A 57671-nucleotide genomic window follows, 5' to 3' on the forward strand; every position below is an offset into this window, starting at 1 on the left:
CGGGGGGGGCCCCCCACCCCCGTGGCCCCCCCCCCCGCGGGGGCCCCCGCCGGCGGGGTGACCCGGCGGGGGGGGGGGGGGCGGGGGGGGGGGCGGGGGCCCCCCCCCCCCCCCCCGGCCGGGTGCTGCGGGTCGATCAGGACGCGGGCACACCAGGGGTGGCGCCGCGCTCGGTGAGCATGTCGGTGATCAACTGGATCTCCGAGGTCTGCCCGACCACCATCGACTGGGCGAGCCGCTTCTCGGTCTCGTTCTTCGCCAGGTCGACGTAGCCCTGGGCCATCTCCACCCCGCCCTTGTGGTGCTCCAGCATCAGCTGCAGGTAGAGCACCTCGGCGTCCCGCCCGCTGAGCGAGCCCAGCTTGGCGAGCTGGGTGTTGGTGGCCATGCCCGGCATCAGCGAACCGTCGTGCGCCGCGTAGTCGTGGCCCATCTTCATCCAGGCCATCGGCTTGGCCGCCGAGTGCTGCGGGAGTCCCCACTGGTCGAGCCAGCCCATCATCATCCCGCGCTGGTTCGCCTGGGTGTTGATGATGTCGAAGGCGAGGGTGCGCACCGACGCGTCGCCGGTCCGGTCCCGGACGATGAACGACAGGTCCACGGCCTGCTGGTGGTGGGTCGCCATGTCACGGGCGAACCCGGCCTCGGGCGAGTCGTCCGCCGGGGCCGCGATCGAGGACGAGCCGGACGCCGACGTCCCGCTCGCCACCAGCGCGGGGACCCCGAGCGCGAGGGCGAGCGCGGCGGCCAGCGCCGCCGGCCACCAGAGCCGCTTGCGGCCGGGCCGGGGCGCCGCGTCCGGAGTGTCGTCCAGGGCGTCGCCGTGGCCGGTGTCCCGGCCGTCGTCGTGCGCCCCGGACACCGCCGCGTCGGCGGTCACATCGCCCCCATGGTGCAGGACGCGCCCGGCTCCTGGGTCTGCTTGCCCTGCACGTACTTGGTGAAGAACTCGCCCACCCGGGGGTCACTGGCGCTGTCCACGACCAGCTGGGTGCTCCAGGCGCTGAGGGTGATGGTGCCCTTCTCGTCCGGGTACGGGCTCATCAGCGAGTACGGGGTGGCCTTGACCTTGTCGGAGAGGGTCTTGATGTCGTCCGGCGTGGCCTTGCCGTTGTAGGTCACCCAGACCGCGCCGTGCTCCAGCGAGTGGACGGCGCGCTCGTTCTCGACCGGCTGGTCGTAGACGTGGCCCATGCAGTCCAGCCAGATCGCGTTGTGGTCGCCGCCGACCGGCGGGGTCTGCGGGTAGGTGACCTTCTCCTTGACGTGGTTGCGGCTCAGGTCGCCGAAGGTCTGGACGCCGTCGATCGGCGCGGCGGCCGCGGTCTCCTTGGCCTTCTTGTCGTTGTTGGCGTCGACCACGATCCAGGTGCCGGTGGCGATCGCGGCGATCACCAGGGTCCCGGCGATCACCGAGGCGATGATCTTGTTCCGGCGGTCGCGGCGCTGCTCGGCGGCGCGCAGCTCGGCTATCCGGGCACGACGGTCGAGACCGGCCTGCTTGCCGCTCGGCTTGTTGGACTGCTTCGAGGCGGAACCCATGAGGTGTCCTTGTCCCCGCCGCGCGCTTCGGGCGCGGCGGTCAGATGAGAGGGCGGAGGGGCGGATCCGTCGGTGCCACCCCGGCCGCCGTCCGTTCGGACGGGCGGGGGGAGGACCGGCGGTGGGTTCCGCTCAGGACCGGTGAACTTGGAGCTCGTGCAGGTCGGGTGCCGGGCGCGGACCGTCCGGGAGCCCGCGCGGAAGCATCCGGGGCCGGGCCCCGGGGGTCTCCGGGCGGGGCGTCAGGGCGGGCTGCTGCTGGGGCGGCGGATTGGGCAGCTGGGCGTCCTGGGCGCAGTACGGGTGACCGGAGCAGCCGTTGTCGCGGTGCGGCGGCTCGCCGTCGGCGGAGCACCACGTCCGGTGCCGCTTCTGCTCGGCGAGCCGGTCGGCGAGCGTGCCGGCCGGACCGGTGCGCGGGGCTCCGGCCTGCCGGGACGCGTGCTCCGCCGCCGAGGTCCGCGGTGCTCCGGCGGTCGGAGGTGTCCCGGCGGTCCGCGGTGTCCCCGTCGTCGGGGCGGCCGCGAGGGCCGGGCCGGCGACGCCGTCCGGAACGGACGCGGGGGCGGACCGGTCCACCGAGACCGCCTGGGCCTGGCCCGCGCACGGGAGCGCCGCCAGCAGCCCGACCAGCAGGAGGAACCACAGGGCGCCCACCGGGCGGCCCGCGAACGCGGTCCTCCCCGGTCGGAGCGATCTGGGGGCCGACGCGGTCATGCGCACATTTAATCAGCCGAACGGGTGAAGCGATGCCCCTCCTCGGCCCCCATTTTCGGCCCCCGAACCTCCTGAATACCCCGGAAACGCCCTGCTCGGGGCAGTTCCGGCAAGCGCGGACGGAACGGAAACGAAACATGGGGCGAACCCGGTCATTGGGATCATCCGATCAGTGTGCGGTTGTCGCCGAAACCCGGACACCGTCGTTGCACTCGGAGACAATGACGTCGAGTCCGGCCCCGCCGGGGGCGGCGCGACCACGGACCGACCAGGAGCCGCCAGATGAGCAAAAAGGGTGCACCCGCACAGCAGCCCCGACCGGACGACGGTTGGTGGGAAACGGTCTACGAAGGGCCGGCGGGCACCCTCCCCGACACTCCGGACGCGGTACCGGGGGAGGGTAGCGTCGACGACTGGTTCGACACGGCGGCCGGGCTGATCGGCCAGCAGCGGACGGGTGGGCCGGAGGGCGAGGTGAAGCCCGCGGCGGCGCCCGAGGTGGCGGAACCCGCGGCGTCGGCGGCGCCGGGGCCCGAGGGGTCGGCCCCCGAGGCGTCGGAGCGGGCCGCGCCGGAGCCCGACCTACTGGAGCGGGACAGCATCGACGACTGGTTCGACACCGCGGTCGGGGTGATCGGGCAGCAGCGCGGGCCGGAGGAGACGCACCGGTTCCCGGCCCCGGCCTGGGCGGCCGCGCCCGAGGCGGAGGCGGAGGCGGGGCCCGAGCCGGAGCCGGGTCCGGAGGCGGTGGAGGAGCCCGCTCTCCGGAAGGATCCGGAGCCGGCACCGGAGCCGGACCCCGTGGTGGAGCCCGAGCCCGCTCCTGCGCCCGAGCCGACGACTGCCGGCCCCGAGCCCGCCGTCGAGCCCGAGCCCGAGCCCGAGCCCGAGCCCGAGCCCGCCCCTGCGCCCGATCCCGAACCCGTCCCCCCGGCTGCGGCGGTGGCCGTCGCCCGCCCCGCCGCCCGGTCGGTGCTCGCCGACGCCGGGCCCGCCGTCCCGCACGTCGGCGAGCGCCCGCCCACGTACGGGCCCGAGCCGACCGCCGTACCGGAGGCCGACCCGGGCTCGCTCGGCGCCGTGGTGCCGGACACCGTGCTGGAGGGGGCCCAGTACGCCACCGCCACCGTGCGCGCCGTCTCGGTCCGCGGCGACTCCGCCCGCTACCGCGGCGAGCCCCGCCGGGACGCGCTGCTGGTGACCAGGTTCGGCGAGGGCACGGACGGCCTGCTGCTCGCCGTGCTCGGCGGCTTCGACCGCACGGGCGCGGGCTCCGCCGAGGCGCTCGCCGACATCGCCGACGTCGCCCCGGAGGCGGTCGCGACGGCCTCCGCCGAGGCGTGCCGCCAGCTCGCCGCCGCGATCGGCCGCAGCCGGGCCGGCCTCGCCGCCGACCTGCGCGACGGCGCGCGGGACCGCCTCCGCTACGGCCTCCAACGGCTCGCGACGGCCGCCGCCGCCCCGCTGCGCGGCCTGGCCCCCCGGGCGGCCGGCGAGGATCCGGTCTTCCCGGCCTCGCTGCACTGCCTGCTGCTCTCGCTCGACCCGGCGGCCTCCTACCGGGCGGCCTTCGGGGTCGGCCCTGGCGGGCTCTACCTGCTGCGCTCCGGTCACTGGATCGACGCCTACGCGGCCCGGCTGCTGCACCACCCGGACGGTCAGCCCCCGCTGCCGGACGGTCCGGCGCCGGACCCGCGCCCGTTCCGGTTCCGGATGGTCCCGGCCACTCCGGGCGACATCCTGCTGCTCTGCACCCCGGGTCTGGCCCGGCCGATCGCCGACGAGCCGGCCGTCGCGCACTTCCTCGCCGCCCACTGGGCACACCCGCACCCGCCGGGCACCGTGGACTTCCTGCGCCAGGTCCAGGTCCGTGCCAAGGGGTACGCCGACGACCGCACGGCGGCCGCGATCTGGACGGAGTGACGCTGCCGGAGTCCCTCCGTCAGGCGGGCGCCAGCAGGGTCCGACAGGCCGACTCCGCGAGGTGCAGGGCCCTCGCGCGGAGCGCGCCGGGCAGGCCGAGCGCGAGCGGTACGGCGAGACCGTCCAGCAGCGCGCGGATCTGGGCGGCCCGCTCGGTGGTCGCTCCGGCCGCCGCGGCGAAGGAACCGGAGGCGGCGCCCTCGTCGAGCAGGGCGACCAGGTCGGCGTCCCAGGGGGCCTCGATCTCCAACTGCCCCTGTCGAAGCTCCTCGCTGGCGGGGGAGCGCCCCCACACCTCCACCCAGAGGATCCAGCGCGGATCGCCCGCGCCCTCGGGCAGGTAGAGCCGGGTGTAGTCGCCCAGCCGCTCCCAGACGTCCCGGTCGCCGTCGGCCAGCGCGGTGCGGCGGCGGGCCCCGAGCTGGTCCTCGCTCCAGCGCAGCGTCTCCAGCAGCAGCTGGTCCTTGCTGCCGAAGTAGTAGAGCAGGTGACCGGCGCTCATCTGCAACTGCTTGCCGAGGCCGGCCATGGTCAGCTTGGCGAGCCCGTGTTCGGCGATGGCGGCCCGCGCGGTGGCGAAGACCTCCTCGCGGGGCCGCGCCGGCCGGCGCGGGCGGGCGTCCGCCATGTGTTGCTCTCCTCTGTGCCGCTGCGACCGCGCCGCAGCGGCACCCACGATACCGGCGGCGCCCGAAGCCCCCCTGACCAGGAGCCCACCGGGCCGACGCCCCGCCCCGGCCCTCTCGGCGCGGGCGGGGCCCGCCGAGACGGCGGCTCAGCTGTCGGTCCGCGCGAGCCGGTAGGGCCCGAGAAAGTACGAGAGTGCGGCGTGGGAAGGGCCGTCGGAGATCTCGCCGCTGGTCAGCAGCTTCACGACCCCGGCTTCCGACACCCACTCCACCCGGGCCGCTTCGGAGATGTCCTCCGGCTCGCCGATGCGGGTGCATCCGGTGACGTGGTAGCTGCGGAAGTGTGCGTCCGAGATGCCGGCCATGGCGTCGTACTCGGTCATCAGCTCGACCCGGCCCGGACGCCAGCCGGTCTCCTCCTCGACCTCGCGGGCGATCGCCACCGCCGGATCCTCGCCGGGATCGGCCCAGCCGGCCGGTACCTCCCAGCCCCACCGGCCGGTGATGAAACGGTGCCGGTGGATGAGCAGGAACTCGCCCGCCTCGTTGGTGACGACGGAGGTGGTGGAAGCCCGGGGCATGCGGACGACGTGATGCTCGATCCGGCCGACGCCGGGAATGTCCACGTCGTCGAGCCAGACCTCCACCCAGGGTGAGCCGTACACCTGCCGCCGACCATGCACCGGCCACTCCGCTACCGCCACCGGGCCCTCCTCATGCGCGTGCGAGCTGGTGGCCCGACACTCTCACGCGTGCGGCCGGCGCCGCTGAGCGGTACGGGTACAACTGCACCAGCTCGCGGTCCGCACCTGTCTTCACCCGCTACCGCACTGACGGCCACAGCACGGTCTCCTCCTCGCCGAGAGCCCGGCAGGCCGCCAGGCGGTGCCGGGCGTGGGGCCCGCGCAAGGGATTGGAGATCCACCGACTGACGGTGTGCGACGCCGCCCTCGCAGACGATGCACGCTCGGAACTCGTTCCCGGACCGCCGTTCCTGAGGAGGAGTAGTGACCATCCCAGCGCCCGAGCCCGAGCCCGAGCTTCGCGACATGGCCGACCTGATGGGCTCGACTCCACCGGCGCTCCCGCCGATCCCTCCGCAGGGTCCTCGGTAGGCGTTGTCGGCGGCTGTGCCGTCGACAACGACGACATCATGGGATTCCAGCCCGGCGCGACGAGTGCCGCAGGGGGAGATGATCTACGAAGGAGCTGCTGTCCAGTGCCGGCACTGGACAGCAGCTCTCGGTAATCCGGCAGGTCAGGGGGCTGAGCTGCCGGGGTGTCACACCTTCGGCTGCTGCTGGGTGATGCAGTGGATGCCGCCGCCGTTGGCGAAGATCTCGCGGGCGTCGACCAGTTCGACGGTGCGGCCGGGGTAGGCCTGGCCGAGGATGGCGGCGGCCTCCTGGTCGCGGGGGTCGTCGAAGGCGCAGAGCACCACGGCGCCGTTGGCCACGTAGTGGTTGATGTAGGAGTAGTCGACCGGTTCGCCGTCCTCGTCCGACAGGACGGTGGGGGCGGGGAGTTCGATGACCTCCAGGGCGCGGCCCCGGGCGTCGGTGGACGCGCGCAGGATCGCCACCAGCTCCTGGCACACCTCGTGGTCGGGGTGGGCCGGGTCGGGCTGGACGTGGGCGACCACGACGCCGGGGCGGACGAAGGAGGCGACGATGTCGATGTGGCCGCGGGTGCCGAACTCGTCGTAGTCGCGGGTGAGTCCGCGCGGCAGCCAGATCGCCTTGGTGGTGCCGAGGTGGGCGTGCAGCTCGGCCTCGACCTCCTCGCGGGTCCAGTCGGAGTTGCGGCCCTCGCCGAGCTGCACGGTGTCGGTGACGAGCACGGTGCCCTCGCCGTCGACGTGGATGCCGCCGCCCTCGTTGATCAGGCGGGAGGCGAAGCGCTGGACACCCGTCAGTTCGCTGATGTGCTCGGCGATGTGCTGGTCGTTGTCCCAGCGGGCCCAGGACTGCGCCCCCCAGCCGTTGAAGATCCAGTCGGCGGCGGCCAGCGAGCCCTTGCCGTCGATCAGGAAGGACGGGCCGATGTCGCGCATCCAGGCGTCGTCCAGCGGGCGCTCGACGATTTCGACCTCGGGGGCGACGTACTTGCGCGCCTCCTCGGTCTCGCCGGTGTTGACCACCAGCGTCACCGGCTCGTACCGGACGATGGTGTTGGCCACCGCGGCCCAGGCCTCGCGCCCGGCGTGCAGGTGCTCCGGGCTGTCGAAGGTCGGGTTGGTGGTGGGGAACGCCATCCAGGTCCGCTCGTGCGGGTGCCACTCGGCGGGCATCCGGTAGCCGAGCGAGGCGGGGGTGGGGGTCATCTTCGCGTCCTTGGAGAGGAGGTGAGGGTGGGTCAGAGGAAGTACAGGCGGCTGAGCGAGACGCTGTCGGCGGGCTCGGAGCGCAGCGGGTCGCCGTCCAGCGAGACCAGGCCGGTCTCGGTGACCTGCACGTCGCCGATCCGGGCGTTGCGGACCATGTCGCGCGGGCCGATGCCGCGGGTGTTGCGGACGCCGACCCGGCGGCGCCGGGTGGGCATGCCGTCGGCGGCCCGGTCCAGGTAGGCGCCGTCGGCGGCGGCCTGGGCGACGAAGGCGACCGAGAGGTCGGCGGCGGTGGCGCCGTGGGCGCCGAACTGGGGGCCCAGTACGAGGGGTTCGCAGCGGTCGGTGGAGGCGTTGGGGTCGCCCACGACGCCGTAGGCGGGGAAGCCGGCCTTCAGGACGAGCTGCGGCTTGGCGCCGAAGTGGTCGGGGCGCCACAGCACGATGTCGGCGAGCTTGCCGACCTCGATCGAGCCGACCTCGTGGGCCAGGCCGTGGGCGATCGCCGGGTTGATGGTGAGCTTGGCGATGTAGCGCAGGACGCGCTCGTTGTCGTCGCCGCCCTCGGTCGTCCCGTAGGAGCCGGTGCCGTCGAGGGCGCCGAGCTCGGCCTTCATCTTGCCGGCCATGGCGAAGGTGCGGCGCACGGTCTCGCCGGCGCGGCCCATGCCCTGGGCGTCGGAGGAGGTGATGCCGATGACGCCGAGGTCGTGCAGGACGTCCTCGGCGCCCATGGTGCCGGCCCGGATGCGGTCGCGGGCCATCGCGGCGTCGCCGGGGAGGTCGACCTTGAGGTCGTGGGCGGAGACGATCATGCCGAAGTGCTCGCCGAGGGCGTCGCGGCCGAACGGCAGGGTGGGGTTGGTGGAGGAGCCGATGACGTTCTCGACGCCCGCCATCTTGAGGACGTTGGGGACGTGCCCGCCGCCGCAGCCCTCGATGTGGAAGGCGTGGATGGTGCGGCCTTCCAGGACCTTGAGGGTGTCCTCCACGGAGAGGCACTCGTTGAGGCCGTCGGTGTGCAGGGCGACCTGGACGTCGTACTCCTCGGCGACCCGCAGGGCGGTGTCCAGGGCGCGGGTGTGGGCGCCCATGTCCTCGTGCACCTTGAAGCCGGAGGCGCCGCCCTCGGCGAGGGCCTCGACCAGCGGGGCCGGGTCGGAGGAGGAGCCGCGGCCGAGGAAGCCGATGTTGACCGGCCAGGCGTCGAAGGCGTTGAAGGCGTGCCGCAGCGCCCAGGGCGAGTTCACGCCCACGCCCCAGACCGGGCCGAACTCCTGGCCGATGATCGTGGTGACGCCGGAGGCCAGCGAGGCCTCCATGATCCGCGGCGAGAGCAGGTGGACGTGGGTGTCGATGGCGCCGGCGGTGGCGATCATGCCCTCGCCGGAGACGATGGTCGTCCCGGTGCCGACGACGACCTCCACGCCGGCCAGGGTGTCCGGGTTGCCGGCGCGGCCGATGGCGGCGATCCGGCCGTCGATCAGACCGATCGAGGTCTTCCGGATGCCCTGGATCGCGTCGATCACCAGCACGTTGCTGATCACCACGTCGCAGGTGTCGCGGACGGCGGCGGCTTTGAGGTGCAGGCCGTCCCGGGCGGTCTTGCCGAAGCCGGCCAGGAACTCCTCACCGGGCGCCTGCGAGTCGGACTCGACCCGGACGATCAGACCGGAGTCGCCGAGCCGGATCCGGTCCCCGGCGCGCGGGCCGTGCACCGCGATGTAGTCGTGCGGGGTGATGGCGGTCACGATTCCACCTCGGCGTCGTCGAAGTTGGTCAGGTAGCCGGTCGCGCGGGCCTTGGCCAGGGCGGCCTCCTTGGCGCCGGGCGCGTCCAGCGGGCCGTCCACCAGCCCGGCGAAGCCGATCGCGACCCGCTCGCCGCCGATCGGCACCAGGCCGACCTCGACGGTGGCGCCCGGGTCGAAGCGGACCGAGGAGCCGGCCGGTACCGCGAGGTGGGTCCCGTAGGCGGCGGCGCGGTCGAAGGCCAGGCGCGGGTTGGCCTCGAAGAAGTGGAAGTGCGAGGTGACCGAGATCGGCACCCCGGAGGTGTTGTGGACGGGCAGCACCACCGTCTCCTCGACGGGGTCGTAGCCCGGGCCCGCGCCGAGCAGCGCGCCGCCGGGCGCGTCGTCGCCGAGCGAGCCGGCGCCCTTGAACGGGTCGTTCACCACGGCCAGCCGGGTGCCGTCGTCGAACACCGCCTCGACCTGGACCACGGTGACCACGTCCGGGACGCCGGGGAGCACGTCGTCGGCGGTGAGCACGCTGCGCCCGGCCTCGATGGCCTCGGCGAGCCGCCGGCCGTCGCGCGCGGCCTCGCAGACGGTGTCGGCGATCAGGGCGTGCGCTTCGGGGACGTTGAGGCGTACGCCTCGGGCGCGCCGGGCGCGGGCCAGCTCGGCTGCTGTGAAGATCAGCAGCCGGTCCCGCTCGGTGGGGGTCAGTCGCACGGTTCCTCGCTCGCGGTCGCCGGGGGGTGCCGATGGGTGCTGGGGGTGTCGGGGGTGCCGGGGGTGCCGGGGGTGAAGTTAGAACGGCGTTCAAACATCTCGGGTCATTGAACCCGGACCCGGCCGCTCTGTCCAGCGTTGCCCGAAAACGACTCGTACGCATCGCAAACCTGTCCGGCGCGGGCAGTTGGATCACGAGTGCCGCGCCGTGCCCCTTTCACCCCAGGTGATCGGACGCACACTGTTCCAAAGCGCGAAAGCTGGGCATGAGGATGGTGGTCAGAACGAGGCGGCGACCCGACCGGCGGGGGATCCGGCAGCGGGTGCCCGGATTGAGGGCGGGGGCAAGTGGTGATGGACGGTCAGTCGCGATTCCCGCGGCAGCGGACGGGCTCGGGGGACGCCTTCCGAGCCAGGCCCCAGGGGGGTGCGCCGGGTGCGTCGGCGGCCACGGGCACGGCGGGCCAGGCACTGCCGAGCATTCCGGCCCCGGGGTGTGCGCTGAACCGCCGGCTGCACGTGACGCTCGACGCGGCCGACCTGGTCGCGGTCGGCGCGGTCCGCCGGCGGCTGCGCTCCGCGCTCGGCCACTGGGGGGTGCCCGAGCTGGCCGACACGGCGGAGCTGCTCTCCTCCGAGCTGGTCACCAACGCGTTGCTGCACACCGGCCAGGGCGCGGTCTTCGACGCGGTGCTCACCGCCGACCTGCGGTTGCGGATCGAGGTCCAGGACAGCGTCACCCGGCTGCCCGGCCGGCGCCGGGACGCGGACGCCGAGTACGCCACCTCGGGGCGCGGGCTGCTGCTGGTCGAGGCGCTGGCCGACTCCTGGGGGGTCCAGCTGCGCGGGGACGGCAAGGTCACCTGGTTCGAGCTGGTCACCGCCTGAGCTGTTCGAGCTGGTCGCCGCCCGGGCTGTTCGGGCTGGTCGCCGCCCGCGTTCCCGCCGCGTGACGCCCGCCCGCCTCCGCGCGCGTCGCCGCCGCGCCGCTCCGGTGGCCCCGGCGCCACCCGTTCGGCGCAGTTCCCGGACCCCGGCCGACCCGGCGTCCGAGCCGGGAGGACCAGGTCGTTCGCCGCCGAACGGCACCTCCGGGCGAAGGGCGAGCCGAAGATTCCCGGTCCGGTGCCATTGCCGCTCGGCCGAACATTGGCGAGGATGGTGGGAATGTGTGTCCACGTGCGGCAAACAGCGGGGAGACCTCACCTCGACTGGTCGCCGCCCGGCCGCACGGTCCGATCGAGCACCACCCACTCACACTGCCCCGCGGCCAGGCCGGACACCCGGCGTGGCTCGCCACGGCAGCGGCAGGAGCAGCATGCCCACTGAGCCCGAGTCGCCGGGGCCGGCGCTTCCTCCCGGTCAGTCCACGGCCGGGTCGGGGCGGGCGAGACCACCCGCCCAGGCGGTGCGCAGGCACGCACTGCGGACGACGCCCGGACTCGCCGGGGGCCGGCTGGCGCCGATGCTCTCGGGTGGCCTGCCCGTCGCCTCCGGGGACTCCACGCCGGACTGGCTGGAGCCCGCGATGGCCGCCAACGGCATCGGCTCCTTCGACTGGGACATCCGCCGCGACGTCCTGGAGGGCGACCAGCGGGCCTGCGCGATCATGGGCCTGGACGCGGCCGAGCGGGACCGCTTCGACCGCACCTCGTCCTCCTTCCTGGCGCTGCTGCACCCCGAGGACGCGCCGGTGGTGCGCCGCCGGGTCGAGCGCGCGGTCGCCGAGCTGGGCCAGTGCGGCGCCTACTACCGCACGGTCGGGCCGAGCGGGACGATGCGCGCCGTGCGGTTCCGCGGCCGGGTCCTCGCGGACGCCTTCGGCCGGGCCTCGCGGATGGTGGGCTTCATCTGGGACGCCACCGTCGAGCTGCGCAAGCGCGACCGCGCCGACCGGATGGCCCTGCTGCGGGAGGAGCGCTCGCGGTTCATCAAGGAGGCCGCCCGCGCGCTCTCCGAAGCCGTCACCGTCCGTGACGTCGCCCGGGTCTTCACGGAGCTCCCGCTGCCCGGGCTGCCGCCGGACGGCCTGGTGCTGGCCTCCTTCGAGTCCGGCCGGGTACAGATCCTGGGCTCCTCCGGCTACCGGCCCGAGGAGCTCACCTTCTGGGACCGCTCCGTGCTGCCCGCCGACCACCCGGCGGCCGAGGCGCTGCGCAACCGGGCGCCGGTCTTCATCGCCAGCCGCGAGGAGTTCCTGGAGCGCTACGCGAAGGTGTGGACGCCGACCAGCCGGACCGGCCGCAGCTCCTGGGCCTTCCTGCCGCTGGTCGCCAGCGGCCGGCCGATCGGCGTCTGCCTGGTCAGCTTCGACGACGACCGCCAGCTGGACACCGATGAGCGCACCCTGCTCTCCACCCTCGGCGGCCTGGTCGCCCAGTCGCTGGCCCGGGCCCGGCTGCACGACGCCGAGCACGAGCTGGCGGCCGGCCTGCAGCGGGTGATGCTGCCGCGCACCGTCCCGTCGGTGCCCGGCGTGACCACCGCCGTCCGCTACCTGGCGGCCGGCTCCGGCCTGCAGATCGGCGGCGACTGGTACGACGTCGTCCCGCTGCCCGGCGGGCACGTCGGGCTGGTGATCGGCGACGTCCAGGGCCACGACGTGCACGCCGCCGGGATCATGGGCCAGCTGCGGATCGCGCTGCGCGCGTACGCGGCCGAGGGCCACCCGCCGGCGGCGGTGATGGCCCGCGCCTCCCGCTTCCTCGCCGACCTGGACACCGACCACTTCGCCACCTGTACCTACGCCGAGGTCAACGTCGACTACGGCGTGGTCTACGCCGTCCGGGCCGGCCACCTCGACCCGCTGGTCCGCCGGGCCGACGGCACCGCCACCGTGGTCCAGGTGGCCGGCGGGCTGCCGCTGGGCATCGCCCCGGACGAGGAGTACCGGGTCACCCGGTTCAGCCTGGACCCGGGTGAGACGGTGCTGCTCTGCACCGACGGCCTGGTCGAGGCGCGCGGCATGGACCTCGACGACGGGATCGCCCGGCTGGCCGAGGTGGTCGCCGGCCCGCTGGCCGAGCGCCGGGAGGGCCACGCCGACCCGCTGGAGGAACTGGCCGACCGGATCTCCTCCCAGGTCGCCGACTCCAGCGAGCGCGAGGACGACATAGCGCTCCTGCTGCTGCGCTGGGACGGCCCGGAGGGCGGCCTCGCCGCCCAGCAACTGCGCCGCCGGATCGGGCAGGCCGACCTCGAACGGATCTCCGAGGTGCGGGCCGAGCTGCGGGACGCGCTGCGCCGCTGGGGCGTGGCCGAGCTGGTGGACACCGCCGAGCTGCTCGCCTCGGAGCTGGTCACCAACGCGATCCGGCACACCGACCGGGACGCCATGTTCACCGCCCGGCTCTACCGCGAGGCGGCGGCGGACGGCGGCCGGGCCCGGCTGCGGGTCGAGGTGGAGGACGAGTCCGACCTCTGGCCGACCCGCCGGACACCGGGGGAGCAGGCCTCCTCCGGGCGCGGGCTGATGCTGGTCGAGGCGCTGGCGGACGGCTGGGGCGTGGAGCCGCGCGGCTCGGGCAAGCGGATGTGGTTCGAGCTCACCGCGACGACGCCGGCGGCCTGACCGGCCCGGCTCACCGGCGCCGGCCGGACCGGGGCCGCCCGGCGCCCGCCCGTCGGCCCTGCGGCGTCCGAGCGGCCCGGGGCCGGCCGGTGGTGCGCCGGCCGGCGGGCGGCCTCAGCCGAACTGCTGCTCCAGGTCCTTCAGCTTGCGCTCCAGCGAGTCGAGCCGGGGCAGCGCGACGGTGTCCTCCTCCATCGTGAGGTCGATGGTGCGCCGCTCCGGGCGGGCCGGCAGCCCGGTCTGCACCACCGGGCCCTCGGCGGCCGGCGCGGGCGGCTCCACGGCGGGGCGCTCCGCCATGGGCCCGCCGGCTATGGCGGACTCCTGGCCGGCCTCCAGCTGCCGGGCGGCGCCGCGGCCGCGCCAGGCACTGTTGGAGCGGTTGATGGCCCGGATCTCGGCCCGTTCGCGGCGCCCGGCCAGCCTGCGGCGCTCCTTCTCCATGATCTTCTCCCGCTTGTCCTCGCGGACCTCGTCCACCGCCTCGTCCAGGCTGCGCACGCCCTCCAGCAGCATCAGCGACCAGGCCGCGTAGGTCTCGCGCGGGGCGCGCATCCAGCGGACGATCCGGATCTGCGGCAGCGGGCGCGGGACGAGGCCCTGCTCGCGCAGCGCGGCCCGGCGGGTCTGCTTGAGCGCCCGGTCGAACAGCACGGCGGCCGAGAGCGACATCCCCGCGAAGAACTGCGGGGCACCGGCGTGGCCGAAGCCGCGCGGGGCGTGCACCCAGTTGAACCAGGCGGAGGCACCGGCGAACAGCCAGACCAGCAGGCGCGAGCCGAGTGCGGCGTCACCGTGGCTGGCCTCGCGGACGGCGAGCACCGAGCAGAACATCGCCGCCCCGTCCAGGCCGAACGGGACCAGGTATTCCCAGCCGCCGGAGAGGTTGAGGTTCTGCATCCCGAAGCCGACCAGGCCGTGGAACGACAGCGCGGCCGCGACGCCGGCGCAGCAGAACAGCAGCGTGTACGAGGCCGCGCCGTACAGGGATTCCTTGCGGCGGCGGCGTTCCTCGGAACGCTCCCAGGAATCCGAGCCGCCCGGGCCGGCGGATCCCCGATTTCGGACCAGGGCCAGCAGCAGGGCGGTGACCAGCAGCACCGCAACGCCGGTGACGGCCCAACCGAGCGGTATGTCGGACAATTTCATCGCCTGGACCAGCCTCGCTTTCCTGCGTCGTGATGGCGGGGACCATCATGGCGGATGCTCGGCCCGAGAACGGCCGATTCTCCGTCAATGCGCTGAGGAGAGGGATTTCTGACGTGGGAGAAGTCCCATTGTCGTATTAATTAAGGGGTGCTATTCCCTGGAATTCCGGGGATTCCGGGGGCCTTCCGAAGGCCGATGCCGTCAACTTCGCGTGACGCGGGGGCAGCCGCCGCACATCTCCTCCGGCCGCACGGTGTAGACGAGGCAGCAACTGGCCCGGGCACGGTCGGTGCCCGAAGCACCTTCGGTCGCGAAGCCCGCGCCGGGGGTGAAGGACGGCGCGCACACGCCGGGCGTGCACGCCCTGGCCACCGGCAGCGCCGGGGCTGCCGCCGGCCCGTCGTCCGCCCGGTCCGGTGCCAGCAGGTCCGAGAGCTCCGCCCGGGCCCGTTCCTCCTCGCCGAGCAGCCCGCCGACGTACCAGAGGCCCTCCACCACCGCGTCGGTCGCCATCGCCCAGAGCATCCGCGGGCTGCGCCGCACCGCCGGGCGGAAGGCGGTCAGCACCGGGGCCAGGAAACCGGCCAGCGCGGTGCGCAGTTCGGCGGCCAGTGCCGCCTCGTCGGCCACCGTCCGGGCGCCGGGCAGCCCGGCCGCCGGGTCGTCCGCCAGGCAGACGAACGCCCCCGGGCGGGCGGTGAGTTCGCCGGTGGCGCGGCGGATCGAGACGTCCTCGGGGGTGAGCAGCGGCACCCGGCGCTCCAGGAACCAGGGCAGGGTGAACAGCAGCGCCGCCGGCCAGCTGAAGCGGTGCAGGCCGAAGCCGGCCGCGACGTCGGGGCGCAGCGGGCGGCCGTACCGGGCGAGCCCCTCCCGGGCGTCGTGGGCGATCAGTTCGGCCAGTGCGTCCGGGTCGGTGAGGAGGTCGGTGCCGCTGGTCCAGCCGTCGCCGGTGCGGGGTGGGACGCTGTGCACCCGCAGTGCGGGGAAGAGCCGGCCGAGTCTGCGGTAGCTGGTGGTGCATGGCGCCGGCGTGCGGGTGACAGCGTGCGCGGGGGTGGTGCGGGGGGCGTACGGCGCGGGGCCGGGTCGGGTGCTGCTCGCGGTCATGGTGCGGGCCCTATCGGGTCGACCGGACCCGTGCCGGACCGTCCGACCCGTGCCCGGCCGGGTTCGGCGGCGGCCGGGCACGGCCGGCCGGGGCCTGGCGGAGCCCGGGAACGGCAAGGCGAACCTGGCCGGAGTACTGCTCACCCCGGCCAGGTTAGGCTCACCTTAGCTGATTGTTCCCCGGGGTTCCCGTTCGACGCGTCCGTCCGGGGGAGCGCCCGGCGTACGCACCGCGCTCAGCTGGCGTGCGAGCCAGACCGGTACGCCCCCGAGCGCCTGGACCAGCCTGGTCGCCTCGGCCCGCAGCCGGACCGCCTCGTCCGGTTCGGAGACCTCGGCAAGCGCCGCCAGCGCGGGTGCCACCCCGACCGTGAAGCCGAGCTGCTCGCGCAGCCGCAGCGAGGCGTCGAACCCCTCCCGGGCCCGGTCGTGGTCCCCGGCGGCCTGGGCCAGTGCGGCCAGGTGCCGCCAGGTGTAGGAGCGCAGCAGCTCGTCCCCGCGCTCGTCGGCCCCCTCGTGCGCGCGGCGGTAGGCGATCCAGGCCGCCGTCGGGTCGCGCAGCAGGTTCTCCGCGACCAGCCCCCGGCGGAAGTCCAGCAGCGGACGCCCGGGGGCGTCCGGCGGCAGCAGCGCCGAGGTGCGTCCGAGCGCCGCCTGCGCTTCGTCCAGCCGGTCGCGTGCGCCGAGCACGCTGGAGACGTAGGCGAGGAACCCGCGGGCGCAGGAGGCGCCCGCGCGCTGCTCGGTGCTGGTCACCAACGCCTCGGCGAGGCGCAGCGCCTGTTCCGCCTGGGTCCAGTTGGCCGCGGTGAACAGGCATTGCTCGATGAGGAGTTCGGCCCGGCCGAGGGCGGCCTCGGGGTCGCGTTCGGCGGCCGGGCGTAACAGCTCCGCGGCCTCCTGCCAGCACGCCCGGGACCGCAGCCGCCATACGGTGTCCCCCGGTTCGCGGGGCGCCGGCCGCCCCCGACCGTCGCGCCCGCCCTGGCCACTCGGGCCCCATCCGTGCTCCGACAACGCCACCTCCTTGTGTGCGCCATCCAGCAGGACGCCGGCCTCTGCCCCCAAGGCCCGCGTTGTGGCGGCAATTCAACACGGGGGTGAGCTTGTGCACCAGATCACGAGCGCAGGTTGTTGCGGGCGAACCGGTTCCGCGCCGATCGCTCCCGGGGGCGGGCGGGGCCACCGGGACGGCCGGGGCCGGTGGGCCGGGCAGGCCGACGGCCCGGGCCGCGGGCGGACGGTGTCAGGCGGGCCGGGCCGGTCGGAGCGGGGTCAGGACGTCCAGCCGGTCTCCATCAGCGCCTCGGCGGCGCCGTTGGCGGGCTGGGGCACTCCGGCGAGGTCGAGGCTGAACAGGGCGACCAGCAACTGCTCGCCGCGCACGGTGGCCTGGTGCGAGTAGCCGGCCAGGGTGAACATCGCGGCGGCCATCTCCTCGGCGTGCAGGGTCTGCAGCCAGAGGCACTCCACCGACTTCACGTCGGCCGGCTCGGTCCAGGTGTCCACCTGGGCGACCATCCGGCTGCCGAGCAGGGTGACGCCGTCGCGCTCCTGGGCCTCCGTCAGCTCCAGGTCGTCGAAGCCCAGCCACTCCAGGTAGCGGGCGGCGGTGAACACGGCGTCCTGCGAAGTGCGCACCGGGTGCGGGCGGAACGGCGCGCGCCGCCGCCAGGGGGTGGCCGAGGCACCGGAGCCGCCGGGCGGGGCCGGGACGGGCGCGTTGAGCGGGTGGGCGGGGTGCGGGCGGGAGTTCAGCGGGCCGGCGGTGCCGAGCTGGCCGGTGGTCGCGCTGCCGCCGAGGCGGGTGGTGCGGTCCACCGGCAGCCGCACGGTCGCGCCGCAGTTGCAGGTGAACTCGGGCTGCGGCCACTGGTCGGAGCGGCCGCAGTGCGGGCAGCGCATGTTCAGCCAGGAGTCCTCCCAGGACCGGAACCGCACCTGGACCGGCACGCCGCCGCGCAGCAGCGGCACCTTGAGCGAGGCGCCGCACGGGCAGGGCAGCGACGGCGGCTCGTACAGGTGCTCGCGCCGACAGGCGGGGCAGCGGATCGCCCGGGCGCCACCACCCGCCACCGGCCCGTGCTGTGCGGGGTCGCGTCCGGTGAAGTCGTCGGGCAGTCCGGACATCGCGGGCACCGTCCGTTCGAATCGAGGGGAAGGACGTGTCCCATGCTCCCCGAAACGCGGGGGCCGCGGCGCGGAATGGGGCAATCCTCAGGGACAGATCAGGGGTGTGCGGTCGATCCCTCGTCGGGGAGGAGGAGCCCGCCCCACCCCGTGGGGGGACCGGCCGCCGGTCCGGACCGGGAGAGGATCACCCCGTCGTCCAACGGGCGAGGTCGGCGGGGGTGTCCAGGTCGTCGGGGACGGCGATGTCGGCGCACTCGACGAGCGTGATCCCGTCGGCGTGCGCCGCCAGCAGAGCCCGCGCGCCGGAGTCGCCGGTGGCGCCCGCCGCAGCCTCGGCGAAGTGCCGGGCGCCGATCAGGACGGGGTGCCCGCGCCGCCCCGCGTAGGCCGCCGCCGCCAGCTCGGCGCCGGCCCGGTGGGCGGCGAGCAGCCGGGCCACCGCCGCCGGGGTGACGCCGGGGGTGTCCACCAGCATCACCAGGACGGCCGAGGCCTCCGGCGCCAGGGCGGCCAGCCCGGCCCGCAGCGAGGAGCCCATCCCGCCGGCCCAGTCCGGATTGGCCACCAGCCGGCAGCCCGGCAGATGGGCGGTGGAGCGGACCCGGTCCCCGGCCGCGCCCAGCACCACCGTCACCGAGGCGCAGCCGCCGGCCCGGACCACCCCCGCCGCGTGCTCGACCAGCGGCCGGCCCCGGTACCGGATCAGCGCCTTCGGCCGGCCACCGAGCCGCCGCCCGCCCCCGGCGGCCAGCACCAGGGCGGCGACCGGCCGATCACCGCCCGTCCGGCGGCTGGTCCCCGTGCTGTCGCGCATGGACCCAGCCTGCCCGTCCGGGGTGCCCCGGCGCAGCCGTAGGAAGCCACAGTTGTACGAACGCACAAGGAGAACCCGCAGGTCGGGGCAGCTCCCCGGTGGTTCGGCCGCTGGTATCCCGGCCCGGCTGCCCCTGTACTGGGCCGATGAACACCGCACCGCGCCCGCTGTCGGACCGCTTCGGCAGGGTCCACACCGACCTGCGGGTCTCCCTCACCGACCGCTGCAACCTGCGCTGCACCTACTGCATGCCGGCCGAGGGCCTGAACTGGCTGCCGAAGGCCGAGGTGCTGAGCGACGACGAGGTGGTCCGGCTGGTGCGGATCGCCGCCGGGCGGCTGGGCATCGGCTCCGTCCGGCTGACCGGGGGCGAGCCGCTGCTGCGCCGCGGCCTGCCCGACCTGGTCCGGCGGATCACCGCCCTCGGCCCCGAGGTCTCGCTGACCACCAACGGCATCGGCCTGGCCCGCACCGCCGACGCGCTGCACCGGGCCGGCCTGCACCGGGTGAACGTCAGCCTGGACACCCTGCGCCCCGAGCGGTACGCGGCGATCACCCGCCGGGACCGGCTCGCCGACGTCCTCGCCGGCCTGGCCGCCGCGCAGGCCGCCGGGCTCGCGCCGGTGAAGGTCAACGCGGTGCCGGTGCGCGGGGTCAACGACGACGAGATCCTCGACCTGGTGGAGTTCGCCGCCGAGCACGGCTACCGGATGCGGTTCATCGAGTCCATGCCGCTGGACGCGCAGGGCGCCTGGGACCGGGCGACGATGGTCACCGCCGACGAGATCCTCGCCGTCCTCGGCACCCGGTGGGACCTCGTCCCGGTCGGCCGGCACGGGAACGCGCCGGCCGAGGAGTGGCGGATCGCCGGCACCGACACCGTGGTCGGCGTGATCGCGTCCGTCACCCGCCCGTTCTGCGGCGGCTGCGACCGCGTCCGCCTCACCGCCGACGGCCAGTTGCGCAACTGCCTGTTCGCCACCGAGGAGTCCGACCTGCGGGCACTGCTGCGCGGCGGCGCGGACGACGACCGGATCGAGGCCGCCTGGCGGGCCACCATCGGGCGCAAGGGCCCCGGCCACGCGATCAATTCGGCCGATTTCGTGCAGCCGGACCGGCCGATGTCCGCGATCGGGGGCTGAGCCCGGGCGGGCGGTGGCGGGGCGGGGTCGGGCGGGCGCCGGGGTGTGAGCTTCGACATGCTCGAACGCTCCGTGCCGCGCCGCCTTGACGGCCCGTGGGGCGACTGGTCTGCTGGGGCGCCGTCAGCCACCCCCCCAGTCCGGGAGTCTCCGTGCCCGCCCGCCGCACAGCCCTGCTCGCCGCCGTCGCCTTCCTGATATCCACGCCGGCGCTGGCCGGTTGCACCGGAGGTGCCGGGAAGCCGGCCACCGAGGCGGCCGGGCCCGCCGGCGCGGGCACCAGCCCGCTGCAGAATCCCGACGGCACCAGGCCCGGCCTGGCGCCGCTGACCACGCCCGAGGAACGGAAGGCCGGCCGCGACATCATCGCCAATGTCACCACCGCCGCCGCCGGACCCAAGGACGGCTACGACCGCGACGAGTTCGGCCCGGCCTGGACGGACAACGTCGACGGCGTCCCGGGCGGCCACAACAACTGCGACACCCGCAACGACCTGCTGGCCCGGGACGGCCGCTCGGTCGAGCACAAGGACGGTTCGGCCTGCACCGTCACCGCCATGACCATCGACGACCCGTACACCGGGAAGACCGTCCGGTGGAGCAAACAGCAGGCCTCGAAGATCCAGATCGACCATGTGATGCCGCTGTCCTACGACTGGCAGATGGGCGCGTCGACGTGGGACAAGGCCAAGCGCGTGCAGATCGCCAACGATCCGCTCAACCTCGTCCCGGCCGACGGCTCGCAGAACGCCTCCAAGGGCGACTCCGGTCCCGCCGCCTGGCTCCCGGCCAACACCGCCGTCCGCTGCTCGTACGCGGTGCGCTTCGCCCAGGTCTCGCTGAAGTACCGACTGCCCGTCACCGAGGCGGACAAGAGGGCCATGCTCCAGCAGTGCGGCGGTTGAGGAAACGTTCCGTCACGCTTTGCCCCCTTCGCCGTCCGCCGGCCGATCACGATATGACCGGTGTGACGGTCAGGTGATATTCGTGTGCGGTGCATTCGATGATCACCCGGTTCTCCCGGCGCGCCCTGCCCGCGGCCGTCGCCGCCGCCCTCCTGGCCGGCTGCGCCGGCTCGGGCGGATCCACCGCCACCGACGCGGCCTCCGGCACGCCGTCACCGGCCGCCGCCCCGGCCACGCCCAGCGCGTCGCCGACCACCCCGCCCACGCCGACGCCCAGGCCCACCGGCGCGGCCGACCCGGCACTCAAGCCCTTCTACGGCCAGCAGATCGCCTGGGCGCCCTGCGCCGACGACCCGAAGACCGCCAAGGTCGACGAGTCGGTGCTGCAGTGCGGCTCGCTCAACGTCCCGCTGGACTACGCCCATCCGGCCGGCGACCCGCTGGCCGTGGCCGTCGTCCGGGTCCCCGTCGCCAGGCAGGACCAGCGGCTCGGCTCCCTGCTGGTCAACCCCGGCGGGCCCGGCGGCTCCGGCGTCGGCATGGTCAAGGCCGCCCCCGCGCAGTTCGACGGCCCGATGCACGACCGCTTCGACGTGGTCGGCTTCGACCCGCGCGGCGTCGGTCTGACCACGCCGCTGAACTGCCTGGACGACAAGGCCCGCGACGAGTGGCTCGCCACCGACACCCCGGGCGACGACCACGGCAAGGTGCTCGCCGACGCCTGCCAGGCCAAGTTCGCCAAGCTGCTGCCGTTCATCGGCACCCGCGACACCGCCCGCGACATGGACGTCCTGCGGGCCGCGCTGGGCGACCAGAAGCTCAACTACTTCGGCATGTCGTACGGCACCTACCTCGGCAGCCTCTACGCCGAGGAGTTCCCCGACCGGGTCGGGCGGCTGGTGCTGGACGGTGCGGTCGACCCGTCCGTGCCGCTGGCCCAGCACAACATCGTGCAGTACGCGGGGTTCGAGCGCTCGCTGCGGCTCTTCGCCGCGTACTGCGCGAAGCAGGACCAGTGCCCGCTCGGCAAGGACCCGGCCAAGGCGGCCGACAAGCTCGCGGAGTTCCTCGACGGGCTCAAGGCGAAGCCGCTCACCACCACGAGCGGGCGCGCCCTCACCGCCAACGCCGCCTGGGCCGGCGTGCTCGACAGCCTCTACGGCGACGAGAAGACCTGGGACGCGCTGCGCAACGACCTCGGGTGGGCCATGGTCCGGAGCAAGGGCGACAACCTGCTCGCCCGCGCGGACGGCGCCTACGGCCGTGACGAGAAGGGCCACTACGGAGTCTCCGCCGACGCCTACACCGCCATCCACTGCGCCGACGGCGCGACCGCCGTCCCGACCGGCGAGGCCCTCCAGGCCGCGTACGCCGACCTGGCGGCGAAGGCCCCGCTGATCACCCGGCACGAGCCGAGCCTGGCGCTGTTCGACCCCGACTGCCGTGCCTGGCCGTTCCGTTCCGCCGAGCAGCCGCACCCGATCGTCTCGAAGAGCGATGCCCCGATCGTGGTGGTCGGCTCGACCGGCGACGCGGCGACGCCCTACGCCTCGGCCGAGAAGCTCGCCGCCCAGCTCGGCAACGCCGTCCTGCTCACCCGCGAGGGCGAGGGCCACATCGGCTACGGGCGGAGCAAGTGCGTCCGGGCCGCGGTCGACGCCTTCCTGACGGACGGCACCGCGCCGGCCGCCGGAACGCGCTGCCCGACCGACTGATCCACGCCGGACGACGACGGAGGGGACGCACCGCCCAGCGGCGGTGCGTCCCCTCCGTCGTTCTCCCGCGGCTCCCGGCTCAGGGGGTGCGGCTCAGGGGGCGGGCGTCTGCGTCAGGTCGTAGAAGGTGGTGCCGCCCACCGTCTTCGCGGTGAAGTGGCTCGCCACCCAGGTCTCGATCTGGGCGGTCTGCGACTCCTGGGCGCCGCCGTCGGCACCGGCGGTCGGACCGGCGGTCGCGGCGGTCGCGGCGGGATCGGTGCCGGTGCCGGTGCCGGTCCCGGTGCCCGTGCCGGGGCCGGCCGTCCGGCGGGAGCCGCCGCTGATGAACCAGTGCACCTTGCCCTCCCGGACGTACTGCCGGAAGGCGTCCAGGCCGAGCGACGGGTCGGTGCCGTTGAAGCCGCCGAGGGCCATCACCGGTTCGCCCGAGGCGAGTTGGTAGCTGGCGGCGGTCTGCGAGCCGCCGGTCGCGGCGGCCCAGGTGTAGCGGTCGGCGTCCTGCCGGAGCAGGGCGGCGGCCTCGTCGCTCACGGTGGCGCCGTTCAACAGCCCGCCGATGCCGCCGGGGGCGCCGCCGGCCATTCCGCCGCCGCCGAAGCCACCCGTGCCGCCGAAGCCGCCGGCTGCGCCGCGTCCGTTGCGGCCGCCGCCCGTCCCGTCGCCGCCCGTGCCGCCCGCGCCGTTCGCGGCGCCGCCGGGCAGCTGCCCGGGCGCGCCGCCCTGACCGGGCGAGCCCTGCTGCCCGTTGAGGAAGAACCGGCCGTCGCCGCCGGGCGGCATCCCGCGCATCCCGCCCGGGCCCATCCCCCGCCCGCCCGCGACCGCCGGACCGGCCGTCACGATCGAGCCGGTGTGCGGCGTGTTCACGGTGTCCACCGCGTACGCCGCCGGACCGCCCAGCGCCGCCGCCAGACCCACCAGCCCGACCGTCGTGGCGAGCCGTGCCGCCAGCCGCCCGGCCAGCAGCAGCGCCGCCCCGGCGGCGAGCCCGCCGACCAGGACCGCCCAGCGCAGCCACGGCAGGAAGTCCGCGCTGCGCCCGAGCAGGACGTACGCCCAGACCGCCGTGACCGCCAGCGTGGCGCCCAGCACCGCGGCGTAGGGCAGCCGGTGCCGGACCCGCCAGAGGCCGTCGACGCCCATGCCGACCAGCGCCGCGACCGCCGGGGCCAGCGCCACCGTGTAGTACTGGTGGAAGATGCCGGACATGAAGCTGAAGGTCAGCGCGGTGCAGACCAGCCAGCCGCCCCAGACCAGGAAGGCCGCCCGGGCGGTGTCGGTGCGGGCGTAGCGGCGGGTCGCCCAGAGCCCGAGCAGCAGCAGGATCAGCGCGGCCGGCATCAGCCAGGCGATCTGCCCGCCGATGTCGCCGTCGAACAGCCGGGTGATGCCGGTCTCGCCCCAGCCGCCCATCGCGCGGCCGCCGCCGGGCGGTGCCTCGGCCCCGCCCATCAGCCGGGCGCCACCGCCGCCGACACTGCCGGTCTCGTCGCCGTTGAGCCGGCCGAAGCCGTTGTAGCCGAAGGTGAGCGAGAGGAAGCTGTTGTCCTGCGAGCCGCCGATGTACGGGCGGGCCGAGGCCGGTACCAGCTCGACCACCGCCACCCACCAGCCGCCCGCCACCACCATGGCCAGGCCGGCGGCCAGCAGTTGCCGCACCCGCCGCCAGAGCCCGGTCGGCGCGACCACCAGGTAGACCAGCGCGAACGCGGGCAGCACGAGGAAGGCCTGGAGCGTCTTGGTGAGGAAGGCCAGTCCGAACATCACCCCGGTGAACACCAGCCACCGGGTGCCGGCCGCCTCGGTGGCCCGCAGCAGGCCGTACGCGGCCAGCGTGAGCAGCAGCACCAGCAGCGCGTCCGGGTTGTTGAACCGGAACATCAGGGCCGCCACCGGGGTCAGCGCCAGCGCACCCCCGGCCAGCAGGCCGCCGAGCGGCGGGAACCGGCGGCGCACCGTCGCGTACAGGGTGGCCACCGTGGCGACCGCCATCAGCGCCTGCGGGGCCAGCACCGACCAGGAGGAGAGGCCGAAGAGGCGGGCGGAGAGCGCCATCGGCCAGAGCGCGAGCGGCGGCTTGTCGACGGTGATGAAGTTCCCGGCGTCCGAGGAGCCGTAGAAGAAGGCCTTCCAGCTCTGGCTGCCCGCCTGGGCGGCCGCCGAGTAGAAGGAGTTGGCCCAGCCGGAGGCGCTCAGGCCCCAGAGGTAGAGGACGGCGGTGGCGGCCAGCAGCGCCAGCAGCGCGGGGCGCACCCAGCGCGGGTCGTCGGCGCGGCCGCGCCAGGACCGGGCCGCCAGGGTGCGCAGCCGGCCGGCCCAGGACGACGGGCCCTTGGGACCGGCGGCGGGTGGCGGGCACGGCGGGAAGAGCGCCTCGGCCGGCGCGGGGGCGGGAGCCGCTCCGGGGACCGGGGCGGGGCCGGGGAGCCCGGGGGCCGGCTGCGGCACCTCCGGCGGCGGATAGTTCGCGGCCTCCGGCCACGGTTCGCCGGCCGGAGGGGAGAAGCTGGTCGTGGTCATGGACGCTACGCTCGGCCGCCCGGCTGAGAGGACCGTGAGACCGGGCTGTGAGCCGTCTCTAATCCTGCCGGGGCGGTGCGGACGGCCACGTGCGCACGGCCCCGGCGGCCGCGGCGGGTCGGTGCGCGGTGGCCGTGCGGTGGGGTGTGCACGGCGGGTGCTACGCGGCCTGGGGCATCGTCAGGTGCTTGCCCAGCCACTCCATCGCCGGCGGGATCTCCCGCGTCCAGGTGTGGAAGTTGTGGCCGCCGGTGTCCAGGGTGATCGTGGAGAGCTTGGTCGGCGCCTTGAACGCCTTCACCATGTCCTGGGTGGCGGCGTAGTTGTTCTCGTCGTGGGCGGTGGCCAGCAGCAGCGAGACCGGCGCGGCCGGCTGGTTCTGCAGGCGCCACAGCAGGTCGTTCTCCTGCTTCAGCCGGCTGTCGCCGCCGAAGAGGTCACCGGTGGTCTCGTCGATCGGCGCGGTGTAGTAGCCGGAGAGGGAGACGGCGGCCCGGTAGGCGTCCGGCTTGCGCAGCGCGAACTTCAGCGCGCAGTAGCCGCCGGTGGAGTTGCCGATCACGGCCCGGTTGGCCGGGTCGGTGCCGATCCGGTAGGTGGTGCCGAGCGCCTTGGGCAGGTCGCTGGTGAAGAAGGTCTCCACCTGCGGGCCGTTCGGGACGTCCACGCACTCGGTGTCCCGGTTGTTGACGAGGGTCGGCCGCATCATCACCAGGATGGTCGGCGGGAGCTTCTTCTGGTCGATCGCCTCCAGCGCGGAGGCCGGGTACTGCATCAGCGAGATCAGCTTCTCGGGGGTGCCGGGGTAGCCGGCCAGGACCAGGGCCATCGGGAACTTCTGCTGCGCGAAGTCGGGCTGGAAGTACTGCGGCGGCAGGTAGACGAACCCGTCGGTGCTCAGGCCGCTGCCCGCTCCTTTGACGGAGACCTTGTGGATCAGGCCGACCCGCTCCGGGTTGGAGCCCTGCTGGGCGTAGAACTTCTGCTCGCCGGTGATGGCGACGGAGGCGTTCGGCTGGTGGTCGACCACCGTGCCCGGCCCGCCGTTGGTGCCCAGGAGGTCGGTCCAGGAGCTGTAGAAGCCGAAGTAGCCGTTGGCGATCAGCCCCATCGCGACCAGCACCGAGATCTGGGTGGCGAGGAAGGCGCCGATCCGCCCGAGCCAGGCCTGCCAGCCGCGCCCGCCGAATCTCGGCCAGAGCCACATCGTGGCGGCGAAGACGCCGATCGCGAGGAGGGAGGCGATGATCTGGAGGGGGAGTCCCGTAAGCCTGAGCACGTGACCGATCGTAGTTGACGGGCGGTGGCGTCCCGTGCGCCCCTCTATGCGCCCCGCCTGCGCCTCAACACGCCTCCTGTGCGCCCTGTTGACCGCGTGACAAAGGCTCGGGATCATGTCCGCGGGGAATGCACGGAGCGTGCATGAGAGATCACCGGGGGAGCGGGCATGAAGTCCTTCGTCAAGGTCGGCCTGGCGGCCGGCACAACGCTGCTGCTGGCGGCGTGCTCCAGTGGAGGGTCCGGAGGGGCGGACTCCTTCGGCCTGGGCCCGGGCAAGAGCGCCCCGGCGTCGGCGAGCGCCAGTGCGAGCCCCAGCCCGACACCCACCCCGACCCCGACGCCGACCAAGCCGCCGTACGGGCCGGTCCTGGTGAGCTACATCGACCCGGTCAGCGCCGCGCTCGGCAAGCTCAACGCCTCCGCCGGTCTGGACGCCTTCGCCACCACGCTCCAGGAGGCGGCCACCGCCGCGTCCGCGGCCGGCAGCGGCCTGGGCCTCGCGGGCGAGCCGGCGGCCGTCAGCACGGCGCGGCGCCAGCTGGTGACGGCGCTCGGCCAGCTCTCCACCGACCTGACCAAGGTCCGCAGCGACATCAAGGCGAAGAACCTCTGCGCCACCACCTCGGCCTTCGCCCAGGTCGGCCTCTCCGAGGGCCTCAAGGCGGTGCCCCCCGCCCTCGCCCAGATGGCCGCCGCCGGGTATCCCACCACCTTCAACGTCCCGCAGACCCCGCAGCTCCAGACCCGGTCGCTGGAGAGCGGCACCATGGTCCGCTCGGGCCGCCTCAAGGGCGAGGGCGTCCTCAACGTCGACAACGGCGGCAGCTCCGACGCGGTGGTCTCGCTCGCCCAGAACGGCAAGTCGATCCACTCGGTCTACGTCGGCAAGGGGAAGAAGGCGTCCATCGAGGGTGTCGAGGACGGCACCTACGACGTCTTCTTCGCCGGCGGCGTCGACTGGGACCCGACGCTGAAGGCGTTCACCCAGAGCTGCGACTTCAGCAAGTTCGACGACAGCATGGCCTTCGAGACCGGTCGCACCTACACCTCGTGGTCCATCACCCTCCAGCCGGCGGTCGGCGGCAACGCCAAGACCAGCGACGTGGACGAGGACACCTTCCCGCAGCCGTAGCGCAAGAAGTACCCGCGGCGCCGTCGGCCGATCCGGCCGGCGGCGTTGTCCTGTGCGGGGTGCCGTCCCGTGTCGCGGGTGACGTGCGCCAGGGCGGCGAGCGGTGTGCCGACGAGGACGGGCAGATCCAGGTGCAGGTGGTGCCGGCGGGGGCGGGCAGGTCCCGGGTGGGCCTCGGAATCTGCGACACCTGACGGTTCACCCGGTGGCACCGGTCCTGCCGTCGCACCGCCGGGCAGGCTCGCGGGCGGCGCCGCGGACATGTGGTGCACATCTCGAACCTGCCTCCCGGGTGGCAGGTTTGGGGCGGGGCGCGTGCTGCGACCTCGGGTGATGGGGCGTAGGGCGGCGAAGGTCGTGGCAGCGGCGCGGAATCGGTGGCGCGAGTTCTGTCGGCATGGTTGACCCGTTGAGGTGGTCATGGCACTTTCGTGCGGCGCGGGCGTCCGCGACCGGTCGTACGCCCCGCAATCCCCCACAAGGAGAAGCATGTTCAAGAGACTTGCCGCCCTCGTCGGCGCAAGCGCCGTCGTCGCGGGTGGGCTGACCCTCGCCGCCACCCCCGCCCAGGCGGTCCAGGCCGGCGATCTGACGTCCACCATCGCGCTGAGCAACTGCTCGGCCTCGCTGGTCCGTTACCCCTCGTCGGTGGACACCGACCGGGCCCTGATGCTCACCAACGGCCACTGCCTGCCGACGATGCCGTCGGCCGGACAGGTCGTCCAGAACCAGAGTGCCAGCCGCAGCGGCACGCTGCTCGGCTCCTCGGGCAACTCGCTCGGCACCGTCCAGGCGGACAAGGTCCTCTACGCGACCATGACCGGCACCGACGTCGCCCTGTACCAGCTGACCGACACCTTCGCGTCCATCACCTCGAAGTTCAGCGCCACGGCGCTGACGATCAGTGACACGCACCCGGCCGACGGCTCGGCGATGTACATACCCTCGTCGTACTGGAAGCAGGTGTGGAACTGCTCGGTCAACGGGTTCGTCGACACCCTGCGCGAGGACGAGTGGACCTGGCACGACTCGCTGCGCTACAGCGCGGGCTGCAACACCACGCACGGCACGTCCGGTTCGCCGATCGTCGACGCCGCCACGAAGAAGGTCGTCGGCATCAACAACACCGGCAACGACGACGGCCAGATGTGCACCCTCAACAACCCGTGCGAGGTGGCGGCCGACGGCACCACCAAGGCCACCAAGGGCCAGAGCTACGGCCAGGAGACGTACTGGTTCACCACCTGCCTCGGCACCGGCCGGGTCATCGACCTCAACGTCAGCGGCTGCCTGCTCACCAAGCCGGCCGGCACCAGCGTCTCGGTCACCAACCCGGGCGGCCAGAGCACCGCGCTGAACGGCTCGGCCAACCTGCAGATCTCGGCCTCCGGCGGCACCGCCCCGCTGACCTTCACGGCCACCGGCCTGCCGACCGGCCTGTCGATCAGCTCCAGCGGCAAGATCACCGGCACCGCCACGGCCGCGGGCACCTACAACGTGACCGTGACCGCGAAGGACGCCGCCAACAAGACCGGCACCGCCGCCTTCACCTGGACGGTCTCCGGCGGCGGTGGCGGCACCTGCACCCCGGCGCAGCTGCTCGGCAACGCCGGCTTCGAGACCGGCAGCGCCGCGCCCTGGACGGCGTCCAGCGGTGTCGTGGACAACAGCGCCTCGCAGGCCGCGCACGGCGGTTCGTGGAAGTCCTGGCTGAACGGCTACGGCTCCACCCACTCGGACAACCTCTCGCAGGCGGTGGCCGTCCCGGCCGGCTGCAAGGCGTCGCTGAGCTTCTACCTGCACATCGACACGGCGGAGACCGGCTCGACGGCGTACGACAAGCTGACCGTCTCCGTGAACGGCACCGCGCTGAAGACCTACTCCAACGCGGACGCGGCGGCCGGCTACCAGCTGCGGACCTTCGACCTCTCGTCCTACGCGGGCCAGACGGTCACCGTGAAGTTCGCGGGCACCGAGGACGCCTCGCTGCAGACCAGCTTCGTGATCGACGACACGGCGCTGCAGACCAGCTGACGCCTGCGCCGTAGTCCCCTCGGCCGCCCGGTCCCCGACCGGGCGGCCGTTCGCGGGTCAGAACAGCCGGTGCCCCTTCACCCAGACGCTGCGCCTGCCGTCGGCGCCCACCAGCCGGAACTTGTTGATGCCGGGGTAGGACCAGCCGATCCGGAAGAAGCTCAGCCCGAAGACGAACGCGAGGAAGGCCCACAGGAACAGGAGGCCGAAGCCGTCCGTCGCGTCCGGGTCGTTCTCGTCCACGGTCTGGCCGCCCAGCTGGACCAGCATCGGAACGACGACCGCCAGCGAGAGCAGCAGCGCCGCCCCCACCACCAGGTAGATCCACCGCTTCCGGAGCGCCGTGGGGCGGCTCTCGACCCTGGCGCAGAACGCCCGCCGGCACCGATCGCAGGTGAACGACGCCACCGCGCTGCCCCGTTGAGGGCGCTTGCGGTCCTCGCCCGAGATGATGCCGATGTTCCAGTTGACCCTAGTGGCGGTGAACCCGGCCTCGACGCTCACCCGGCACCCCAGCGCGATCGAGTACCGCTCCTCGATCGACGGATTCCTGACTCCCATACGTTCCCCCTGCCGCCCGCGCCCATCGCGGGTGAGCCAGGGTACCGTCCGAAGCCGGTTCCGGGGGTCGGATCGCCGCCCAAGTTCCTTGTTTTGCATACGCGTTGGCCTGGCCGGTTGGCGTAGGCCGTCTCGCCTTCGAGGGCGCCGTCCGAGGTCCCGGACTTCGTCGCCTCACGCGGGCGGCAGCTGTTGCGCACCGCCTTCCTGCTGACCGGCGGTGACGCGCACCTGGCCGAGGACCTCGTCCAGGAGGCGCTCGGCCGGATCTTCGTGAAATGGCGCAGGATAGCCCGGCTCGACAACCCGAGCGGCTACGCGCAGACCGTGCTGGTCAACACCTTCCTCTCGCACCGGCGCCGGCGCAGCAGCTCCGAGCAAGTGGTGGACACCTTCCCCGAGATCGCCGTCGACGACCCGGATCCGGCGCTGCGGCTGACGCTGCTGCGGGCGCTCGGGGAGCTGTCCGCCCCGGACCGGGCCGTGCTGGTCCTGCGGTTCTGGGAGGACCGCAGCATCGAGGAGACGGCGGCGGCACTGCACCTGAGCAGTACGGCCGTGCGCTCCCGGAGCAGTCGGGCGCTCGCCCGGCTGCGCGACAGACTCGGCGACGACTTCGCCGCCGTCCGCCCGGGGCCGGCGAGCCGGGCTCCACCACCGAGAAGGCGAGGGTCCGCCATGCCAGTTGACGACGAGTTCGAGGGTGGGCTTACGGACGCCCTCGGGGCCGACTTCGCCCGCGCGCTGCGCGGCGCGGCCGCCCTGGCACCGGCGCCGGCGCTGCACGCGCTCACCGCCGGCGCTGCACGCGCTCACCGCCGGCGCGGAGCGGCGCGGCCGGCGGTGGCGCAACCGGCGGCGGCCGACCTGCTCGCCCGGCTGGTGCCACTGCTGCCGCCGGGTACCACGCAGACCCCGGTGCCGGGCGGGGACAGTGCCAACCTCCTGGTGACCGCCGAGGAGCGGACCGGCCTGCTGACGGTGCACACGGGGCCGCCCAGCGCGCGCGGGCGGGAGGACCGCGAGTTGGCGCTGTCCGGTCCGCCGACCCCGCTGGAGGTCCGCGAGATCCTGGCCGACGGGACACTGGTGGTGGTCAACCGGTTCGGGAACGGCAAGACCGCCGTCGATCCGGTCCTGCACTGGGCGGCCGCGGTGTACTACCCGGACGGCCGCCAGGTGTCGCTCTACGAGCAGAACGGCGAGAACGGCTACACCGCCCGGCCCGGCACCCCCGCGCTGAGCCTCGACCAGCTGAAGGCGATCGTCACCGCCTCCGTCTGGCGGTCCTGACCCCGCCCCCGCGCCGCCGGGACCGGTGGCGGCGCGGGGCGCCCGGATGTCCGCCCCGCGGGGTGGGTCACGGTGCGGTGCGGGGGATCCGCTGCTGCCACTCGCGGGTGAAGACGATGTCGCCTGCTTCGAGGGCGGTGAGCTGGGTGCGGGTGAGGAAGTGGGTGGGGGTGCAGCGGAGTTCGGTGCGGGTCCGGAGGGTGATGTCCCAGCCGATGGCGGGGCGTTCGAGGCGGACGGTGCGGTCGCTGCGGGCCTGGGCGCTGGTGGGGGCGGCGGTGAGGATCCGGTAGGCGGTGACGGTGTGCTCGTCACGGACCAGGCCGTCGGGGTGGGTGCGGGTGCCGTCGGTGGCGGGGGAGAGTTCGGTCCGCCACTCGTGGCGGGCGATGTCGTGGACCGTGAGGCGTTCGGGGCGGGCGGTGAGCGGTTCGGTGACGTGGACGGGCGGTGGCAGGGGGAGGGTGGGGGAGGCGAGGACGACGGGGGCGGTGCCGGGGTCGGCGGCGAGGTGGCGCACGGGGAGGGTCAGGGCGCTGTGGGAGGGGTCGAGTCCGAAGCCGGCGGGCTCGGGGTCGGGCCAGAGCCACGGCCAGTAGGTGGAGGAGAGGGCGAGCCGGAGCCGGTGGCCGGGTGGGACGGTGAGCCCGGCGGGGGCGAGCTCGACGGTGATGTCCGGCCCGGGCGGGGTGGCGAGGCGGGCGCCCCGGGCGAGCAGGGTGGAGGTGCCGTCGGGGGCGACGGCGCAGAGGCGGGCGATCACCGGTCCGGCCTCGGCCGGAGGGCGCAGGCGCAGCCGCAGGGACGGGGCGCCGAGCAGTTCGAGCGGTTCGGGCAGCGGCAGCGAGTCGAAGCAGACCGAGCGTCCGTCCTCCTCCCGCTGGTCCGGCGGCCGGTCGGCGGGGCGGCCGAGCGGGACGTACGCGCCGGCGTTGAGGCCGGTGTGCTGCGGGGAGCGGACGTGGACGTAGCGGTCGTCGGAGGCGGTGCCGGCGGTGCGCAGCGGGCCGTCGAGGCCGTAGCGGACGGTGCGGACGTCGGGCGAGGGCCAGGGGTCGGCGGCGGTCCAGCGGTCGCCGGTCCAGCTGCGCAGGGCGGGCGTCCGGAGCGCGCCGGTGTCGGCGCCCTTGAGCCAGTGGTCCCACCAGCGCAGCGTCTCGGCCAGGGCGTCGTCCGGCAGGCCGTGCGGCCAGGGGCCGAGCAGGGCGCGGACGGGGACGGCGGCGGTACCGGCGGCGAGCAGGCGCAGGACCGCGGCGCAGGACGGGTCGCCCCAGCCGGCGACGGCGAGGGTGGGGACGGCGGCGGTGGCCGGCGGCTCGCCCCAGCCGGCGGCGAGCCGGGCGGGGAGGTCCGGCTCCAGGGCTTCGAGCCGCTCCCGCCACATCGCCCGCCAGTCGTCGCCGACGTACTGCGGGTCCGGGGGGCGGGCCGCGTCGGCGAGCCGGGCGCCGGCGCGGGTGTGCAGGTCGGCGGCGAGGGCGGCGCCGCCGAGGCGGTGGCCGCCGTCGGGGCAGGCGGTGACCACGGCGTGCACGGCGTCCGGGGCGCGGGCGGCCAGCCGCAGGGCGCCGGCGCCGGCCGCTCCACTGCCGAGCAGTCCGATCCGGCCGGTGCACCAGGGTTCGGCGGCGAGCCGGCGCAGCAGGTCGGCGCCGTCGGTGAGGTCCTGCTCGCCGGCCCCGTCGTCGGGCCGGCCGCCGGAGTTGCCGCAGCCGCGGGCGTCGACCCGGACGGCGGCGTAGCCGTGGCCGGCGTACCAGGGGTGGCGGCGGGCGTCGTCGGCGGCCGTCCAGTCGGTGAGGCGCCCGCCGGAGTACTCCAGCACCACGGGGACGGGGTCGTCGGTCACCGGGCGCCAGAGCCGCGCGTACAGCTCGGTGCCGTCGGGCAGCGGGACGCGGACGTCCTCGCGGACGGTGCGGTAGGAGTACGAGGGCATGGCCGCTCCCATCGAGTCCCGGATCGGCGGGGCCCCGGTGGCGGGGGGCCCGTTCGGCGGGCCACGGTGCGGGCGGGCCGGAGCCCGCCCGCGCCGCAGGCGTCAGCAGTCCGACCCTAGGGGAGGATGCCGGCACTGTCCTGGTGAGCGGGCCCCGGCGGGGCGCGACGGGGGCGTCAGGCCTTGCTGAGCCAGGCGGTGGCGTTGAGGGCGAGGGCGGCGTTGGTGCCGGCCGGGTCGTTCCAGCCGTTGAAGAGGGTGTTGCCGGACTGCCCGGTGCCGTCGTCGGCCGGGGAGCTGTCGCCCCAGATCGCGACCCGGCCGCTGCCGTAGCCGCTGGTGACGAAGAAGGCGCCGGTGGTGCCGCTGTAGCCGGTCCGGTAGAGCAGGCCCTTGACCGAGGGGTTGTCGGCGGGCTTCAGGGTGAAGGTGGTGCCGGAGCGCAGGATCGAGCCGGTGACGGTGCCGAAGGCGCCGTGCAGGACGGGGTCGGCGGGGTCGTTGACGGCGCGCGGGTTGTCGGTGGAGATGTTCTTGACGTCGACGCTGAAGCCGAAGGGGTCGTCGTTGTCCACCCCGTTGTTGGTGAGCAGGTCGTTGATGACGGCGGGGGAGTCCCAGCCGTCGTTGTTGCGGTCGCTCTGGTTGTGGTCGGAGATCAGGAAGAGCCCGCCGCCGTTCTGCACGAAGCGGATCAGGGCGGCCTTCTCGGCGGCGCTGAAGCGGACGTTCGGCTCGGGCACCACGAAGGTGTCGAAGTTGGCGAGGTCGAGCGCGGCCCCGGTGCCGTAGCTGATGGTGGAGCCGGCCGGGAGGGTCTTGAGGCTGTACTGGCCGGTCTTCTGCAGGGCGACGCCCCAGGCGGAGAGCGCGCCCGTCCAGCTCTTCTCGGTGCTGGGGCTGGCGTTCTGGGCCAGCGGGTCGGGCTGGCTGGTGGAGATGATCCAGTCGGCGTTGCCGGCGGTCTCGGCCTTGGTGTTGTCGAACAGCACCCGGTGGGGGGCGGCGGCGGTGGCCGCGGTGGGGGCGGGTGCGGTGCCGGCCGCGGTGCGGGCGGTGGGGGAGGCCGAGGCGGTGGGGGCCAGGCCGGAGAGGCCGGCCGCGAGGAGGGCCGGGGCGACCAGGGCGGCAGCCGTTCTCATGCGGATCATGTGCCGTTCCTCCGTGGGGAGTTGAGGTGTCGGCGCCCGAGTATTCGCGCGTAGATCCGAGTATCCGCACGCGGGCCGCCCGGTGAAAGCCTCCGGAGGTTACGGGCATTTGTACGGTACATGGCGATCTTTGGGAGGACCGGAGCGCTTCCGGAATGCGCCCTCCGCGCGCCGAGACGTCCCGACCGCCCCGGACCAGTACTTGCGTATGACTTGCAAGTACTTCCTCGCCGAGGGAAAGATGGCCCAGCTTCGCCCGCTCCCCCGAAAGGACGACACGATGTCCAGCCCCGCCGCAGGTGCCACCGCCGTCAGATGGCGCGACCGGCTCACCCGTGAGGAGTGGATCCGCCTGGCCGGCATGGGCGGCTTCATCCTCGCGCTGCACGTGATCGGCTGGTTCACCCTCCTCGCGGTCATCGCACCCGAGCACTACGACGTCGGCGGGCAGGTGTTCGGCGCCGGGATGGGCCTCACCGCCTACACCCTCGGCATGCGGCACGCCTTCGACGCGGACCACATCGCGGCCATCGACAACACCACCCGCAAGCTGATGGGCCAGGGCAAGCGACCGCTCTCGGTCGGCTTCTGGTTCTCGCTGGGGCACTCCTCGATCGTCTTCGGCCTCTGCGCGCTGCTCGCCTTCGGCATCCAGTCGCTGGCCGGCCAGGTCGAGTCCGACGACTCCACCCTGCACGACACGACCGGCCTGATCGGCGTCTCCGTCTCCGGGACGTTCCTGCTGCTCATCGGCCTGATCAACCTCGGCGCCTTCAACGGCATCCTCAAGGTCTTCCGCAAGATGCGCGAGGGCGAGTTCGACGAGGCCGAGCTGGAGCAGCAGCTCGACAAGCGCGGCTTCATGAACCGCATCCTGGGCCGGGTGACCAGGGCCGTCACCAAGCCCTGGCACATGTACCCGGTCGGCCTGCTGTTCGGCCTCGGCTTCGACACCGCGACCGAGGTCTCGCTGCTGGTCCTGGCGGGCGGCGCGGCCGCGTTCCAGCTGCCCTGGTACGCGCTGCTGGTGCTGCCGGTGCTGTTCGCGGCGGGGATGAGCCTGCTGGACACCATCGACGGGTCGTTCATGAACTTCGCTTACGAGTGGGCGTTCTCGAAGCCCGTCCGCAAGATCTACTACAACCTGACCGTCACCGGTCTCTCCGTCCTGGTCGCGCTGGTCATCGGCTCGATCGAGCTGATCGGGCTGCTCGGCGAGAAGCTGGACATCACCAGCGGGCCGGTCGCCTGGATCGGCGAGCTGGACCTCAACTTCGTCGGCTACGCCATCGTCGGCCTCTTCGTGCTCACCTGGGCGGCGGCGATCGCCTACTGGAAGCTCGGCCGGGTCGAGGAGAAGTGGTCGGCGGGCCTGGCGAGCGCGGCGGAGAAGGCCGAGTAGCGGCGGGGCTCCGCGGGCGGGCGGTCGGCGCCGGCCGGCCGGAGCGCGCGAACGGCGGGCCGGTCCGGGGGAGAACCCCGGACCGGCCCGCCGTTTCGTCGTTCGGTCTGTCCGTCCGTCCGTCCGTCTGTGTCCGTCCGCATCGTCCCGGCTCCGCCCGGAGCCTGCCGGGCGCTCGCTCGCAGCCCGCCCGGACCGGCCGGCCGACCCCCCGGGGGGACGGAGCGCGGGTGCCGGGCACCCGGTCGGAGCGGCGAGCGCTCGAAATCGGCCAAATTTCCGAGGGATGGGGATCGGTGGAAACCCCTACGGAAGGCCGGAAAGCGGCGCCGGCGGTGCCGTCAGGGCATCGCGGGCGCGAAGCGGCCGGTCGGGCCGGCCGCCAGGGTGCGGTCGAGCAGGGACAGCGCCCGCAGCTCGGCCACGCCCTGGTCCGGCGCGCGGACGTACAGCACCAGTCCCACACCCCCCGGGACGGCGCAGGCGCGCACGTGCTCCAGACCGTCGCCCGGCCCCGCGCACCCCCACACAGCTGCCTGGACGTCGGCGGCCCCCGCCTCGCCCGTCGGCGCGGCGGAGACGTCCAGGAGGGTCAGGTGGACGGGGAACACCGAAGGATCAGTCCCAGCCGATGCCCGGATTCCCGGTGGGGGTGGTGTCCCAGCCGATCGCCGCGGGCAGCGGGTGGTCCCAGCCGATGCCGGTGTCGGCGGCCACGCCGGCGGTGACGGCGGCCGGCTGGGCGGCGAAGGCGGGCGCGGAGACGCCGGCGAGGGAGAGTGCGAGGGCGGCGGCGGCGAGCAGCCGGACGGTCTTGGGCACGGCGGTTCCTGTTCTGGGCACAGTGGTTCAGGGCGCGAAGGGGCAGAGCGCGGGGGAGGTGTGCGAGCGCGGGGCGTTGGAGCGCGGGGGAGGGTGCACGCACGGGGAATCCTCCCCGGTGGCGGCCCCCGGGCGGGAGGGGCGGCGGCGGGCAGCAACAGGCCAGGCAGCAAGCTGCAACCTCCTGGCGAAATCCCCGCGGATGCGCTCACCGGCCGGCCCGCCCCCGTCGGCCGGTCCGCCGGCGGGGCCGTGGGCGCGGTGGCGGTACCGCTCGCCAGGGCCGCTGCCGGTGCCCTCCGGCGACACCCCCGGGTACCGTTCCGGCGGGGCTGTCGGCGTGGTTCCCCGTCGGGGGCCGGCGTACACCCGAGCCGCTTGACCGGATCATGCCTTGTGACGCCGGTGCCACGGCGCAAGGATCGAGCCGCAGATCGCCCGATAATCCCATTGCGACGAGCAGGGGTCATTGAAGTGCTGGAACTGCTGGGCCTCGACACCACCGCGGAGGCCGTCTACCGCGAGATGCTGGCCGACCCCGAGGGTGGCGTGGTCGAGCTGTGCCAGCGGCTCCGGCTGCCCGAACGCGCCGTCCGGGAGGCACTCGACCGGCTCGCCGACCTCACCCTGCTGCGCGCCTCGCGGGACCGCCCCGGGGCGTTCTGGCCGGTCAGCCCGGAACGCGGACTGGAGCTCCTGCTGCGCCGTCAGGAGGAGGACCTCGCCCGGCGCCAGCAGGAGCTGGCCGTCTCCAAGGCGGCCGTGGCGCGGGCCGTGGCCGAGTACGCGACGCTGCGCGCCAGCACCCTGGTGGACGGCGGCGAGCGGCTGGTCGGCCTGGACGCCATCCAGGCCAAGCTGGAGGTGCTGACGGCCCGGCTGACCTCCGAGTGCCTCGCGGTGATGCCCGGCGGCGCGCAGTCCGCGGCCAGCCTGGCCGCCTCCCGGCCGCTGGACGAGGACGCCCTGGTGCGCGGGGTGAGCCTGCGCACCATCTACCAGGACAGCGTCCGCAACGACCCGGAGACCCTCGGGTACGCGCAGTGGATGACCGGTCTCGGCGGGCGGGTGCGCACCGCACCGGTGCTGCCGCCCCGGATGCTGGTCTTCGACCGCTCCACCGCCGTGGTGCCGATCGACCCGGAGAACACCCGGCTCGGCGCCCTGTGCACCGAGGAGCCGGGCATCGTCGCCTCGCTGGTCGCGCTCTTCGAGCAGACCTGGGAGACGGCCGTCCCGCTCGGCACCCACCGGGCCGAGGACGCCGGCACGGGCCTGAGCGCCGGTGAGCGGGAGCTGCTGCGGCTGCTCTCCACGGGGCTCACCGACGACGCGGCGGCCAAGCGGCTCGGGGTCTCGGTGCGGACGGTGCGCCGGCAGATGGCCGCGCTGATGGAGCGGCTGGACGCGGGCAGCCGGTTCGAGGCGGGCCTGAAGGCCGCTCAGCGCGGCTGGCTCTAGCAGCGGTCGCGGCCGCGGCGGTCGGGCGGCGGTCGGGCGGTCGGCCCCGCCGGGGCGGTCCGACGGGGCGGCCCGGCGGGGCCGGGAGCGGCATCCCCTCGGCCCCGGGAGTGACCGTCAGGGCGGCGGCGGGACCCCGCCGGGCGCCCAACCTGTCGCGCGCGTCACAGCTTCGGGTGTGATCTCGCCGACGGTCTCGATTGTTCACCGCCGAGGTCTTGTCGCGTCATTTTCTACGCGCGTATCTTAAGGCGCTGCGGGGGGCCGTCCAGGATCCCCGGGCCCGCGCCTCTACGCGGGTAGCGCACTCGCGCCCGTCTGACCCACCCTCACGTCCCGGCGGCCCCACGACTGCCGGGCCACTCGTGCCACCCCCGTTGCCGTGCCGCTGCGCGCCACGACGAACCAAGGAGTCCCGTCCAGGTGACCACCTCCCCCGCTTCCCGCCCGCGGTCGCGCCGCACCCTGCTCCGCGCGACCCTCCTTCCGGCCGGCCTGGCCGTCTCGCTGGTGCTCGTCCCGCTGCCGGCCGCGGTGGCCGCGCCCTCGGCCGACGCGGTGATCGCCGAGGTGTACGGCGGCGGTGGCAACTCGGGTGCCACGCTGAAGAACGACTTCATCGAGCTGGCCAACAAGGGCGGCGCCGCCTTCGGCCTGGACGGCTGGAGCGTGCAGTACATATCCGGCACGCCCGGCGCGAACTCCCAGTGGGGCGTCACCCCGCTGACCGGTGCGATCGCCCCCGGCACCCGCTACCTGGTCGCCGAGGCGGCCGGCGCGGCCGGCACGGTCGACCTGCCCGCCCCGGACGCGGCCGGCTCGCTGGCCCTGTCGGGCACCAGCGGCACCGTCGCGCTGGTCCGCGGCACCGACCCGCTGACCTGCAGGACCGCCGCCGACTGCGCCGCCGACCCGCGCGTGCGGGACCTGGTCGGCTTCGGCACCGCCGTCGTCCACGAGGGCTCGGCCGCCGCCGCCGGCGCCTCCAACACCGCCTCGGTGGCCCGCAAGGCGGGCCTCGCGGACACCGACGACAACGCGGCGGACCTCGCCGCCGGCGCCCCGAGCCCGACCAACAGCAAGGGCGAGGTCGCCGAGGGCTCCACCCCGACCGGTCCGACCGAGCCGGGCACCGTCCGGATCCACGACATCCAGGGCACCACCCGGCTGTCGAGCCGGACCGGCAAGACGGTCGCGGGCGTACCCGGCATCGTCACCGGCGTGCGCGGCTACGGCTCCAAGGGCTTCTGGATCCAGGACCCGAACCCGGACGCCGACCCGGCCACCAGCGAGGGCGTCTTCGTCTACACCGGCAGCGCCAACCCGACCGTCAAGGTCGGCGACTCGGTGCTGGTCACCGGCAAGGTGACGGAGTACTACCCGAACTTCAACGGCGGCTCGCAGTCGCTCACCCAGCTCAGCGGCCCGGCCGTCACCGTGCTCTCCTCGGGCAACCCGCTGCCGGCCGCGGTCGAGGTCGACACCCGCAACATCCCCGGCACCTACGCCCCGCAGGCCCCGGCCGGTGGCACCGTCGAGTCCCTGCCGCTCCAGCCGGAGAAGTACACCCTGGACTTCTACGAGTCGCTGGAGGGCATGCGCGTCCAGGTCAAGGACGTCCGGGTGATCCAGGCGACCGACAAGTACAACGAGCTCTGGGTCGCGGCCGACGAGCAGGACCAGAAGAGCCGGCGCGGCGGCGTGCTGTACGAGTCGTACGAGGAGCCGAACGTCGGCCGTCTGATGGTGCAGCAGCAGGCGCCGGCCGCCCAGCAGCCGTTCCCGGTCGCCAACGTCGGCGACGTGCTGACCGGCACCACCGACGGCCCGCTGGACTACAACGGCTTCGGCGGTTACACCCTGGTCGCCGGTACCCTCGGCGCGCTCCAGGACAACCACCTGGCCCGCGAGGTGACCGCGCAGCCGGCCGACCGCGAGCTGACCATCGCCACCTACAACGTGGAGAACCTGGCGCCCGGCAACCCGGACGCCAAGTTCGCCGAGCTGGCCCAGGCCGTGGTCACCAACCTGCGCTCGCCCGACGTCCTCGCCCTGGAGGAGATCCAGGACAACAACGGCGCCAAGAGCGACGGCACGGTGGACGCGAGCCAGACCGTCGCCAGGTTCGTCGCCGCCATCAAGGCGGCCGGCGGTCCGGCGTACGACTGGCGCTCGATCGACCCGGAGGACGGCAAGGACGGCGGCGAGCCCGGCGGCAACATCCGCCAGGTCTTCCTCTTCAACCCGCAGCGGGTCTCCTTCACCGACATCGCCGGCGGCAGCGCCACCGCCGCGGTGGACGTGGCCGGCACCGGCGCGGCCACCGCGCTGACCGCCTCGCCCGGCCGGATCGCCCCGGCCGACGAGGCCTGGGTGAACAGCCGCAAGCCGCTGGTGGGCCAGTTCTCCTTCCGCGGCAAGAAGGTCTTCGTCATCGCCAACCACTTCAACAGCAAGGGCGGCGACCAGGGCATCGACAGCCGCTTCCAGGCCCCGGCCCGCAGCTCCGAGGTGCAGCGCCTCAAGCAGGCCACGGTCGAGCAGGCCTTCGTGGCCAAGCTGCTGGCCGCCGACAAGGAGGCCAAGGTGGTCTCGCTCGGTGACTTCAACGACTACCAGTTCTCGCCCGCGCTGGCCGCGCTGACCAAGGACGGCGTGCTGCGCGACCTGGTGAACGAGCTGCCGGAGAAGGAGCAGTACTCCTACGTCTACCAGGGCAACTCGCAGGTGCTGGACCACGTCCTGGTCAGCCCCGAGGTCGGGTACGCCAAGTACGACGTGGTGCACATCAACAGCGAGTTCGCCGTCCAGGCGAGCGACCACGACCCGCAGGTGGTCCGCATCAAGCCGTAGGGCCCGCGGCACGACCGAGGGGGCGGTGACCGGAGTTCCGGTCGCCGCCCCCTCGGGGTTCCCGCCCGCGCCCGCGGCTACTTCAGGGCGGCGAGCACGGCGTCCGCCATCACCTTCTCGCCGGTGGCGTTGGGGTGGAACGGGACGGCCGGGGAGCCCGGCAGCGCGCCCTCGATCCAGCGGTCGTCCGAGCAGACGTCGTGGCCGACGGTCGGGGTGGCGGTGTCCACGTAGGTGGCGCCGCCCGCGGCCGCGGTGGACCTGAGCATGGCGTTCAACTGGCCGAGCACGCCGTACATGTACTCGACGTCCCCCGCCGTGACGGGCTGGCGCAGGAAGCACTCGGAGCCGTCGGCCGGCAGCACGGACGGGTAGCCCACCAGCAGGACCCTGGCGCCGGGGGCCTTGGCGTGGACGCGCTTCAGGGTGTCGGCGATCTGCGGCCGGGCGGCGGCGATCCGGTCGGCCAGGTCGTCGTTGCCGTACTGCCAGGACCAGCTGGACCAGTCCCAGTAGCCGTGGTGGAAGACGTCCTTGCAGGGCGTGCCCAGCGGGTTGACCGCCGCGCCGGCGATGCAGACCCCGACCAGTTCGCCGAGCCCGAGGTCGGTGGCGCCGAGGTCGTTGCCGCCGATGCCGAGGGTCACCAGGTCGGTGTCGGCGGTGACGGCGTCCAACTGCGGGTCGTTGACCCGGATGAACGCGTCGTACTGGGGCTGCGTCATCGCCTTCACCTTGGCGGCGGCGCAGGTGACGTCGGTGTAGGCGGTGGCCTTGAGGGCGGCCGCCACCAGGTGGCCGTAGTTGCGGTCGGAGCGCAGGCACAGGCCGGCCGACTGGCCGGGCACCCCGGCGCCGGCGGCGTAGGAGTCGCCGAGGGCGACGTAGTGGCGGGGGGCGGGCGTGGCGGCCTGCGCGCTGGTGGAGGTCAGGGCGAGGGCCGCGCCCAGTGCGGCGGCGGCGAGCAGGGCGGGCTTCCGGGAAGTCCGGGTCGTACGGCGTTTCCGGGCAGGGCTGAGCACGGGTTCCTCCTGGGGGAGAGAGAACGAGTGGGGGTCGCGCCAGCCGGGCCACAGCTTTACTACTGACAGGTAAGTTACCGCCAGGTTTCGAATGCGTCCATGCCCGGTGCGGAAATTCCCGAAAACCCGTCAGAAGCATTTCGGAATAACGCTCCACCGTGTATCGGAGGTATTTCCGAAACGCCTCGGAGCGGAATTGCCGCCGCAGCTTGTTACTCACCGGTTGACGCGCCCCGCCGCAGGCCGCAGTATCGGGCGCACGCCGCACCGCCCGAACGCCGCACCGCAGGACCACCGGCCGCACCGCCGGACCACTGATGGAGGAGAGCGCATGGCCCTGGACGCCGATGTCATCGTCATCGGAGCCGGTCTCGCGGGCCTCGCCGCGACCGCCGAACTCGCCGACGCCGGACGGCGGGTGATCCTGCTCGACCAGGAGCCCGCGGCCTCCTTCGGCGGGCAGGCGCACTGGTCCTTCGGCGGTCTCTTCCTGGTCGACTCGCCCGAGCAGCGCCGGATGCGGATCCGCGACTCGCACGCGCTCGCCCTCCAGGACTGGCAGGGCACCGCCGGCTTCGACCGCGCCGAGGACGCCTGGCCGCGCCGCTGGGCCGAGGCCTACGTCGACTTCGCGGCGGGGGAGAAGCGGGCCTGGCTGCGCGCCCAGGGCGTGCGGTTCTTCCCGGTCGTCGGCTGGGCCGAGCGCGGCGGGCTGCTGGCCGACGGACCCGGCAACTCCGTTCCCCGCTTCCACATCACCTGGGGCACCGGGCCCGGCCTGCTCGAACCCTTCGTCCGCCGGGTCCGGGCCGCCGCCGAACGCGGCCTGGTCGACCTGCGGTTCCGCCACCGCGTCACCGGCCTCTCCGCGCACGCCGGGGTCACCGACACCGTCGCCGGCGAGGTGCTGGCGCCCAGCAACGCGGCGCGCGGCGAAGCCAGTTCGCGCGAGGTCGCCGGCCAGTTCGAACTCCGCGCGCAGGCCGTGATCGTCACCTCCGGCGGCATCGGCGGCAACCACGACCTGGTCCGCAAGGCCTGGCCCGCCCGGCTCGGCACCCCGCCCGAGCGGATGCTCTCCGGCGTCCCCGCCCACGTCGACGGCCTGATGCTCGGCATCACCGGCGAGGCGGGCGGCAACCTGATCAACGGCGACCGGATGTGGCACTACACCGAGGGCATCGAGAACTGGGACCCGATCTGGGCCCGGCACGGCATCCGCATCCTGCCCGGCCCGTCCTCGCTCTGGCTGGACGCCCGCGGCCGCCGGCTGCCCGTCCCGCTCTTCCCCGGCTTCGACACCCTCGGTACCCTCGAACACCTCCGGACCACCGGGCACGACCACACCTGGTTCGTGCTCAGCCAGAAGATCATCGAGAAGGAGTTCACCCTCTCCGGCTCCGAGCAGAACCCCGACCTCACCGGCCGCTCGGTGCGCGGCGTGCTCGGCCGCGCGCTGCCCGGCGCCCCCGGCCCGGTCCGCGCCCATCTGCGGCACGGACCCGACTTCGTGGTCGCCGGCAACCTGGCGGACCTCGCCCGCGGCATGAACGCCCGCACGCGCGAGGCGCTGATCGACCCGGACGAGCTGCGCCGCACCGTCGAGGCCCGGGACCGGCAGCTCGCCAACCCGTTCGCCAAGGACCTCCAGGTCACCGCCATCCACGGCGCCCGCCGCTACCTGGGCGACAAGCTGATCCGCACGGCCGCTCCGCACCGCATCCTCGACCCGGCGGCCGCCCCGCTGATCGCCGTCCGGCTGAGCATCCTGACCCGCAAGTCGCTCGGCGGGCTGGAGACCGACCTCTCCGCCCGGGTGCTGCGGCCCGGCGGCGAGGTGCTGGAGGGCGTGTACGCGGCCGGCGAGGCCGCCGGCTTCGGCGGCGGCGGGGTGCACGGCTACCGCTCGCTGGAGGGGACCTTCCTCGGGGGCTGCCTCTTCTCCGGCCGCACGGCGGGCCGGGCGGCGGCGGCCGCGACGGCGTAACGGGCGGCGGCCTTCGCACCGCAACAGCCCTGGGCTGCTGTCGAGTTGGCCCGGGAGCGCGCTGCGGCCGACGCGGAGCCGGACCGGACCGGTCGGCCCCGGGTGCCCGCACCGACGCGCCCGTCACCGGCCGTTCGGCGACCACCACCCGGCCCCGGGCGGGGCCGTGCCGACCCTGCCCGGTAGCGTCTGATGCTCGCCGCGGCCCGAACGGCCGGGTCCGACCGGTACCGGTGGCGCGGCGGGCGGGGGAGAGTGGTGGCAGCACAGGCCGTGTTGGTGACGACCCGTTGGGGCGGGGCACTGCGAAGGGGCGGGGCATGAATGGTCGGGGGACCGTGCTCGGAGGTCGGTACGCGCTGACCGAGTGGATCGGTGGCGGCGGCATGGGCGCCGTCTGGCGCGCCGACGACCGGGTGCTGGAGCGGCAGGTCGCCGTCAAGGTCCTGCACGCGGGACTGCTGGAGGAGGGGACGTTCGCGTCGCGGTTCCGGCGCGAGGCCCAACTGCTCGCGGCGATCAGCCACCCGGGCATCGTGGAGGTCCACGACTACGGGGAGCAGGGCGGCGACGCCGGTCACGGCGCCGAGGGCGAGCGGATCGCCTACATCGTGATGGAGCTCGTCGAGGGGCGGCCGCTGGACAAGGCCCTCGCCGAGGACGGCCCGATGCCGCCCGAGCGGGCGCTGAGCCTGCTCGCCAGGGCGCTCGACGCGCTGCACGCCGCCCACCAGCAGGAGATCGTGCACCGGGACGTCAAGCCGTCCAACCTGATGCTGGGGGACGACGGCCGGGTGACGGTGACGGACTTCGGCATCGCGCGGGCGCTGGTGAGCACCACGCTCACGGCGACCAACGTGGTGGTCGGCACCGCCCTGTACATGGCCCCGGAGCAGGCCGGCGGCGGCGGAGTCACGCCGGCCTCGGACCTCTACTCGCTCGGCGTGGTCTGCTACGAACTGCTGACCGGCACGCCGCCGTTCACCGGCGAGAGCGTGGTCGAGGTGGCGCTCAAGCACGTCCAGCAGCCGGCGCCGGAGCTGCCCGGTGAGTTCGCGCCGGCCGTGCGGGAGTTCGTCGCCCGGGCGCTTGCCAAGCAGCCGGGGGACCGGTTCGCCGACGCCGCCGCGATGGCGGCCGCGGCACGGGAGGCGGTCGGCGACAGGTCGGCGCCGGTCGCCGCGGTGGTGCGCCCCGTCCCGCCCGCCGTGCCCGGGACCCCGGCGGCCGGCGCCCCGGCGGCCGAGGTCGCCCGGGTGGCACGCCGGACCGGCGCCGAGCCCGGTGCGGGCCGGCGGTGGCGCCGCCTCCTGGTGCCCGTCATCATTCCGGTGGTCATCACCGGTGGCGCGGCCACGGTCGTGCTGGTGGAGCGGGGCCCGTTCCACACGCGGACGCAGACGCAGACGCAACAGCCCGGTGCGCAGCCGGCGGTGTCGGTGTCCGCCGGCCCGCTCACCGACAGCCCGGCGGCGACCGCGTCGCCGACCGGGGAGCTCCCGGCCACGCCGGCGCCGGGCGCGGAGCCCACGCCGGGCGCTCCACCGGCCGCGGAGCCCGAGGCCGGCGGAGCGCCCGTGCCGCCTGCCGGCGGCGCGCCGGAGGTCCCGGCACCGGGCGCGGCACCGAAGCCGGGCGGCGGCACGGGGTCGGCCGGCGGGTCCTCCGGAGGGTCCGCCGGTGGGTCGGGCGGCACCTCGCCGAAGACGGGCGGCAGCGGCAGCGGTGGGGGCGGTGGGGCGGCTCCCGCGCCGAACCAGCCCGCGCCGCAGGCGCCCGCACCCCAACAGCCCGCCCCGTCGGCACCCGCGCCGAACCAGCCGGCGCCCAGCCCCGAGGCTCCCAAGCCGCCGGAGGCCAAGCCGTCGGCGCCGACCGTGCCCGCGGGGTGCGGCGGCAGCCGGTGGGGCGACATCGTCAACGTGGCCGACGGCCAGAAGCTCGGCCTGGCCGCCGCCGGCCCGTCGCCGGGCGGCGCCGTCGTGGTGGGCGGGACGACCGCCTACGGCTGGGTGCGCTCGGACCCGAACCCGGGCGGCTGGTACGAGATCCACGCGTGCGGCCTGAGCGGGCCGGTCCTCGTCCAGGACACCGACTTCTCGAACACGTCGAGTCAGAAGGTGCTGCTCTCACCGGGGTTCAGCTTCATGGCCAACTGGTCGGTGGTCGGCGCGGGCGCCCAGGGCGTCTACTACCTCAAGGACTACATGGGGTCGACCTGCCTGACCGACAACGGCGCGGGCAGGCAGGCCACCATGACCGCGTGCACGCCGGGCAACGCCTACCAGCAGTGGCGGATGCCCTGAGCCGCGGGGCTCCGGAGTGAGCCCTACCGGTCGTCGGTGACGCCGAGGCGCAGGTGGTCGACGTGGTAGACGGCGTGGTCGAGGAGTGCGGCGACGTGGTCGTCGTGGAGGGAGTAGACCACCGAGCGGCCGCGGCGCTCGCCGACGACCAGGCCGAGGTTGCGCAGCAGGCGGAGCTGGTGGGAGCAGGCGGACTGCTCCATGCCGACGGCGTCGGCGAGTTCGGTGGCGGCCCGCGGGCCCTCCCGCAGCTGGGCGAGTATCAGCAGGCGGGAGGGGGTGGCCAGGGCCTGGAGGGTGTTCGCCACCTTGGCCGCGTTCGACGCGTCCAGGCGCATCTGCGGCACGGCGTTCTCGGCGGCTGCGTGTCCCATGGGGGCATCCTACGGGGCGGGGCTCAGGCGGGGCCCGGCACGCAGGAACGAATGAAAGTGTGTTCATATGTTCCTGTATCGTGGCGGACATGTCCGCCACCGTGCTCACCCGACCGCCGGTCCCCACCGCCCCCGCGACGGCGCCCCCGCGCCGCACCCGGGTGCTCGCGCTGCCCGAGGCCCGCTGGGCGGCCGCCGCCACCGCGGCCTTCCTGGCCGCCCTCACCGTGCGGTTGCTCGACGGCCCCGGGTGGGCGTCCGGGGCGTTGTACGCGGCCGCGTACCTGGCCGGCGGCTGGGAGCCCGCCCTGGCCGGGCTGCGGGCGCTGCGCGAGCGGACCCTGGACGTCGACCTGCTGATGGTGGTCGCCGCCCTCGGCGCCGCGGCCATCGGCCAGCCGTTGGACGGCGCCCTGCTGATCGTGATCTTCGCGACCAGCGGCGCCCTGGAGGCGCTGGCCACCGCCCGCACCGCCGACTCCGTCCGGGGCCTGCTCGACCTCGCCCCCGCCACGGCCTGCCGGCTCACCGCCGACGGCCGGGAGGAGACCGTCCCCACCGCCGCACTCGCCGTCGGCGACACCGTGCTGGTCCGCCCCGGCGAGCGGATCGGCGCCGACGGCCGGGTCCTCGACGGCAGCAGCGAGGTCGACCAGGCCACCATCACCGGCGAACCGCTGCCCGCCGCCCGGTCCGCCGGCGACGAGGTGTACGCGGGCACCCTCAACGGCGGCGGCGCGCTGCGGATCCGGGTCGAACGGGACGCCGCCGACTCCGTGATCGCCCGGATCGTCGCCATGGTGCAGGAGGCCTCCGAGACCAAGGCGCCCACCCAGCTCTTCGTCGAGAAGGTCGAACAGCGCTACGCCGCCGCTCTGGTGGCCGCCACCCTGCTGCTCTTCGCCGTCCCGCTCGCCCTCGGCGCGGAGCTGACCGCCACCCTGCTGCGCGCCATGACGTTCATGATCGTCGCCTCGCCGTGCGCCGTGGTGCTGGCCACCATGCCACCGCTGCTCTCCGCCATCGCCAACGCCGGCCGGCACGGCGTGCTGGTCAAGTCCGCCGTGGTGATGGAGCGGCTCGGCCAGGTGGACACCGTCGCCCTGGACAAGACCGGCACCCTCACCGATGGCACGCCGAAGGTCGTCGAGCTGCGCCCGCTGGGCGTCACCGAGGCCGAGCTGCTCTCCCTCGCGGCCGCCGCCGAGCACCCCAGCGAGCACCCGTTGGCCCGGGCGGTGGTCGCCGCCGCCCGCGAGCGCGGCCTGGTGCCGCCCGCGGCCACCGACTTCACCGCCACCCCGGGGATCGGCGTGCGGGCCGTGGTCGGCGGCGCGGTGGTCGCGGTGGGCGCCCCCGGTCCGTACCGCGGGCACCCCGCGGTCGCCGAGCTGGAGGCGGCCGGCCGCACCGCCGTCCTGGTGCTGCGCGACGGGGAGCCGGTCGGCGTGCTCGGCCTCGCCGACCGCCCGCGCGAGCAGGCCGCGGCCGCCGTCCGGGGCCTGGCCGCGCTCACCGGCCGCCCGCCGGTGCTGCTCACCGGCGACAACCGGCTCGCCGCCGAACACCTCGCCCGGGAGGTCGGTCTGACCGACGTCCGGGGCGCGCTGCTGCCCCAGGACAAGGTGGCGGCGGTCCGCGAACTGGCCGACGGCGGGCACCGGGTGCTGATGGTCGGGGACGGCGTCAACGACGCCCCCGCGCTGGCCGCCGCGCACAGCGGGGTCGCGATGGGCCGGGCCGGGTCCGACCTCGCCCTGGAGACCGCGGACGCGGTGGTGGTGCGCGACGAACTGACCGCGGTGGCGGCCGTGGTGGCGCTCTCCCGGCGGGCCCGCCGGCTGGTCGTGCAGAACCTGGCGATCGCCGGGGCGTTCATCACCGTCCTGGTGGTCTGGGACCTGGCCGGTACGCTGCCACTGCCGCTCGGTGTCGCCGGGCACGAGGGCTCCACCGTGATCGTCGGCCTCAACGGCCTGCGGCTGCTGCGCGAACGGGCGTGGCTGCGGGCCCTCCACCAGGAAGCCCCGGGCGCCGGGGCCGGGAACCACGAGGAGCGCTGAGCCGATGAGCCGTCGAGACCGCGAGCGCGGTGGCGGGAAGGGGCCCGCGGCCCCGGTGACCGTCACCGTCTGCCGGGGCTGCTGCTGCGGCACCCAGGAGAAGCACCCGGGCGTCGACCACGCGGGCCAGTACGAGCGGCTGCGCGAGGCCGTCGGTGGAGCGGGCAAGGTCCGCGCGGTCAAGTGCCTGGACGCGTGCGCGCACTCCAACGTCGTGGTGGTCGGCCCGTCCAGCGAGGGCCGCGCGGCCGGCGGCCGCCCGGTCTGGCTGGGCTGGGTGCTGGCGGACGACATGGTCGAGGAGATAGCCGAGTGGGTGCACGCCGGCGGCCCGGGCCTGGCCGAGCCGCCCGGGCTGCTCGACCTCCAGCAGGTCACCGTCTCCCGCCGTATCCGCGACGGCCTCCCGGGCTGAGGCGCCGGGAGCCCGGGCCCGGCGGCGCGCACCGGACCCGGTGCGGGTGCCCGGCTCCGGGGCGGTCCGTCCGGCGGGCCGGGGCACTACCATTTACCGGGCGCCCCGGCTTGGGAGGAATCACGACGTGACCACGGTCTGCCGCATCTGCGCGGGCACCGGCCGCACCGCCGGTCTCAGCTGCCGCACCTGCCAGGGCACCGGCACCACCGAGGTCGGCGGCGGTGGCGGCAACTGCTTCCTCTGCGACGGCACCGGTGTCTACGTCCGCTACCGGGTCGACGCGGCCGGCGCCAAGCACGCCTACCGCGACGAGGTCTGCCGGACGTGCGACGGCACCGGCAACCGCGCCCCCTCCACCTGGGACGAGATCGCCCCGCCGCCGCGCTGAGGCCGTCGGCCGGCGGAGCCCTTCGTCTGCCGGGGCCCCGGCCGGTAGCGCAGGGCCCCGGCCGGTCCGCCTGCGCCCCGGCCGGTACGGCGGACCCTGCGACGGGGGATCAGGACCCGGGGGATCAGGACCCGGGCCGGGCCGGATGATCCGGCGGCCTCCGGCCGCCCGGGGCGACTTTGCCGAGACATGGTCGAACATTGGCGTTCGACTGACCGGCACGCCGGGGTGCGTTCACCGCCTGTAGGTGTGCGGTCAACGCTGCGCTGGAAGAGTCCCGCCCATGGATATCCCCCACATGGGCGTGCCCGCGAAGCTCGCCGACCGCATGAGCATGGCCGAGCAGCACGAGTACCTGCGGGCCCGTTTCTCCCGCCGCCGGATGCTGACCGCCGCTGCCGTCGGCGTCGGCGCCCTGGCCGTGGGCGGTTCGCTGGGCAGCGGTGTCGCGACGGCCGCGCCGGCCTCCCCGCAGCTGCTGACCGGCGGCACGGCCGACGGCGTCGACGGCTCGCTCGTCGCCCCGATCGGCCGTCACCTCGCGTTCGGCCCCGAGCCGGACACCCAGCTCCGGGTCTCCTGGCAGGTCCCGGCCCCGGTGAAGAAGCCGTTCCTGCGCTACGGCAGGAACCCGTGGGACCTCGGCCACAAGGTCCAGGCCGAGGTGCGCGCCCTGCACACCCCCGCGCTGACCCCGACCGGCCAGCCGGTGGACCAGTACTACCTGCACGTCGCGCTGGAGGACCTCCAGCCCGACACCACGTACTACTACGGCGTCGGCCACCAGGGCTTCGACCCGGCCTCGCAGCAGGCGATCTCCACCCTGAGCACCTTCCGCACCGCGCCCTCGCGCGACCACCGCTGGGGCAAGGTGTACGAGCCGTTCACCTTCACCGCCTTCGGTGACCAGGGCGTCAGCGCGCACGCGGCCGGCAACGACCACGTGATCCTGGCCCAGAACCCGGCCTTCCACCTGCACGCCGGCGACATCTGCTACGCCGACCCGGCCGGATCCGGCCAGGACGCCGACAAGTCGGTGTACAACGCCCGCACCTGGGACGACTTCCTGGTCCAGACCGAGACGGTCGCCTCGAAGGTCCCGTGGATGGTCTCCTACGGCAACCACGACATGGAGGCCTGGTACTCGCACCACGGGTACGGCGGCGAGAACAACCGCTTCTTCCTGCCGGACAACGGCCCGGACCCGCGGACCGTCCCCGGCGTCTACAGCTTCCGCTACAAGAACGTCGGCGTCATCTCGCTGGACGCCAACGACGTCTCCTACGAGATCCCGGCCAACCTGGGCATCTCGGCGGGCAAGCAGACCGCGTGGCTGCAGCGCACCCTGAAGGACCTCCGCAACGACGAGACCGTCGACTTCGTCGTGGTCTTCTTCCACCACTGCGCCTTCTCCACCACCCACCAGCACGCCTCCGAGGGCGGGGTGCGCGAGGCGTGGGTGCCGCTGTTCGAGAAGTACCGGGTGGACCTGGTGATCAACGGTCACAACCACGTCTACGAGCGCACCGACGCGATCCTCGGCAACAAGGTCTCCAAGGCGGTGCCGAGCGGCGCCACCGTCGAGCCGGCCACCGACGGCGTGGTGTACGTGACGGCGGGCGCGGCCGGCCGCAGCCTGTACAGCTTCGACGCCCCGGACACCTACGAGGGCCACGAGAACCGGCTGGACTCGGTGGACACCTACCACTTCGCCAAGGGCGGGGTGAAGGTGACCGAGAAGGTCGAGTGGTCGCGGGTCCGCTACACCGGCTACTCGTTCATCAAGGTCGACGTCACCCCGGCGCACCTGGGGCAGAAGTCGTCGATGAAGGTCACCGCGCTCGCCGAGAACGGCACGCAGGTCGACCACTACACGATCCTGCGCAAGGTCGGCGAGGGCTGGGACGGCACCACCGACGACGACGGCGAGGGCGGCGGCTGGGGCTGGTAGTCCGCCGCGCGCGCCCGGGGGCGCGGAGACCGGCCCCACGGGGCCCGGTGGCCCGGTCGGGAACTCCCGGCCGGGCCACCGGCGTGTCCGGGGCCGGCCGGGGACCGCCGCGTGCGCCGCCTGGGCTTCCCGCCGCCCGCCGGCGGGCCGGTCTAGCCGAGTGCGGCCAGTTGCGCCGCGAGGGTGTCGCTGTGCTGGAAGGTCAGCCCGGCGAGCGCGACGTGCTTCCAGCGGACCGTGCCGTCGCCGTCCAGGACGAACACCGAGCGGCGCAGCCCGAGCCCGGGCACCGCGATGCCGTAGGCGCGGACGACGGTCCGGTCCGGGTCGGCGAGCAGCGGGAAGCCCAGGCGGTGCTTGCGGGCGAACTGCTCGTGGCTGTCCAGCCCCTGCGGGCTGATGCCCCACACGGTGGCGCCCAGGCCGCGGAAGCGGTCCAGGTCGGAGCTGTACGAGCAGAGCTGCTTGGTGCAGACCGCGGTGTCGTCGCCGGGGTAGAAGACCAGGACCAGCGGGCCGCCCTTGGCTTCGGCGAGGCGGTACTCGCGGCGTTCGGCGGTGCCGGCCTGCTCGTCGAACAGCAGGCCGGGCAGGGTGAACTCGGGGGCGAGGGAGCCGATTTCGGGGGGTTTGGCCATCGCTGTGCGGTCCTCACGGGTGGGTGCTGGGGTCGCCGCCCACCCTATGCCCGGGTGACGGCCGGGCTCGTGATGTTGAAGAGTTGACGCCGGTCTGCGAAGGCTTCGCGACTGTCGTGCGGGAATATCCGACGGATCTTCACTTCATAACGAATCGAGCAGCAAGGTATCGAGTTTCCCTTCAGTTATTGACGGAATCGCCGAGCACGGCTTGACTCCGACCTCTGCCGCAAAGCCGCGGCGCAGTCAGGAGGCAGCACCCACCATGAACAGAACGACCCGTCGCGCGGGCGCGGGCACGGCCACGCTCGCGCTGGCCCTCGCCCTCGCAGCCTGCGGCCAGAGCGACGGAGCGGCACCGCACTCGGACGGCGTCGCCGGCAAGACCATCGGGCTGCTGCTGCCCGAGAAGACCTCCTCGACCCGGTACGAGGCCTTCGACAAGCCGCTGATCGAGGCCACGGTGGAGTCCCTCTGCACCGGCTGCGTCGTCGACTACGCCAACGCCGACGGCGACGAGACCGTTCAGAAGCGGCAGTTCGACGACCTGCTGGCCAAGGGCGTCAAGGTCGTCCTGCTCGACCCGGTGAACGCCGAGGTCACCGCCCCCTGGGTGGAGGCCGCCGCCGCCAAGGGCGTGAAGGTCGTCGCCTACGACCGGCTGGCGGAGGGCAAGGTCGCCGCCTACGTGTCCTTCGACAACCAGCGCACCGGCGAGATCCAGGGCCAGGCCCTGCTCGACGCGCTCGGCCCGAAGGCCGCCGCCGCCACGGTCGTGATGATCAACGGCGCCGAGTCCGACCCCAACGCGGCGATGTTCAAGGCCGGCGCGCACCGGTCGCTCGACGGCCGGGTCAAGAAGATCGGCTACGAGCAGTCCGGCGAGTGGAAGCCGGAGGTGGCCCTGGCCAAGACCAACGAGGCCATCCAGGCCCTCGGCAAGGACGGTTTCCAGGCCGTGTACGCGGCCAACGACGGCATGGCCGCGTCCGTCATCGAGGCGCTCAGGGCGGCCGGGATCAAGAACGTCCCGGTCGGCGGCCAGGACGCCTCCATCGACGCGGTGCGCCGGGTGCTGACCGGCGAGCAGTCCTTCACCGTCTACAAGCCGTACAAGCCCGAGGCGGACGCCGCCGGGAGCATCGCCGTCCAGCTGCTGAAGGGGATGGACATCAACGCGTCGGCCAACGCGGGGGTCGACAGCGGCGGGCAGCGGATCCCCTCGCTGCTGCTCACCCCGATCGTGGTGACCAAGGCGAAGGTGCAGGCCACGGTGGTCGGCGGCGGCCTGTACAAGGCGGCCGACATCTGCACCGCGCCGTTCGCGGACGCCTGCGCGGCGGCCGGCGTCAAGTAGGCGGGGGTGCCGGCGTCCGCCGGCGTCCGTCCGCCCCGGCGCTGTGCGGCAGCGCCGCCGCTCAGCGCCGGGGGCCGTACATGATCACGGCGACCCCGGCCAGGCAGACCAGCGCCCCGGCCACGTCGTAGCGGGTGGGCCGGAAGCCGTCCACCGCCATGCCCCAGAGCAGCGAGCCGGCCACGAAGACGCCGCCGTACGCGGCCAGCACCCGGCCGAAGTCGCTGTCCGGCTGGAGCGCGGCGAAGAAGCCGTACCCGCCGAGCACCACCACCCCGAGGCCGGCCAGCCACCACGGCCGCTCCTCCCGCACGCTCTGCCAGATCAGCCAGCAGCCGCCGATCTCGGCGAGGGCGGCGAGGGCGAACAGGGCGGCGGAGCGCAGGACCGTCATGGTCGTCAAGCCTACGAGCCGCGGCGGGCGGGGCCCGTGCCCGCGTCGCCGGGGGTGCGGGGGCTCCCGGACCGCCGGCGACCGGGGCGTCAGGTCTGGCGGTAGGTGGCGAGGAAGCGGCCGATCCGGTTGATCGCGGTCTCCAGGTCGTCGGCCCGGGGGAGGGTGACGAAGCGGAAGTGGTCCGGGCGCGGCCAGTTGAAGCCGGTGCCCTGGACGACGTGGATCTTCTCGCGGAGCAGCAGGTCCAGGACGAACCGCTCGTCGTCGACGATCCGGTGCACCGCCGGGTCCAGCCGGGCGAACGCGTACAGCGCGCCCTTGGGCTTCACACAGCTGACGCCGGGGATCTCGTTCAGCGCCTTGTACGCGACGTCACGCTGCTCGGTGAGCCGGCCGGCGGGCAGGACGAGGTCGTTGATGGACTGGTGGCCGCCGAGCGCGGCCTGGACGGCGTACTGGGCCGGGACGTTGGGGCAGAGCCGCATGCCGGAGAGCATGGTGAGGCCCTCCAGGTAGTCGGTGGCGTGCTGCTTGGGCCCGGAGACGACCAGCCAGCCGCTGCGGAAGCCGGCCACCCGGTAGGACTTGGAGAGGCCGTTGAAGGTGAGCGTCAGCACGTCCTCGGCGAGCGCGGCCAGGCAGTGGTGCTCGGTGTCGTCGTAGAGGATCTTGTCGTAGATCTCGTCGGCCAGCACCATCAGCTGGTGCCGGCGGGCGAGGTCGAGGATGCCCTCCAGCAGTTCCTTCGGATAGACCGCGCCGGTCGGGTTGTTGGGGTTGATGACGACGATGGCCTTGGTGCGGTGGGTGATCTTGGCCGCGATGTCGTCGAGGTCCGGGTACCAGTCCGCCTGCTCGTCGCAGGCGTAGTGGACGGCCTTGCCGCCGGCCAGCCGGACCACGGCCGTCCAGAGCGGGTAGTCGGGCATCGGGACGAGCACCTCGTCGCCGTCGTCGACCAGGGCCGTGACGGCCATCTGGATCAGCTCGGAGACGCCGTTGCCGAGGTAGACGTCGTTGACGGTCACTCCGGCGACGCCGCGCTGCTGGTAGTACTGCACCACCGCGCGACGGGCCGGCAGGATGCCGCGCGAGTCGCTGTAGCCGTGGGCGTTGGGCAGGTTGCGGATGATGTCCTGGAGGATCTCCTCCGGCGCCTCGAAGCCGAACGGCGCCGGGTTGCCGGTGTTCAGCCGCAGCACGCTGTGCCCGGCCGCCTCCAGCGCATTGGCCTGGTCGACCACCGGGCCCCGGATCTCGTAGCACACACCCGTCAGCTTGCTGGACTGCCGAAACTCCATCTGAGGCCTCCCGACCGGTCAACCCGCACGTTCTGCTCGCTTTGTTCTACCAAGTAAGCACTTGGAAAGTCCAACCTTTTGGCTATGCTGATCCACATGTCACGCCGAAGCTACGACCAGTACTGCGCCGTCGCCCGCGCCCTGGACGCGGTGGGGGAGCGCTGGAGTCTCCTGATCGTCCGTGAACTCCTCGCCGGCCCGCGCCGCTACACCGACCTGCACGCCGACCTGCCCGGCGTCTCCACCGACATCCTCGCCGCCCGGCTCAAGCAGTTGGAGGGCGAGGGCCTGGTGCTGCGCCGGCGGCTGGAACGGCCGGCCAACGCCACCGTGTACGAGCTCACCGAGCGGGGCGTGACGCTGCGCCGGGTGGTCGACGCCCTGGGTGCCTGGGGCCTCGACCTGCTCGGCGAGCAGCGGCCGACGGACGCGGTGCGGGAGCACTGGGTCACGGGTGCGGACGGCGCGGGCGGCGCGGAGGCGGACGGCGGTGGGGGGGCCGGACCGGACGGCGGGCGCGAACTGTCGGCGGACGGCGCGGTGGTGGCGGGCTAGGGTGCCGCAGGAGGCGATCTGCGGGTGCCGTCCCGGCGCACCTCGCGCGGACGTCGCCTTCGCCCCTCAAGCCCGTCGACGCCCGCGATGACGGCTTCCGCCGGCCGCTGACGGAGGAGGGCGGGTACGCGACCGGGGACCGGATCCCCGACGACGCGTGGCGGCCGGCCGACCTCCCGGTCCGGCGGAGCCCGGTCACGGACCGGGCCCGCGCAGCTCTCCGCGAGAGCTGCGCGAACCCCTCGGTACCGGCGGCGGATCCGTGACGGCTCCGGCGACCAGCTCCCCCGTTGCTGGTCGTCGCTCCGCGCCGGCGGTCGGGTGACCCGGACGGGTGCGGCCGCGGTGGTGCACGGGCCGCGGCCGGTCCTTCGCTCCGGATGCCCTCCTCGGCGGGTGGTGCCTGCCGGGCGTCCCCTCCCGGCCCGACCCACTCTGGCGCAGGCCGATAAACGGCCGGTCGGCGTTCGGTTGCCGCCGCCGTTGATTGGGGCCGATCCGGCCCGTTGCCCCGGTCCGGCTGTCGGGCTCGCGCGGTGCCGGGGGTGTCCCCGGCAGCCGGTGGAGGTGCGCGTACGATCGTCGGGCCATGGAGAACACAATGGAGAAGAGCGCGCCCGGCGCGCCCACCGAGCCCACCGGGTACACCAGTTACGTCGCCGTCGGGGACTCCTTCACCGAGGGCATGTGCGACGACCTGCTCACCGACGGCCACTACCGGGGCTGGGCCGACCGGGTCGCCGACCGGCTCGCCGCCGAGCAGCCGACCGGCGCCTTCCGGTACGCCAACCTCGCCGTCCGGGGCAAGCTGATCGGCCAGATCCACGACGAGCAACTGGCCACCGCCGCCGCGATGCGCGCCGACCTCGTCACTCTGGCCGGCGGCCTCAACGACGTGCTGCGGCCGCGCTGCGACATCGCCCAGGTCGAGGACCTGCTCGGCCGCTCCGCCACCGCGCTGCGCGCCACCGGCGCCACCGTGGTGCTGTTCACCAGTACCGACCCCACCCGACGGATGGCGGGCAGCACCCGGCTGCTCCCGGCGATCCTGCGGATGAAGGCCTTCGTGCACGAGCTCGGCCAGGACCGGGGGATCGCGGTGGTCGACCTCTTCTCCGCCCCGTGCTTCGACGACCGCCGCCTCTGGGCCGAGGACCGCCTGCACCTCGGCCCCGAGGGCCACCGCCGGGTCGCCGAGGCCGTCCTGGAGGCGCTCGGCCGCCCCGCCGCCTTCGACTGGCGCGCCCCGCTGCCGGTCGCCGCCCTGCCGGGCCGGGCGGAGAAGCTGGCCGCCGACGCCTGCTGGGCCCGGACACACCTCGGCCCCTGGATCGGCCGCCGCCTCACCGGCCGCTCCTCGGGCGACGGCCGCCCGCCGAAGCGCGCGGAGCTGCTGCCGTACGAGGGCTGAGCGTTTCCCGGGTGCCCGGGCACCGGGTCGGCCGTCGCCTCACCGGCCGTGGCCCGGCCGCCGCCCGGGTGGCGGCCGGGCGCCGGAGCGTGCGGAGCGGTCGGGTTCGAGGTCCGTCGGGGAGGGGTCTCGGTTCACCGGACGACTGCAGGCGGGGCCGCCGCGGCCTCCTGGGGTCGGCCCGGTCGGCCCCGGAACCCGGTCAGCCCCGGAAGAGGTTGTGGCCGACGTCCGACGGCACCTCGTCCTGGTACCCCGTGCTGCCCGGGCCGGGTACGTGCTCGCCGGGGACCGGCTCGGAGCTCTCCCGGTGCAGCAGCACCACGCCGTCCTCGGACCAGACCTGTCGGTAGCCGTGTGCCAGCAGCAGCTCGATCCGGGCCGCCTGCTCGCGGTCGGTCTTGAACGGGAACGCGCGCTTGTCGGCGCGGATCAGCACGTACTCGCGCCCGCGCGGGGTGCCGTCCACCAGCACCACGTCGGTGCGGGCGGTCAGCCGGGGGGCGGCCTGGTTGTCGGCCTCGACCGTGACGCCGTCCGGGATCCGCTCGGCGCCCCGGATCAGCGCCGCCTCGCTCGGCTTCGCCTGCCAGTAGGCGGGGACGAACAGGCCGGCCGCCCCGAGCGGCAGCGCGGCCGCGATCGTCACGGCGGCCGCCGACACCCCGAGGCGGCGGGTGCGCACGCGGTCGTGCCGGCGGCCCAGCACCTCCAGCGCCGCGACCAGCAGGACCGGCCAGAGGAACGCGTCGTAGTGCCGGGCGATCGACCAGTGGTTCGGGTTGCTGGAGAGCACCCGCTCCGCCAGCAGCGGCAGGGCGCAGAGCACCGTGGCGGAGCGCAGCGGCAGAAGGAACAGGGTGCCGAAGATCCAGAGCAGCAGCAGCGGCTTCAGCGGGGCGTCGAAGGCGGCC

At 74.3% G+C, this 57671-nt stretch carries 45 protein-coding genes and 3 pseudogenes (1 of these 48 running past the window's edge); 22 read left to right on the forward strand and 26 right to left on the reverse strand.

Annotated features, from left to right (window positions below; genetic code table 11):
• Positions 1–136: 136 nt before the first annotated feature.
• The 3 genes from ACZ34W_RS31105 to ACZ34W_RS31115 all read right to left on the reverse strand — a co-directional run bounded on the left by ACZ34W_RS31105 (position 137) and on the right by ACZ34W_RS31115 (position 2259).
• Entirely contained in the window at positions 137–880 is a 744-nt protein-coding gene (locus tag ACZ34W_RS31105; protein ID WP_465608863.1) for a DUF305 domain-containing protein, read from the reverse strand.
• Positions 877–1542, reverse strand: a complete 666-nt coding sequence (locus tag ACZ34W_RS31110) for a DUF3105 domain-containing protein (protein WP_329487132.1) — start codon at positions 1540–1542, stop codon at positions 877–879. The genes ACZ34W_RS31105 and ACZ34W_RS31110 overlap by 4 nt, the downstream gene beginning before the upstream one ends.
• 132 nt (positions 1543–1674) lie before the next feature.
• A complete protein-coding gene (locus ACZ34W_RS31115) occupies positions 1675–2259 on the reverse strand; it encodes a hypothetical protein (protein ID WP_465608865.1) in 585 nt (194 codons plus the stop codon).
• Positions 2260–2541: 282 nt separating this feature from the next.
• Between ACZ34W_RS31115 and ACZ34W_RS31120 the strand changes: the two genes are divergently transcribed.
• On the forward strand, positions 2542–4182 hold the full coding sequence (locus ACZ34W_RS31120) for a PP2C family serine/threonine-protein phosphatase (RefSeq protein WP_465608867.1): 1641 nt from the start codon (positions 2542–2544) through the stop codon (positions 4180–4182).
• A gap of 19 nt (positions 4183–4201) precedes the next feature.
• Here ACZ34W_RS31120 and ACZ34W_RS31125 read toward each other — a convergent pair whose 3' ends face one another.
• From ACZ34W_RS31125 to ACZ34W_RS31145, 5 genes are all read right to left on the reverse strand, one after another.
• Positions 4202–4810 carry a TetR/AcrR family transcriptional regulator gene (locus ACZ34W_RS31125; protein ID WP_352290352.1) on the reverse strand — a complete coding sequence of 203 codons (609 nt, stop codon included), beginning with the start codon at positions 4808–4810 and terminating at the stop codon, positions 4202–4204.
• A 147-nt stretch (positions 4811–4957) separates the two neighbouring features.
• On the reverse strand, positions 4958–5515 hold the full coding sequence (locus tag ACZ34W_RS31130) for an NUDIX hydrolase (RefSeq protein WP_465608869.1): 558 nt from the start codon (positions 5513–5515) through the stop codon (positions 4958–4960).
• A 578-nt stretch (positions 5516–6093) separates the two neighbouring features.
• Complete coding sequence (locus ACZ34W_RS31135; RefSeq protein ID WP_329487127.1) at positions 6094–7134, reverse strand: agmatine deiminase family protein; 1041 nt, start codon at positions 7132–7134, stop codon at positions 6094–6096.
• Positions 7135–7166: 32 nt separating this feature from the next.
• Positions 7167–8888, reverse strand: coding sequence for an urease subunit alpha (locus ACZ34W_RS31140; protein WP_396486802.1), 1722 nt, complete (start codon positions 8886–8888; stop codon positions 7167–7169).
• The gene (locus tag ACZ34W_RS31145) at positions 8885–9595 is read right to left on the reverse strand and encodes an urease subunit gamma (protein ID WP_465608872.1); all 711 of its coding nucleotides are present in this window, start codon (positions 9593–9595) and stop codon (positions 8885–8887) included. Before ACZ34W_RS31145 ends, ACZ34W_RS31140 begins: the two co-directional genes overlap by 4 nt.
• A 519-nt stretch (positions 9596–10114) precedes the next feature.
• On the opposite strand from ACZ34W_RS31145, the gene ACZ34W_RS31150 reads away from it, so the two are divergent.
• Positions 10115–10483 (forward strand): ATP-binding protein, encoded by a 369-nt coding sequence (locus ACZ34W_RS31150; protein WP_352290360.1) that lies wholly within the window; start codon positions 10115–10117, stop codon positions 10481–10483.
• 520 nt (positions 10484–11003) lie between these two features.
• On the forward strand, positions 11004–13166 hold the full coding sequence (locus ACZ34W_RS31155; protein ID WP_465608874.1) for an ATP-binding SpoIIE family protein phosphatase: 2163 nt from the start codon (positions 11004–11006) through the stop codon (positions 13164–13166).
• A 114-nt stretch (positions 13167–13280) separates the two neighbouring features.
• Here the strand turns inward: ACZ34W_RS31155 and ACZ34W_RS31160 are convergent, their stop codons facing one another.
• The 5 genes from ACZ34W_RS31160 to ACZ34W_RS31180 form a co-directional block, all read right to left on the reverse strand.
• Positions 13281–14315, reverse strand: coding sequence for a DUF2637 domain-containing protein (locus ACZ34W_RS31160; protein ID WP_465608876.1), 1035 nt, complete (start codon positions 14313–14315; stop codon positions 13281–13283).
• Positions 14316–14516: 201 nt separating this feature from the next.
• Entirely contained in the window at positions 14517–15425 is a 909-nt protein-coding gene (locus ACZ34W_RS31165) for a (2Fe-2S)-binding protein (RefSeq protein ID WP_465608878.1), read from the reverse strand.
• Between the two features lie 165 nt (positions 15426–15590).
• Positions 15591–16442, reverse strand: coding sequence for a hypothetical protein (locus ACZ34W_RS31170; RefSeq protein ID WP_329487121.1), 852 nt, complete (start codon positions 16440–16442; stop codon positions 15591–15593).
• Positions 16443–16700: 258 nt separating this feature from the next.
• Entirely contained in the window at positions 16701–17555 is an 855-nt protein-coding gene (locus ACZ34W_RS31175; RefSeq protein WP_465608880.1) for a hypothetical protein, read from the reverse strand.
• Positions 17556–17742: 187 nt separating this feature from the next.
• Positions 17743–18372 carry a nucleotidyltransferase family protein gene (locus ACZ34W_RS31180; RefSeq protein ID WP_465608882.1) on the reverse strand — a complete coding sequence of 210 codons (630 nt, stop codon included), beginning with the start codon at positions 18370–18372 and terminating at the stop codon, positions 17743–17745.
• Between the two features lie 146 nt (positions 18373–18518).
• Here ACZ34W_RS31180 and moaA point away from each other — a divergent pair, with 146 nt between their 5' ends.
• From moaA to ACZ34W_RS31195, 3 genes are all read left to right on the forward strand, one after another.
• Positions 18519–19514 carry a GTP 3',8-cyclase MoaA gene (gene moaA, locus ACZ34W_RS31185; RefSeq protein ID WP_465608884.1) on the forward strand — a complete coding sequence of 332 codons (996 nt, stop codon included), beginning with the start codon at positions 18519–18521 and terminating at the stop codon, positions 19512–19514.
• 152 nt (positions 19515–19666) lie between these two features.
• Positions 19667–20419 carry an HNH endonuclease family protein gene (locus ACZ34W_RS31190; RefSeq protein WP_442906779.1) on the forward strand — a complete coding sequence of 251 codons (753 nt, stop codon included), beginning with the start codon at positions 19667–19669 and terminating at the stop codon, positions 20417–20419.
• 98 nt (positions 20420–20517) lie between these two features.
• Complete coding sequence (locus ACZ34W_RS31195; RefSeq protein WP_329487117.1) at positions 20518–22134, forward strand: alpha/beta hydrolase; 1617 nt, start codon at positions 20518–20520, stop codon at positions 22132–22134.
• Between the two features lie 93 nt (positions 22135–22227).
• Here ACZ34W_RS31195 and ACZ34W_RS31200 read toward each other — a convergent pair whose 3' ends face one another.
• Together ACZ34W_RS31200 and ACZ34W_RS31205 are read right to left on the reverse strand one after the other, a co-directional pair.
• The gene (locus ACZ34W_RS31200) at positions 22228–24657 is read right to left on the reverse strand and encodes a glycosyltransferase family 39 protein (RefSeq protein WP_465608887.1); all 2430 of its coding nucleotides are present in this window, start codon (positions 24655–24657) and stop codon (positions 22228–22230) included.
• A gap of 160 nt (positions 24658–24817) precedes the next feature.
• The gene (locus tag ACZ34W_RS31205; RefSeq protein ID WP_329487115.1) at positions 24818–25936 is read right to left on the reverse strand and encodes an alpha/beta hydrolase; all 1119 of its coding nucleotides are present in this window, start codon (positions 25934–25936) and stop codon (positions 24818–24820) included.
• Between the two features lie 168 nt (positions 25937–26104).
• Here ACZ34W_RS31205 and ACZ34W_RS31210 point away from each other — a divergent pair, with 168 nt between their 5' ends.
• The 3 genes and pseudogenes from ACZ34W_RS31210 to ACZ34W_RS31220 all read left to right on the forward strand — a co-directional run.
• Positions 26105–27070: a hypothetical protein gene (locus tag ACZ34W_RS31210; RefSeq protein ID WP_465608889.1), complete on the forward strand. Its 966-nt coding sequence runs from the start codon at positions 26105–26107 to the stop codon at positions 27068–27070.
• Between the two features lie 489 nt (positions 27071–27559).
• Positions 27560–28177: pseudogene (locus ACZ34W_RS31215) on the forward strand (S1 family peptidase); the annotation flags it as partial.
• A 201-nt stretch (positions 28178–28378) separates the two neighbouring features.
• Positions 28379–29104, forward strand: a pseudogene (locus ACZ34W_RS31220) (Ig domain-containing protein); the annotation flags it as partial.
• Between the two features lie 57 nt (positions 29105–29161).
• Here ACZ34W_RS31220 and ACZ34W_RS31225 read toward each other — a convergent pair.
• The gene (locus ACZ34W_RS31225) at positions 29162–29665 is read right to left on the reverse strand and encodes a hypothetical protein (protein WP_465608891.1); all 504 of its coding nucleotides are present in this window, start codon (positions 29663–29665) and stop codon (positions 29162–29164) included.
• A 192-nt stretch (positions 29666–29857) separates the two neighbouring features.
• Between ACZ34W_RS31225 and ACZ34W_RS31230 the strand changes: the two genes are divergently transcribed.
• Positions 29858–30958: a SigE family RNA polymerase sigma factor gene (locus ACZ34W_RS31230; protein WP_465608893.1), complete on the forward strand. Its 1101-nt coding sequence runs from the start codon at positions 29858–29860 to the stop codon at positions 30956–30958.
• Between the two features lie 67 nt (positions 30959–31025).
• Here ACZ34W_RS31230 and ACZ34W_RS31235 read toward each other — a convergent pair whose 3' ends face one another.
• Entirely contained in the window at positions 31026–32900 is a 1875-nt protein-coding gene (locus tag ACZ34W_RS31235) for a CocE/NonD family hydrolase (protein ID WP_465608895.1), read from the reverse strand.
• Between the two features lie 176 nt (positions 32901–33076).
• Positions 33077–34051: a hydrolase gene (locus ACZ34W_RS31240; protein ID WP_465608897.1), complete on the reverse strand. Its 975-nt coding sequence runs from the start codon at positions 34049–34051 to the stop codon at positions 33077–33079.
• A 280-nt stretch (positions 34052–34331) separates the two neighbouring features.
• Between ACZ34W_RS31240 and nicT the strand changes: the two genes are divergently transcribed.
• Complete coding sequence (gene nicT, locus ACZ34W_RS31245) at positions 34332–35453, forward strand: Nickel transporter NicT (RefSeq protein ID WP_329492064.1); 1122 nt, start codon at positions 34332–34334, stop codon at positions 35451–35453.
• Positions 35454–35794: 341 nt separating this feature from the next.
• Here nicT and ACZ34W_RS31250 read toward each other — a convergent pair whose 3' ends face one another.
• On the reverse strand, positions 35795–36064 hold the full coding sequence (locus tag ACZ34W_RS31250; RefSeq protein ID WP_329487110.1) for a hypothetical protein: 270 nt from the start codon (positions 36062–36064) through the stop codon (positions 35795–35797).
• A gap of 7 nt (positions 36065–36071) precedes the next feature.
• Positions 36072–36275 (reverse strand): hypothetical protein, encoded by a 204-nt coding sequence (locus ACZ34W_RS31255; RefSeq protein WP_329487109.1) that lies wholly within the window; start codon positions 36273–36275, stop codon positions 36072–36074.
• 474 nt (positions 36276–36749) lie between these two features.
• On the opposite strand from ACZ34W_RS31255, the gene ACZ34W_RS31260 reads away from it, so the two are divergent.
• Together ACZ34W_RS31260 and ACZ34W_RS31265 are read left to right on the forward strand one after the other, a co-directional pair.
• The gene (locus tag ACZ34W_RS31260; RefSeq protein ID WP_329487108.1) at positions 36750–37736 is read left to right on the forward strand and encodes a helix-turn-helix transcriptional regulator; all 987 of its coding nucleotides are present in this window, start codon (positions 36750–36752) and stop codon (positions 37734–37736) included.
• Positions 37737–38159: 423 nt separating this feature from the next.
• A complete protein-coding gene (locus tag ACZ34W_RS31265) occupies positions 38160–40589 on the forward strand; it encodes an endonuclease/exonuclease/phosphatase family protein (RefSeq protein WP_465608901.1) in 2430 nt (809 codons plus the stop codon).
• Between the two features lie 77 nt (positions 40590–40666).
• Here the strand turns inward: ACZ34W_RS31265 and ACZ34W_RS31270 are convergent, their stop codons facing one another.
• Positions 40667–41611 (reverse strand): SGNH/GDSL hydrolase family protein, encoded by a 945-nt coding sequence (locus tag ACZ34W_RS31270; RefSeq protein ID WP_329487107.1) that lies wholly within the window; start codon positions 41609–41611, stop codon positions 40667–40669.
• Between the two features lie 331 nt (positions 41612–41942).
• Between ACZ34W_RS31270 and ACZ34W_RS31275 the strand changes: the two genes are divergently transcribed.
• Both ACZ34W_RS31275 and ACZ34W_RS31280 read left to right on the forward strand, forming a co-directional pair.
• On the forward strand, positions 41943–43598 hold the full coding sequence (locus ACZ34W_RS31275; protein WP_465608903.1) for an FAD-binding dehydrogenase: 1656 nt from the start codon (positions 41943–41945) through the stop codon (positions 43596–43598).
• A 320-nt stretch (positions 43599–43918) separates the two neighbouring features.
• On the forward strand, positions 43919–45904 hold the full coding sequence (locus tag ACZ34W_RS31280; RefSeq protein WP_465608905.1) for a protein kinase domain-containing protein: 1986 nt from the start codon (positions 43919–43921) through the stop codon (positions 45902–45904).
• 23 nt (positions 45905–45927) lie between these two features.
• Here the strand turns inward: ACZ34W_RS31280 and ACZ34W_RS31285 are convergent, their stop codons facing one another.
• Positions 45928–46278 (reverse strand): ArsR/SmtB family transcription factor, encoded by a 351-nt coding sequence (locus ACZ34W_RS31285; RefSeq protein ID WP_329487104.1) that lies wholly within the window; start codon positions 46276–46278, stop codon positions 45928–45930.
• A gap of 89 nt (positions 46279–46367) precedes the next feature.
• Between ACZ34W_RS31285 and ACZ34W_RS31290 the strand changes: the two genes are divergently transcribed.
• The 4 genes from ACZ34W_RS31290 to ACZ34W_RS31305 all read left to right on the forward strand — a co-directional run bounded on the left by ACZ34W_RS31290 (position 46368) and on the right by ACZ34W_RS31305 (position 51098).
• On the forward strand, positions 46368–48341 hold the full coding sequence (locus tag ACZ34W_RS31290; protein WP_465608908.1) for a heavy metal translocating P-type ATPase: 1974 nt from the start codon (positions 46368–46370) through the stop codon (positions 48339–48341).
• A 4-nt stretch (positions 48342–48345) separates the two neighbouring features.
• Positions 48346–48756: a (2Fe-2S) ferredoxin domain-containing protein gene (locus tag ACZ34W_RS31295; RefSeq protein WP_329487102.1), complete on the forward strand. Its 411-nt coding sequence runs from the start codon at positions 48346–48348 to the stop codon at positions 48754–48756.
• Positions 48757–48883: 127 nt separating this feature from the next.
• Positions 48884–49147 carry a hypothetical protein gene (locus ACZ34W_RS31300; RefSeq protein WP_329487101.1) on the forward strand — a complete coding sequence of 88 codons (264 nt, stop codon included), beginning with the start codon at positions 48884–48886 and terminating at the stop codon, positions 49145–49147.
• Between the two features lie 283 nt (positions 49148–49430).
• Complete coding sequence (locus ACZ34W_RS31305; RefSeq protein ID WP_465608911.1) at positions 49431–51098, forward strand: purple acid phosphatase family protein; 1668 nt, start codon at positions 49431–49433, stop codon at positions 51096–51098.
• Positions 51099–51250: 152 nt separating this feature from the next.
• Here ACZ34W_RS31305 and ACZ34W_RS31310 read toward each other — a convergent pair whose 3' ends face one another.
• Complete coding sequence (locus tag ACZ34W_RS31310; protein WP_329487099.1) at positions 51251–51736, reverse strand: peroxiredoxin; 486 nt, start codon at positions 51734–51736, stop codon at positions 51251–51253.
• A gap of 265 nt (positions 51737–52001) precedes the next feature.
• On the opposite strand from ACZ34W_RS31310, the gene ACZ34W_RS31315 reads away from it, so the two are divergent.
• On the forward strand, positions 52002–53093 hold the full coding sequence (locus ACZ34W_RS31315; RefSeq protein WP_465608913.1) for a sugar ABC transporter substrate-binding protein: 1092 nt from the start codon (positions 52002–52004) through the stop codon (positions 53091–53093).
• Between the two features lie 61 nt (positions 53094–53154).
• On the opposite strand, the gene ACZ34W_RS31320 is transcribed toward ACZ34W_RS31315, so the two are convergent.
• Both ACZ34W_RS31320 and ACZ34W_RS31325 read right to left on the reverse strand, forming a co-directional pair.
• Positions 53155–53487, reverse strand: a complete 333-nt coding sequence (locus ACZ34W_RS31320; protein ID WP_329487097.1) for a YnfA family protein — start codon at positions 53485–53487, stop codon at positions 53155–53157.
• An 89-nt stretch (positions 53488–53576) separates the two neighbouring features.
• Entirely contained in the window at positions 53577–54791 is a 1215-nt protein-coding gene (locus ACZ34W_RS31325) for a pyridoxal phosphate-dependent aminotransferase (protein WP_329487096.1), read from the reverse strand.
• A gap of 96 nt (positions 54792–54887) precedes the next feature.
• Here ACZ34W_RS31325 and ACZ34W_RS31330 point away from each other — a divergent pair.
• Together ACZ34W_RS31330 and ACZ34W_RS31335 are read left to right on the forward strand one after the other, a co-directional pair.
• A pseudogene (locus tag ACZ34W_RS31330) lies at positions 54888–55238 on the forward strand (winged helix-turn-helix transcriptional regulator); the annotation flags it as partial.
• Between the two features lie 697 nt (positions 55239–55935).
• Positions 55936–56757, forward strand: coding sequence for an SGNH/GDSL hydrolase family protein (locus ACZ34W_RS31335; protein WP_465608916.1), 822 nt, complete (start codon positions 55936–55938; stop codon positions 56755–56757).
• A gap of 202 nt (positions 56758–56959) precedes the next feature.
• Here the strand turns inward: ACZ34W_RS31335 and ACZ34W_RS31340 are convergent, their stop codons facing one another.
• Positions 56960–57671, reverse strand: the final stretch of a protein-coding gene (locus ACZ34W_RS31340) for a DUF2079 domain-containing protein (RefSeq protein WP_465608918.1). The gene runs 923 nt beyond the window's last position; 712 of the gene's 1635 nt are visible here — the last part of the coding sequence; its start codon lies off the right edge, out of view; it ends in the stop codon at positions 56960–56962.

This window comes from Kitasatospora sp. NPDC022856 (assembly GCF_055561235.1).

Excerpts from the sequence above, each read along its gene's own strand:
- ACZ34W_RS31110 (WP_329487132.1), bottom strand. The coding sequence starts at position 1,542 with ATGGGTTCCGCCTCGAAGCAGTCCAACAAGCCGAGCGGCAAGCAGGCC.
- ACZ34W_RS31115 (WP_465608865.1), bottom strand. The coding sequence starts at position 2,259 with ATGACCGCGTCGGCCCCCAGATCGCTCCGACCGGGGAGGACCGCGTTC.
- ACZ34W_RS31120 (WP_465608867.1), top strand. The coding sequence starts at position 2,542 with ATGAGCAAAAAGGGTGCACCCGCACAGCAGCCCCGACCGGACGACGGT.
- ACZ34W_RS31125 (WP_352290352.1), bottom strand. The coding sequence starts at position 4,810 with ATGGCGGACGCCCGCCCGCGCCGGCCGGCGCGGCCCCGCGAGGAGGTC.
- ACZ34W_RS31135 (WP_329487127.1), bottom strand. The coding sequence starts at position 7,134 with ATGACCCCCACCCCCGCCTCGCTCGGCTACCGGATGCCCGCCGAGTGG.
- ACZ34W_RS31160 (WP_465608876.1), bottom strand. The coding sequence starts at position 14,315 with ATGAAATTGTCCGACATACCGCTCGGTTGGGCCGTCACCGGCGTTGCG.
- ACZ34W_RS31165 (WP_465608878.1), bottom strand. The coding sequence starts at position 15,425 with ATGACCGCGAGCAGCACCCGACCCGGCCCCGCGCCGTACGCCCCCCGC.
- ACZ34W_RS31175 (WP_465608880.1), bottom strand. The coding sequence starts at position 17,555 with ATGTCCGGACTGCCCGACGACTTCACCGGACGCGACCCCGCACAGCAC.
- ACZ34W_RS31180 (WP_465608882.1), bottom strand. The coding sequence starts at position 18,372 with ATGCGCGACAGCACGGGGACCAGCCGCCGGACGGGCGGTGATCGGCCG.
- moaA (WP_465608884.1), top strand. The coding sequence starts at position 18,519 with ATGAACACCGCACCGCGCCCGCTGTCGGACCGCTTCGGCAGGGTCCAC.
- ACZ34W_RS31195 (WP_329487117.1), top strand. The coding sequence starts at position 20,518 with ATGATCACCCGGTTCTCCCGGCGCGCCCTGCCCGCGGCCGTCGCCGCC.
- ACZ34W_RS31200 (WP_465608887.1), bottom strand. The coding sequence starts at position 24,657 with ATGACCACGACCAGCTTCTCCCCTCCGGCCGGCGAACCGTGGCCGGAG.
- ACZ34W_RS31210 (WP_465608889.1), top strand. The coding sequence starts at position 26,105 with ATGAAGTCCTTCGTCAAGGTCGGCCTGGCGGCCGGCACAACGCTGCTG.
- ACZ34W_RS31225 (WP_465608891.1), bottom strand. The coding sequence starts at position 29,665 with ATGGGAGTCAGGAATCCGTCGATCGAGGAGCGGTACTCGATCGCGCTG.
- ACZ34W_RS31235 (WP_465608895.1), bottom strand. The coding sequence starts at position 32,900 with ATGCCCTCGTACTCCTACCGCACCGTCCGCGAGGACGTCCGCGTCCCG.
- ACZ34W_RS31240 (WP_465608897.1), bottom strand. The coding sequence starts at position 34,051 with ATGATCCGCATGAGAACGGCTGCCGCCCTGGTCGCCCCGGCCCTCCTC.
- nicT (WP_329492064.1), top strand. The coding sequence starts at position 34,332 with ATGTCCAGCCCCGCCGCAGGTGCCACCGCCGTCAGATGGCGCGACCGG.
- ACZ34W_RS31275 (WP_465608903.1), top strand. The coding sequence starts at position 41,943 with ATGGCCCTGGACGCCGATGTCATCGTCATCGGAGCCGGTCTCGCGGGC.
- ACZ34W_RS31280 (WP_465608905.1), top strand. The coding sequence starts at position 43,919 with ATGAATGGTCGGGGGACCGTGCTCGGAGGTCGGTACGCGCTGACCGAG.
- ACZ34W_RS31285 (WP_329487104.1), bottom strand. The coding sequence starts at position 46,278 with ATGGGACACGCAGCCGCCGAGAACGCCGTGCCGCAGATGCGCCTGGAC.
- ACZ34W_RS31290 (WP_465608908.1), top strand. The coding sequence starts at position 46,368 with ATGTCCGCCACCGTGCTCACCCGACCGCCGGTCCCCACCGCCCCCGCG.
- ACZ34W_RS31295 (WP_329487102.1), top strand. The coding sequence starts at position 48,346 with ATGAGCCGTCGAGACCGCGAGCGCGGTGGCGGGAAGGGGCCCGCGGCC.
- ACZ34W_RS31305 (WP_465608911.1), top strand. The coding sequence starts at position 49,431 with ATGGATATCCCCCACATGGGCGTGCCCGCGAAGCTCGCCGACCGCATG.
- ACZ34W_RS31310 (WP_329487099.1), bottom strand. The coding sequence starts at position 51,736 with ATGGCCAAACCCCCCGAAATCGGCTCCCTCGCCCCCGAGTTCACCCTG.
- ACZ34W_RS31315 (WP_465608913.1), top strand. The coding sequence starts at position 52,002 with ATGAACAGAACGACCCGTCGCGCGGGCGCGGGCACGGCCACGCTCGCG.
- ACZ34W_RS31320 (WP_329487097.1), bottom strand. The coding sequence starts at position 53,487 with ATGACGGTCCTGCGCTCCGCCGCCCTGTTCGCCCTCGCCGCCCTCGCC.
- ACZ34W_RS31325 (WP_329487096.1), bottom strand. The coding sequence starts at position 54,791 with ATGGAGTTTCGGCAGTCCAGCAAGCTGACGGGTGTGTGCTACGAGATC.
- ACZ34W_RS31335 (WP_465608916.1), top strand. The coding sequence starts at position 55,936 with ATGGAGAACACAATGGAGAAGAGCGCGCCCGGCGCGCCCACCGAGCCC.